Source organism: Wohlfahrtiimonas sp. G9077 (genome assembly GCF_002252155.1).
GTDB lineage: Bacteria > Pseudomonadota > Gammaproteobacteria > Cardiobacteriales > Wohlfahrtiimonadaceae > Wohlfahrtiimonas.
Genome location: NZ_NEFD01000001.1, coordinates 170,999 through 228,669, shown reverse-complemented (window position 1 = coordinate 228,669; position 57,671 = coordinate 170,999). Strand labels below are relative to the sequence as shown.

Annotated in this window: 45 protein-coding genes and 1 riboswitch (2 of these 46 running past the window's edge); of the genes, 18 read left to right on the top strand and 27 right to left on the bottom strand. The window is 43.4% G+C overall.

Going from position 1 to position 57,671, the window contains the following annotated elements; all coding sequences use genetic code 11:
- The 6 genes in view from lepA to B9T20_RS01020 are tightly spaced (at most 15 nt apart) and all read left to right on the top strand, a layout consistent with a single transcriptional unit that may run on beyond the window.
- Positions 1-906: the 3' portion of a translation elongation factor 4 gene (gene lepA / locus B9T20_RS01045; protein WP_094489412.1), read on the top strand. The gene continues 885 nt to the left of window position 1, outside the view; the window shows 906 of its 1,791 coding nt (coding positions 886-1,791); its start codon lies off the left edge, out of view; the stop codon is at positions 904-906.
- Positions 907-921: 15 nt separating this feature from the next.
- Positions 922-1,728, top strand: coding sequence for a signal peptidase I (lepB, locus tag B9T20_RS01040; protein ID WP_094489411.1), 807 nt, complete (start codon positions 922-924; stop codon positions 1,726-1,728).
- Positions 1,729-1,730: 2 nt separating this feature from the next.
- Positions 1,731-2,405, top strand: coding sequence for a ribonuclease III (rnc, locus tag B9T20_RS01035; protein ID WP_094489410.1), 675 nt, complete (start codon positions 1,731-1,733; stop codon positions 2,403-2,405).
- The gene (era, locus tag B9T20_RS01030; RefSeq protein ID WP_094489409.1) at positions 2,402-3,304 is read left to right on the top strand and encodes a GTPase Era; all 903 of its coding nucleotides are present in this window, start codon (positions 2,402-2,404) and stop codon (positions 3,302-3,304) included. The genes rnc and era overlap by 4 nt, the downstream gene beginning before the upstream one ends.
- 1 nt (position 3,305) lies before the next feature.
- On the top strand, positions 3,306-4,190 hold the full coding sequence (locus tag B9T20_RS01025) for a DMT family transporter (RefSeq protein WP_094489408.1): 885 nt from the start codon (positions 3,306-3,308) through the stop codon (positions 4,188-4,190).
- 3 nt (positions 4,191-4,193) lie between these two features.
- Positions 4,194-5,036, top strand: a complete 843-nt coding sequence (locus B9T20_RS01020) for a 23S rRNA (adenine(2030)-N(6))-methyltransferase RlmJ (protein WP_094489407.1) — start codon at positions 4,194-4,196, stop codon at positions 5,034-5,036.
- A 235-nt stretch (positions 5,037-5,271) separates the two neighbouring features.
- Here the strand turns inward: B9T20_RS01020 and B9T20_RS01015 are convergent, their stop codons facing one another.
- Positions 5,272-6,981: a cation acetate symporter gene (locus tag B9T20_RS01015; RefSeq protein ID WP_094489406.1), complete on the bottom strand. Its 1,710-nt coding sequence runs from the start codon at positions 6,979-6,981 to the stop codon at positions 5,272-5,274.
- Positions 6,968-7,315 carry a DUF485 domain-containing protein gene (locus B9T20_RS01010; RefSeq protein WP_094489405.1) on the bottom strand — a complete coding sequence of 116 codons (348 nt, stop codon included), beginning with the start codon at positions 7,313-7,315 and terminating at the stop codon, positions 6,968-6,970. Before B9T20_RS01010 ends, B9T20_RS01015 begins: the two co-directional genes overlap by 14 nt.
- 516 nt (positions 7,316-7,831) lie before the next feature.
- Between B9T20_RS01010 and ilvD the strand changes: the two genes are divergently transcribed.
- Entirely contained in the window at positions 7,832-9,682 is a 1,851-nt protein-coding gene (ilvD, locus tag B9T20_RS01005) for a dihydroxy-acid dehydratase (RefSeq protein ID WP_094489404.1), read from the top strand.
- A 950-nt stretch (positions 9,683-10,632) separates the two neighbouring features.
- Here the strand turns inward: ilvD and B9T20_RS01000 are convergent.
- The 16 genes from B9T20_RS01000 to gpmI all read right to left on the bottom strand — a co-directional run bounded on the left by B9T20_RS01000 (position 10,633) and on the right by gpmI (position 32,897).
- Positions 10,633-11,301, bottom strand: a complete 669-nt coding sequence (locus tag B9T20_RS01000) for a DUF2726 domain-containing protein (protein WP_094489403.1) — start codon at positions 11,299-11,301, stop codon at positions 10,633-10,635.
- The gene (gene dnaG, locus B9T20_RS00995; protein ID WP_094489402.1) at positions 11,301-13,034 is read right to left on the bottom strand and encodes a DNA primase; all 1,734 of its coding nucleotides are present in this window, start codon (positions 13,032-13,034) and stop codon (positions 11,301-11,303) included. The genes B9T20_RS01000 and dnaG overlap by 1 nt, the downstream gene beginning before the upstream one ends.
- Positions 13,035-13,481 (bottom strand): GatB/YqeY domain-containing protein, encoded by a 447-nt coding sequence (locus B9T20_RS00990; protein WP_094489401.1) that lies wholly within the window; start codon positions 13,479-13,481, stop codon positions 13,035-13,037. It lies immediately after the preceding gene.
- A 108-nt stretch (positions 13,482-13,589) separates the two neighbouring features.
- Positions 13,590-15,125, bottom strand: a complete 1,536-nt coding sequence (locus B9T20_RS00985; RefSeq protein ID WP_094489400.1) for a hypothetical protein — start codon at positions 15,123-15,125, stop codon at positions 13,590-13,592.
- A 53-nt stretch (positions 15,126-15,178) separates the two neighbouring features.
- The gene (gene dusA / locus B9T20_RS00980; RefSeq protein ID WP_094489399.1) at positions 15,179-16,156 is read right to left on the bottom strand and encodes a tRNA dihydrouridine(20/20a) synthase DusA; all 978 of its coding nucleotides are present in this window, start codon (positions 16,154-16,156) and stop codon (positions 15,179-15,181) included.
- A gap of 83 nt (positions 16,157-16,239) precedes the next feature.
- Entirely contained in the window at positions 16,240-18,123 is a 1,884-nt protein-coding gene (rpoD, locus tag B9T20_RS00975) for an RNA polymerase sigma factor RpoD (RefSeq protein WP_094489398.1), read from the bottom strand.
- Positions 18,124-18,264: 141 nt separating this feature from the next.
- A complete protein-coding gene (anmK, locus tag B9T20_RS00970; protein ID WP_094489397.1) occupies positions 18,265-19,419 on the bottom strand; it encodes an anhydro-N-acetylmuramic acid kinase AnmK in 1,155 nt (384 codons plus the stop codon).
- Positions 19,419-20,321 (bottom strand): N-acetylmuramic acid 6-phosphate etherase, encoded by a 903-nt coding sequence (murQ, locus tag B9T20_RS00965; protein ID WP_094489396.1) that lies wholly within the window; start codon positions 20,319-20,321, stop codon positions 19,419-19,421. Before murQ ends, anmK begins: the two co-directional genes overlap by 1 nt.
- Positions 20,321-20,845, bottom strand: a complete 525-nt coding sequence (locus tag B9T20_RS00960; protein WP_094489395.1) for a hypothetical protein — start codon at positions 20,843-20,845, stop codon at positions 20,321-20,323. Before B9T20_RS00960 ends, murQ begins: the two co-directional genes overlap by 1 nt.
- Positions 20,846-20,857: 12 nt before the next feature.
- The gene (locus tag B9T20_RS00955) at positions 20,858-21,421 is read right to left on the bottom strand and encodes a TetR/AcrR family transcriptional regulator (protein ID WP_094489394.1); all 564 of its coding nucleotides are present in this window, start codon (positions 21,419-21,421) and stop codon (positions 20,858-20,860) included.
- A gap of 190 nt (positions 21,422-21,611) precedes the next feature.
- On the bottom strand, positions 21,612-25,094 hold the full coding sequence (locus B9T20_RS00950; RefSeq protein ID WP_094489393.1) for a pyruvate carboxylase: 3,483 nt from the start codon (positions 25,092-25,094) through the stop codon (positions 21,612-21,614).
- 498 nt (positions 25,095-25,592) lie between these two features.
- The gene (locus B9T20_RS00945) at positions 25,593-26,612 is read right to left on the bottom strand and encodes a branched-chain amino acid aminotransferase (RefSeq protein WP_094489392.1); all 1,020 of its coding nucleotides are present in this window, start codon (positions 26,610-26,612) and stop codon (positions 25,593-25,595) included.
- Positions 26,613-26,627: 15 nt separating this feature from the next.
- Positions 26,628-27,071: a hypothetical protein gene (locus B9T20_RS00940; protein ID WP_094489391.1), complete on the bottom strand. Its 444-nt coding sequence runs from the start codon at positions 27,069-27,071 to the stop codon at positions 26,628-26,630.
- 26 nt (positions 27,072-27,097) lie between these two features.
- Positions 27,098-29,914: an excinuclease ABC subunit UvrA gene (gene uvrA, locus B9T20_RS00935; RefSeq protein ID WP_094489390.1), complete on the bottom strand. Its 2,817-nt coding sequence runs from the start codon at positions 29,912-29,914 to the stop codon at positions 27,098-27,100.
- Positions 29,915-29,973: 59 nt separating this feature from the next.
- Positions 29,974-31,347 carry a S41 family peptidase gene (locus tag B9T20_RS00930; protein ID WP_233491472.1) on the bottom strand — a complete coding sequence of 458 codons (1,374 nt, stop codon included), beginning with the start codon at positions 31,345-31,347 and terminating at the stop codon, positions 29,974-29,976.
- Between the two features lie 17 nt (positions 31,348-31,364).
- Positions 31,365-32,897, bottom strand: coding sequence for a 2,3-bisphosphoglycerate-independent phosphoglycerate mutase (gene gpmI, locus B9T20_RS00925; protein ID WP_094489389.1), 1,533 nt, complete (start codon positions 32,895-32,897; stop codon positions 31,365-31,367).
- Positions 32,898-33,049: 152 nt separating this feature from the next.
- Between gpmI and B9T20_RS00920 the strand changes: the two genes are divergently transcribed.
- Entirely contained in the window at positions 33,050-35,011 is a 1,962-nt protein-coding gene (locus B9T20_RS00920) for a PhoX family phosphatase (protein ID WP_094489388.1), read from the top strand.
- A gap of 161 nt (positions 35,012-35,172) precedes the next feature.
- On the opposite strand, the gene B9T20_RS00915 is transcribed toward B9T20_RS00920, so the two are convergent.
- Both B9T20_RS00915 and B9T20_RS00910 read right to left on the bottom strand, forming a co-directional pair.
- Entirely contained in the window at positions 35,173-35,982 is an 810-nt protein-coding gene (locus B9T20_RS00915) for a DUF3553 domain-containing protein (protein ID WP_094489387.1), read from the bottom strand.
- A 25-nt stretch (positions 35,983-36,007) separates the two neighbouring features.
- Positions 36,008-37,024, bottom strand: a complete 1,017-nt coding sequence (locus B9T20_RS00910; RefSeq protein WP_094489386.1) for a lipoate--protein ligase — start codon at positions 37,022-37,024, stop codon at positions 36,008-36,010.
- Positions 37,025-37,115: 91 nt separating this feature from the next.
- Between B9T20_RS00910 and B9T20_RS00905 the strand changes: the two genes are divergently transcribed.
- Genes B9T20_RS00905 through B9T20_RS00890 form a run of 4 tightly spaced genes read left to right on the top strand, consistent with a single transcriptional unit; the run spans position 37,116 to position 40,031 of the window.
- Positions 37,116-37,781 (top strand): DsbA family protein, encoded by a 666-nt coding sequence (locus B9T20_RS00905; protein WP_094489385.1) that lies wholly within the window; start codon positions 37,116-37,118, stop codon positions 37,779-37,781.
- 28 nt (positions 37,782-37,809) lie between these two features.
- On the top strand, positions 37,810-38,133 hold the full coding sequence (locus B9T20_RS00900) for a DsrE family protein (RefSeq protein ID WP_094489384.1): 324 nt from the start codon (positions 37,810-37,812) through the stop codon (positions 38,131-38,133).
- 20 nt (positions 38,134-38,153) lie between these two features.
- Positions 38,154-38,867, top strand: a complete 714-nt coding sequence (locus tag B9T20_RS00895) for a DUF1190 domain-containing protein (RefSeq protein ID WP_094489383.1) — start codon at positions 38,154-38,156, stop codon at positions 38,865-38,867.
- A complete protein-coding gene (locus B9T20_RS00890; protein WP_094489382.1) occupies positions 38,868-40,031 on the top strand; it encodes a glutathionylspermidine synthase family protein in 1,164 nt (387 codons plus the stop codon).
- Positions 40,032-40,174: 143 nt separating this feature from the next.
- Here the strand turns inward: B9T20_RS00890 and B9T20_RS00885 are convergent, their stop codons facing one another.
- Positions 40,175-40,405, bottom strand: coding sequence for a glycine zipper 2TM domain-containing protein (locus B9T20_RS00885; protein WP_008314693.1), 231 nt, complete (start codon positions 40,403-40,405; stop codon positions 40,175-40,177).
- Between the two features lie 65 nt (positions 40,406-40,470).
- Positions 40,471-41,145 (bottom strand): 7-cyano-7-deazaguanine/7-aminomethyl-7-deazaguanine transporter, encoded by a 675-nt coding sequence (locus B9T20_RS00880; RefSeq protein ID WP_094489381.1) that lies wholly within the window; start codon positions 41,143-41,145, stop codon positions 40,471-40,473.
- Positions 41,146-41,151: 6 nt separating this feature from the next.
- Positions 41,152-41,196: riboswitch (PreQ1 riboswitch) on the bottom strand.
- 115 nt (positions 41,197-41,311) lie between these two features.
- Here B9T20_RS00880 and B9T20_RS00875 point away from each other — a divergent pair.
- The 6 genes from B9T20_RS00875 to B9T20_RS00850 all read left to right on the top strand — a co-directional run bounded on the left by B9T20_RS00875 (position 41,312) and on the right by B9T20_RS00850 (position 48,766).
- Positions 41,312-42,364 (top strand): iron ABC transporter substrate-binding protein, encoded by a 1,053-nt coding sequence (locus tag B9T20_RS00875; protein ID WP_094489380.1) that lies wholly within the window; start codon positions 41,312-41,314, stop codon positions 42,362-42,364.
- Positions 42,357-43,343 carry an iron ABC transporter permease gene (locus B9T20_RS00870; RefSeq protein ID WP_094489379.1) on the top strand — a complete coding sequence of 329 codons (987 nt, stop codon included), beginning with the start codon at positions 42,357-42,359 and terminating at the stop codon, positions 43,341-43,343. Before B9T20_RS00875 ends, B9T20_RS00870 begins: the two co-directional genes overlap by 8 nt.
- Entirely contained in the window at positions 43,340-44,095 is a 756-nt protein-coding gene (locus B9T20_RS00865; RefSeq protein WP_094489378.1) for an ABC transporter ATP-binding protein, read from the top strand. Before B9T20_RS00870 ends, B9T20_RS00865 begins: the two co-directional genes overlap by 4 nt.
- Before the next feature lie 13 nt (positions 44,096-44,108).
- The gene (locus B9T20_RS00860) at positions 44,109-44,927 is read left to right on the top strand and encodes a class I SAM-dependent methyltransferase (protein WP_094489377.1); all 819 of its coding nucleotides are present in this window, start codon (positions 44,109-44,111) and stop codon (positions 44,925-44,927) included.
- Positions 44,928-44,978: 51 nt separating this feature from the next.
- On the top strand, positions 44,979-47,114 hold the full coding sequence (locus B9T20_RS00855) for a TonB-dependent siderophore receptor (protein WP_094489376.1): 2,136 nt from the start codon (positions 44,979-44,981) through the stop codon (positions 47,112-47,114).
- A gap of 269 nt (positions 47,115-47,383) precedes the next feature.
- Positions 47,384-48,766 carry an NAD(P)-binding domain-containing protein gene (locus tag B9T20_RS00850; RefSeq protein ID WP_094489375.1) on the top strand — a complete coding sequence of 461 codons (1,383 nt, stop codon included), beginning with the start codon at positions 47,384-47,386 and terminating at the stop codon, positions 48,764-48,766.
- A gap of 47 nt (positions 48,767-48,813) precedes the next feature.
- On the opposite strand, the gene B9T20_RS10270 is transcribed toward B9T20_RS00850, so the two are convergent.
- From B9T20_RS10270 to fdnG, 5 genes are all read right to left on the bottom strand, one after another.
- The gene (locus B9T20_RS10270) at positions 48,814-52,629 is read right to left on the bottom strand and encodes an autotransporter outer membrane beta-barrel domain-containing protein (RefSeq protein ID WP_094489374.1); all 3,816 of its coding nucleotides are present in this window, start codon (positions 52,627-52,629) and stop codon (positions 48,814-48,816) included.
- A 160-nt stretch (positions 52,630-52,789) separates the two neighbouring features.
- Entirely contained in the window at positions 52,790-53,665 is an 876-nt protein-coding gene (locus tag B9T20_RS00840) for a formate dehydrogenase accessory protein FdhE (protein ID WP_094489373.1), read from the bottom strand.
- Positions 53,666-53,730: 65 nt separating this feature from the next.
- Entirely contained in the window at positions 53,731-54,396 is a 666-nt protein-coding gene (locus tag B9T20_RS00835; RefSeq protein ID WP_094489372.1) for a formate dehydrogenase subunit gamma, read from the bottom strand.
- Entirely contained in the window at positions 54,393-55,331 is a 939-nt protein-coding gene (fdxH, locus tag B9T20_RS00830; protein WP_008314713.1) for a formate dehydrogenase subunit beta, read from the bottom strand. Before fdxH ends, B9T20_RS00835 begins: the two co-directional genes overlap by 4 nt.
- Positions 55,331-57,671, bottom strand: partial view of a formate dehydrogenase-N subunit alpha gene (fdnG, locus tag B9T20_RS00825; protein ID WP_148138444.1) — the 3' portion only. It continues 725 nt past the right edge of the window; the window shows 2,341 of its 3,066 coding nt (coding positions 726-3,066); its start codon lies beyond the right edge, outside the window; it ends in the stop codon at positions 55,331-55,333. The genes fdxH and fdnG overlap by 1 nt, the downstream gene beginning before the upstream one ends.

Here is a 57,671-nt window from a genome sequence, read left to right as displayed (position 1 = left end):
TTCTCAGGTTTGTTCCCAGTGGATTCATCTGAGTATGAAAATTTACGTGAAGCATTACAAAAATTGCGCTTAAACGATGCCTCATTAAACTTTGAGCCAGAATCTTCTCAAGCGCTTGGCTTTGGTTTCCGTTGTGGCTTCTTAGGCATGTTGCATATGGAGATCATTCAAGAGCGTTTAGAGCGTGAATATGATTTGGATTTGATCACAACAGCGCCGACGGTGATTTATGAATTAGAAAAAACCGATGGCGAAGTGGTGTTGATTGATAACCCGAATGATTTACCTGCACCCAATAAAATCAGTGAAATCCGTGAGCCGATCATTCGTGCCAATATTTTGACGCCACAAGAGTATTTAGGCAACATCATCACATTGTGTGTGGAAAAGCGCGGCGTGCAAAAGAACATTGTATACGCAGGTTCCCAAGTGCAATTGCAATTTGAATTGCCCATGAGTGAAGTGGTGCTTGACTTCTTTGACCGCTTAAAATCAGTGTCTCGCGGTTACGCTTCTTTTGATTATGAGTTTGTGCGCTACGAAGCGGCAAACCTTGCGAAAGTGGACATCCTCATCAATGGTGAAACGGTCGATGCATTAGCGCTCATTGTGCATAAAGACAATGCGGTGTATCGTGGTCGCGATTTGGTGGAAAAAATGAAAGAGTTGATTCCACGCCAGATGTTTGACATCGCCATTCAGGCGGCGATTGGTGCACAGATCATCGCAAGAAGCACTGTTAAAGCGATGCGTAAAGACGTATTGGCCAAATGTTACGGCGGTGACGTGAGCCGTAAGCGCAAATTACTCGAGAAACAAAAAGCGGGTAAAAAACGCATGAAGCAAGTGGGTAATGTGGAAATTCCACAATCTGCCTTCTTAGCTGTATTGCAAGTTGATAAATAGACAAAGGATATTACGATGTTTTCCCAATTCACGCATTACTTGGCGATTGCCATTGTGTTTGCAGTGCCTGTGACGGGTTTAATTCTGCTCATTGATCGCTTATATTTTAAGAAAAAGCGCGCAAAGGATACAAAATTGCCGGCACTGGTGGATTGGGCAGCATTTTTGTTTCCGGTTGTTCTCTTTTTGACGGTACTGCGTACATTCATCGCAGAGCCGTTCATCATCCCAAGTGGCTCAATGCAGCCGACATTATATGCCGGTGATATGATCGTGGCCAATCGTTGGTCATTTGGTTTGCGTTATCCGATCACCAATGAGCGCATTTTCAGCAAAGCTGGTGATGGCGTTGAGCGCGGTGACATTGCCGTGTTTAAATACCCTAAAGATGAGCGCATTAATTACATTAAGCGTATTGTGGGCTTGCCGGGTGATGTGGTGGATTATAAAGATAAAATGCTCACCATCAATGGTGTACCGGTTAAATATGAATATGTTGGCCCAGCCCTTGAGCCGGAATCAGATTTGATCTTTAAAGAATACCTGCCATCTAAAGATGGCATCGTTGAGCATGGCGTACAACAGTTGCCATACTTGACGCGTGCAGATGCCGGTTTGGACATTTTGCGCCCATTTCCGTTTAAAGTGCCAGATGGACAATACTTGGCTTTTGGCGATAACCGCGATAATAGTTTAGACAGCCGTTATTGGGGCTTTGTCAATGACAATCAATTGGTGGGTAAAGCCAATTTTATTTGGATGAATTACAAATGTGTAACGCAATTGAAAGATTGTGATCATATTTTCACTGTATTGAAATAGTTATGATTGATCGACTACAAGAAAAACTCGGATACCAATTTACGAACATTGCGCTTTTAAAACAAGCGTTGGTTCACCGCTCAGTTTCCCGCGTTCACAATGAACGTTTAGAGTTTTTGGGAGATGGCTGCTTAAATTTCACAATTGCCCATGCATTGTATGAGCGTTTTCCGGATGCGAAAGAGGGCGAGTTGTCAAACATTCGCGCCCACTTAGTGAAGGAAGAGACACTGCACACCATTGCAAAATCCTTAGATTTACAAAAACATTTGGTGATCAGCTATGGTGAGCGTAAAAACGATGGGGCAAAGCGAGCAAGCATTTTAGCAGACACGGTGGAAGCAATCATTGCTGCGGTCTTTTTAGACAGCAACTTTGAAACGGCCAAGGCCATGATTTTACGCCTATATGAAGCGGAGTTACACACCATCAATGAGCGCTCTTTCCAATGCATCACAGAATCTGTGAAGGATCCAAAGAGCCGTTTACAAGAGCATTTACAAGCCATCAATAAATCGATACCAGAGTATGAGATCGTGGCCATTGAAGGACAAGACCACGCTCAAAGCTTTAAAGTGGCGTGTCATGCTCAATCATTTACAACAATCGCAGAAGGAACAAGCAAAAAAAGGGCAGAGCAGAATGCCGCCCAGTTGATGCTTGATAAGTTACTATGAATCAAAACCAACACTCAGGCTACGTTTCCATCATTGGCCGACCGAATGTGGGCAAATCCACATTGATGAATCGTTTGATTGGTCAAAAAGTGAGCATTACATCAAGTAAGCCACAAACCACACGTCATGCCATTACGGGCATCTACACAGATCATTATTGCCAAGCAATCTTCATTGATACACCAGGCTTGCACGTCGCAGAACATTCAGCATTGAACCGTCATTTAAATAAAACCGCCACCAGTTCGCTTGAAATGGCCGATGTGATTTTATTTATGGTGGAAGCTTTAAAATTCACCGATGATGATGCCTTGGCATTAAAACGTTTAAAATACATTGATAAACCAGTGATTTTGGTGGTCAATAAAATTGATCATGTTAAAGATAAGGAAGCATTGTTTCCATTTTTATCTGAAATGATGAGCAAATATCAATTTGCTGAATGCATTCCGATCTCTGCATTGGATGAAAAACAGATGAAATTGGTGATCAAATCCTTAACCCATTATTTGCCTGAGCAACCCTTTTTATTCAGTGAAGATGAAATCACCACAGCATCGAGTGCCTTTTTAGCCAGTGAAGTGTTGCGTGAGAAGTTAACGCGTCGCTTGAATCAAGAGATTCCATATGCATTGACCGTTGAAATCGAAAGCTTTGAAGTGGAAGCTGAAATCATTCGCATCAATGCCATTGTTTGGGTTGAGCGCGAAAGTCAAAAGGGCATCGTGATTGGTAAAAGCGGTGTGACACTCAAAGAAGCGAGCACACAAGCGCGTCAAGATCTAGAAAAATTGTTTGAGAAAAAAGTATTTTTAAAAGCATTTGTGAAAGTTCGTCAAGGTTGGTCAGATGATGAACGTTCACTCAATGCCTTAGGTTATATGGGTACAGAGTTGTAATATGCAAAAACCAATGATGGGTGCTTGTTGGATGATGGCCACAGGTATTGCCTTTGCTGCCATCAATGTGATCACGCCGTACATCAGTCAGCAGTATCCCATCAGCTCAAGTTGGATTGCTTTTTTTCAATACAGTTTTGCTTTCTGTTTTTTACTGCCCACTTTTTTAAAAGCTGGGCTGAAAACAGTCGCTAAAACTGAGCGTTTTTGGATTCACTTTTTACGCATTTTGGCTGCCATTGTTGGGGTTCAGCTTTGGGTGAAAGCCTTAAACCTTCAGTTTCCGATTGGGGAAGGCGTGGCTTTGCTGATGACTTCACCGTTATTTGCGAGCATTGGCGCATTCTTATTTTTAAAAGAAAAGGCCACTTGGGTACGAATTTTAGTGACGTTAATGGGGTTTGTGGGCGCCATTCTCATTTTAAACCCAAGTTATGCGGCCATGAATTATGTGGCATTTTTGCCATTGGCTGCGGCCTTCTTTTGGGCCATTTATTCATTATTGATTAAATACTTAGCTGATAAAGATCATCCGCTAACGCTGCTTTTTTATCTTTACCTCATCATGTTTCCCATCAATTTAGTGCTGGCATTGACGGATAATTTCACGCATGCATTAAAAGTGGATCATTTGGTGTGGGATTTGGGATTAATGGGCTATTTATTGGTGCTTGGTTTTTTAACCATGATTGCACAATTTACTTTAGTCAAAGCGTATCATGTAGCCGATGCCATTTACATTCAACCCTTTGACTATCTAAAACTACCGTTGAACACGCTGTTGGGTTTCATCTTTTTTGGCTGGACGGTGGGCACACAATTTTGGATGGGCGCAATCATTATGGTTGCCGCGCTCCTTTACATCACTTATTTTGAGTCTAAATAATTTATGCTGAGTTATCGTCATGGCTTTCATGCGGGCAATCATGCAGATGCCCTTAAGCACTTTGTGCTGTTTTCTGTTTTAAACTATTATAATCAAAAAGATAAACCGTATTGGTACATTGATACCCATTCTGGCGCAGGCTTGTATGATACGCATCATCCCTTTGCGGAAAAAACAGGTGAATATGAAGCGGGCATTGGGACATTGCAACAAGCAGATGATTTGCCCAAAGCATTGGATGATTTTTTATTGTTCATCAATCAATTTCAAACGGGTAAAAAACGCTTTTATCCAGGTTCACCTGTGATTGCCCAAAAGTTGGTGCGCAGCACCGATCGCATGAAGCTCTTTGAATTGCATCCAACGGATTCAGAAATTCTCATCAATAATATGAAAGGGCAAGGCGTCAAGTACCAAGTGGGCATCACGGATGGCTTTAAAGGTTTGATTGGCTTATTGCCGCCATCGTCACGCCGTGCTGTGGTATTGATTGACCCACCGTATGAAGATAAAAAAGATTATCAAACGGTGATCAAAACATTGCAAGAAGCGCATGAGCGTTTTTCAACGGGTTGTTATATGGTTTGGTATCCGTTGCTGCCACGCAATGAAAGTTTGAATTTGCCCAATAAATTGGAACGATTGTTTAAGGATAATTATCTTAATGTCACGCTTTCTGTCACAGAACCTAAAGGTGATCAATTTGGTATGTTTGGCAGCGGCATGTTCATTGTCAATCCGCCGTATACTTTGAAAAAAGAATTGGAAAGTGTATTGCCAGCATTGGTTAAACATTTAGGTGTTGATCATGGTGCCACTTCGACGTTGGATTATAAAATCCCTTAAAGATTGCACGCATTCATGCATAAGAAAAAGCCCTAAAATATTTTTAGGGCTTTTTTGTAAGGAGAGTAATCGTATAGATTAAGTTTCACAACAGTCCATGAAACTGAAATCATTGTAGCGAATATTAACATTTCATTACAATTTAAAATGACTATGATTCATCATCATTTTTGGTAAAAAAATACCTGACACAATGTTCAGGTATGGATGAATGATCATGATGTTCGATTAAATTTTAAGATGCTTTGTTTTTTTCTTCACTGAAAAACTCAGGATGATTCACTTGGCGATATTGTTGAATCGCTTCAGAGATGCCTTCGCCGCCCACTTGTGAACGCACATATTGGCTGATGAATTTCGCGCGTTCTTCTTCCGCTTGTTGTGAGTTATCCATGGAGGAAACCACAAATGTGACAATGAATGCAATCGGAATGGAGAATAAAGCAGGGTTATTGTATGGGAACAATGGGTTGTCGTGACCCAAAACTTTCACCCAAACTTCTGGGCCAAAGAGGATCATCAATACCGCACTGATTAAGCCTGCCGCACCACCAATGACCGCGCCTTTTGTGGTCAAGCGTTTCCAATACATGGATAAGAACAATAATGGGAAGTTTGCAGAGGCCGCAATCGAGAAGGCTAAGCCCACCAAGAATGCAACGTTTTGATGTTCAAATAATAAACCCAATAAAATGGCAATGATGCCCAAAGATGCGGTTGTGATGCGAGAAATCATCAACTCAGTTTTCATGACAGGTTTGCCTTTTTTGATAACGTTGGCATAGAAGTCATGACTGATGGCAGATGCGCCCGATAAAGTTAAACCTGCAACAACGGCAACCAATGTTGCAAATGTCACAGCAGACATGAAGCCCAATAAAACATTACCGCCCACAGCGTGCGATAAATGGATCGCCACCATGTTTGCGCCGCCCACAATTAAGCCATCTGCGTTGGTGTATTCAGGTTTGCCGGTCACATATAAGATCGCGCCAAAGCCGATGATGAACATCAATAAATAGAAGTAACCAATGAAGCCTGTGGCATACAATGCTGATTTTCTTGCTTCTTTTGCATCTTTAACGGTAAAGAAACGCATCAAAATGTGCGGTAAACCTGCCGTACCAAACATCAAACCAATGCCTAAAGAGATGGTATCGATTGGGTTGGAATACGCTAAGCCTGGTTTCATCAATGCTGTGCCGGCATTGTGAACATCTGTGGCTTCAACAAATAAAGTTTCAAGGTTAAAGCCCACCCAATATAAAACCACAACGGACATGAAAGTGGCGCCGATCAAAATTAAAACGGCTTTGATCATTTGTACCCATGTTGTTGCCAACATACCGCCTAACAATACGTAGATCATCATTAAAATACCAACGATGAAGACCGCAATGTTGTAGTTTAAGCCAAAGAGCAATTCGATCAATTTACCTGCACCCACCATTTGTGCGATCAAATATAACAATACGATGGCCATTGTGGAGAAGACGGCCAAAATACGAATTGGAGTTTGATTCAAACGAAACGCTGTTACGTCCGCAAATGTGAAGCGACCTAAGTTTCTAAAGCGCTCTGCCATCAAAAATAAAATCACCGGCCAACCAATGAAGAAACCAAATGAGTAGATTAAGCCATCGTAACCCGATGCAAACACTAAGGCAGAAATGCCAAGGAATGAAGCGGATGATAAATAGTCACCTGCAATTGCCAAACCATTTTGAAAGCCAGAAATGCCACCACCTGCTGTGTAGAAGTCAGAGGCAGATTTTGTTTTATTCGATGCCCAAAAAGTAATGGCGATCGTTGCAAAGACAAAGACGAAGAACATGATGATGGCAGTCCAGTTTTTCCCGCCGCCCGTTGTTTGTGCTAGGGCAAAACTGCCAACGCCCAAAATGGCTAAGCACAACAATTGTTTAAAGACATTATTTAATTTCATTGGCGATCTCCTTTAACAACTTTTCCGTCATCGGATCATAATAAGTATTGGTGCGATAGACGTAATAGCCTGTCATTAAAATGGTCCAAATGATCAAAAAGAATCCCGCAGGAATGCCCCACGTGGTCACCATGTCAGATGCCATCGGCAATCCAACGAGATCAGGTGCAAAGGCAACGCCAATGATGATCAAAATATAAAAACCTAATGTGAGCAGCAGTAGCCAGAGACTGAATCTCTGTTTTTTGGCCACCATCTCTTTGAATCGCGGATCATTGTAGATACGATGCACAATGACATCATATTGGCGATCCTGTTCTACAGCATTAGACATAGGGTCCTCCTCAAATTTTACTTGTTGTTGTATTGTTTTAATGAATTAAATTTCTCATGTATGTTTGATGCATATTTTTTAATATATAAAACACCTCCTTAATGAGAAGATACGAATTTTTAAAAATTTTGCAAATAAAAACGGTGATCATTTAAATAATTGATCCATCTGAAGATGATTATCTTAGCTTTAAAATATTGATGGTTATATTTAATTACAATGAGTTAATGAGTAGAATATGTATAGTTTTTGATCAGTATTGTGATGATTTTCCCTAATTTTTCAAAGACTTTTGCACTTGAGTGCCTACACAAAGTCAACAAAGTGCCTAGAATACGGCTTTAGAGTTGATTTTCGCTAGATAAGCGTGCTATATAATTAGAACCATCATGGAGATCGCCCAAAAGGCAAAATGGATCAAAACCTAAATTGATCAATGATTTGTGAGTGGCAATCACTCTAAAATTTTTTAGAGCAGGGAATATTTAATAGAATTTAGAACAGCAGGGAAAAACTATGCCGAAATATCGTTCGCATACATCGACCCAAGGTCGTAATATGGCGGGGGCACGTGCGTTGTGGCGTGCCACAGGAATGAACAATGAAGATTTTAAAAAACCGATCATTGCCGTTGTTAACTCTTTCACACAATTTGTGCCAGGGCACGTGCATCTGAAAGATTTAGGTCAAATGGTGGCGCGTGAAATTGAAAAAGCCGGTGGCGTTGCCAAAGAATTTAACACCATTGCCGTGGATGATGGCATTGCAATGGGGCATGATGGCATGTTATACTCTCTGCCAAGTCGTGATCTGATCGCAGACTCTGTAGAATATATGGTCAATGCTCATTGTGTAGATGCCATGATCTGTATTTCAAACTGCGATAAAATCACGCCGGGGATGTTGATGGCATCGATGCGTTTGAACATTCCAACCATTTTTGTATCCGGTGGCCCAATGGAGTCGGGTAAACTCACTTGGAACAATGAAAAGTTGCGCCTTGATTTGGTGGATGCCATGGTCATGGCAGCCGATGATCGTGAAGCGGATGACAAAGTCCAAGCGATTGAGGAAAATGCATGTCCAACATGTGGTTCATGTTCAGGGATGTTTACTGCAAACTCTATGAACTGCTTGACAGAAGCTTTAGGTTTATCATTGCCAGGCAATGGTTCGTTGGTTGCCACCCATAAAAATCGCCAAGAACTCTTTTTAGAAGCAGCGCGTCTCATCGTGAAAAATACACGTGATTATTATGATAATGACAATAAGCAAGTGTTGCCGCGTTCGATTGCATCTTTCAAAGCTTTTGAAAATGCCATGATGCTTGACATTGCCATGGGCGGATCGAGCAACACAGTATTGCATCTATTGGCGGCAGCGCATGAAGCGGGCGTTGATTTTACCATGCAAGACATTGATCGTTTGTCCCGCAAAGTGCCACATTTATCTAAAGTTTCACCTTCCACCAGTCGATATCACATGGAAGATGTGCACCGTGCAGGTGGGATCATCGGTATTTTAGGTGAGCTGGCGCGCATGAATTTATTGCACACCGATTGCCCAACCGTGCATGCACCGACATTAAAAGATGCCATTGATCGTTGGGATGTGATGACACAAATGGATGAAAATGTTCAACATTTTTATCAATCAGCTCCCGGTGGCGTGCGTACAACAGAAGCATTCAGCCAAGATCGTTATTTTGAATCATTGGATACAGACCGTGAAAATGGCTGCATCAGAAGTGGTGAACATGCTTACAGCCAAGATGGTGGCATTGCCGTATTGTATGGCAACTTAGCAAAAGATGGCTGTATTGTAAAAACAGCGGGCGTTGATGAGTCCATTTTAAAATTCACTGGCCGTGCACGAGTGTATGAAAGCCAAGATTCTGCGGTTAAAGGCATTTTGAATGATGAGGTCAAAGCAGGCGAAGTTGTGATCATTCGCTATGAAGGTCCAAAAGGTGGTCCTGGCATGCAAGAGATGTTGTACCCAACATCTTACTTAAAATCCAAAGGGTTAGGGAAGGCATGTGCCTTGTTAACCGATGGTCGATTCTCCGGCGGAACCTCTGGTTTATCCATTGGTCATGCATCACCCGAAGCGGCTGATGGTGGCATCATTGCGATTGTGGAAACAGGAGATGAAATCATCATTGACATTCCTGAGCGTAAAATTCATTTAAATGTTGCGCCAGAAGAGATTGAAGCACGATTGGCAGCACAAGCCCAAATGGGATTTGTTCCGAAAGAAGTGCGTACACGTAAAGTTTCCCCAGCGTTACAAGTGTATGGTGCATTGGCAACATCTGCAGCGTTTGGCGCTGTTAGGGATGTGAGCCGTTTGGCAAAATTAAAATAAATTTTTAAGCCCATGAAAGTGGGCTTTTTAATCTATACTAAATGACTGACCGTCGGTCAATATAGATTAATAAAAAATATCAGAAAAACGCGAACAATAAAAAACTACAAAATATCAAATAAATTATTAAACACCCGATGTCAAAATCAGTATTTAAATGCAAGTGAAGAGGGCAATAAAATTGCCCATAAATTCTTTTAATTTGGTTCGAAGGACTGCATTATAAGTGACTAAAAGTGTTATGAATCTATTCACACAAAATATAAAATTAGATGGCATTTAATCAGAATGTGTTATGATGAGCGCCATTCATTTTTAACCAGAATTGACGCCAATGCGATTTTCAATCTTTATTAGCCATCCATTTCAATTGCAGCCCATCTATTTTGCAAAGAGTTCTTGGTATACCAACTGACCGTCGGTCAAAATATTTTAGCATTAAAATACATCCTCAACAACACCAACATACAATTCACAATCAAATTCAACACAAAAATAACTAAAATATATGGTGATAGGGCAGAATAATACACCTGAAAAATGTCATCGTACGCGCGTAGAATTCTCCAATGTGTCTATTAGGTCGCTTCTAGAAAAACTGAGCACGTATATTTTTATGGATCATTTCTAAAAAAATCCCATCAATCATTGTATGTCTAATGACAAAACGAAGAATTATGGTTTGGTTCTTGAGTCAATAAGCTCTTATGAGGTAAAAAGCAAACAAACTTAAGAGGTTTACTCATTCAGTATTAAATATCAATAACGACAACGCCCAGGTTTAAAATGCGATGATGTTAATCCAATAAAGAACCTTCATCCAATAGAGAACAATGTCAAATGATCATAGTGAAAGTGTATTTCCATTGTATTAATATAATTTAACATAATATATAGAAGTGGAAATTATATCTATATTGAAACCATGGGGTTAATTCATGACTATATGCTTATTGGGATAAATACATTTCCATTGCAGCATCAATTTTTGCGATCACATGATTTTGATATGTGACAGATCCAGATCGATTCCAACCATTTGTATCCACATTGATGACTTCAATGCCCACTGAATTTAAGATCATGGTTTTGGTCTCATCAAATTTATCATGATGTCCATTGCCATTGATTTCGATGACAGCCACAACATTGTATTGTAAATCAGTCAGGACAAAATCCGGACGCAAACCTTTTTGCAATTGTAAGACATAATCCGCATCTGTGGTTTCTTCAATGAATGCCATCAATGGCACTTGCGGATAAACATGCAATGGGATTTTATTGTAGCGCAAAATATTTTGTACGCGCTCAAATGCAATGGTCTCGCCAACGTTCATCAAACTATGTTTTTCAAAAGTTGCAGCTTGTACGGCAGCTTCCCGTTTAGACTTTTCAGTAAAAACTTGCTGTTGATCTTTAAAAGTTGGATATTCACGCGCCGTTCTTTCTGATTTGGATTTTGGCTTCTTTTGTGGCATTTGCGTGGCCACAGTGGGTTCGATGCGCTGTGATTTTTTTTGTTGATTTTTTTTCGGCATCAAAGCCACCACAATCATTACAGTACATAAAGCTGCAATGCCGATGGCACTTAGATTGAATTGACTGAACAGATTAAACATTAATTAAGTTTCAATAACTTGAGTTCTTCAGCACTCAATGGCAAGCCTTGAGCAAATTTGGCCAAAACCTGTTTACGTGGATCAGCGCGTTTGGCCAAACGGCGCATGGCATCCATATATTCTGATTGATGCAATTTTGGATCTAGCATGTGATCCAGTACACTTAATGATTCAACATATTGAATCCAAGGTTCATTTTGAAAACGGCCAAGCAATTGCGCTGCTGTTTTGATCTCAGGATGATCCACAATGGTTGTGACGATCAGATAAAGAATATTAGCACCTTTTTCTTCACTATCGAGCAAAAATTCATAATTATGAATCGTTTTAGCCAAATTTAGATTATTTAAGAGCAAAATAATGCCGCGCTCCACCAAATTCTGACCTTGAGGTTGCACCATTTTGCGCATGGGTTTTGCCACAACGCCAGAGCTGACATGTTTATCTAAAATACTGGCAGAAACATTGGCTTTTTTACCAAGCTCGATGCGCAATAAATCCCGAAGCGGAATGTCTGGCATTGAGTTGATCAAAGTGCCCATATCCGTTAACAGTTGCGAGCGCCCTTCGATGCTCTCTAATGAATAACGCTGTTCAAAATAGTGAAAGAGATATTCACTCAATGACAATGCTTCATTCACCAATGTTAAAAATGCCGCTTGTCCATGGGCTTTTAAGTAGCTGTCCGGATCATGGCGATCAGGTAAAAAGAGAAATTTAATCTCTTTATCCACTTGCATCACAGGCAATGCATTTTCCATGGCTTTATAGGCAGCCTTCTGCCCTGCCTCATCGCCATCAAAACAAAAAACAATGGAATGCGTATAACGAAATAAATTGGCTACTTGTGTGTTTGACATTGCTGTCCCAAGTGTTGCCACCACATTTTGAATGCCAAAATGCGACATCATCACCACATCCATATAGCCTTCCACCACAAGGATCTCATGATAATTGCGCACATCACGGCGCAATTCATACAGTCCATAAAGTTCTTTGCCTTTATGGAAAACAGATGTTTCTGGTGAGTTTAAATATTTCGGTTCGCCAGCCCCAATGATCCGGCCACCAAAAGCAATGGTTTGCCCTTTGCGATTACGGATCGGAAACATCACGCGATCACGAAAGCGATCATAAAAGTGATTGACTTTGTTTTGTGCAGGAATGATGAGCCCTGCCTCTTCCAATGTTTTTTCGCTGGCGCCTTTTGATTTTAAAGTCATCAACAATGCATTCCAGCTGTCTGGCGCAAAGCCGATGTTAAAGCGTGCAATGTCTTCGCTGTTTAAATCGCGGTTGGCTAAATAATCGCGTGCATGTTGATGATTGGGTTTAGCCAATTCACGTTGGAAAAATTGATTGGCTTCTTCCAATGCTGTTAATGTGGTTTGTGTCCGTTTTTCTGCTTCCGGCGATACATTTGATCGTCGTTCATATGGCACCACCATTCCTTCATGATGGGCTAAGTATTCAATGGATTCGATGAACTCTAGTTTCTCGTACTCCATTAAAAAAGTGACCACATTGCCCTTCGCACCACAACCAAAACAGTGATACAACTGTTTACTTTGATTGACCATAAACGATGGTGATTTTTCTTGATGAAATGGACAACACGCTTTAAAGCTATTGCCCATCTTTTTTAGGGGTACGCGTTGATTGATGATCTCAACAATATCAACGCGCCCGATGACTTCATCAACAAATTGATTGGGAATGTAGCCTTTACTCATTTATGAATTCAAGGCTGCTTTTAACAATTTACTCACAACGCCCATGTCCGCTTTGCCTTCTAATTGTGGCTTTAATACGCCCATGACTTTACCCATGTCTTTCATGGTCAAAGCACCTGTGGCTTTAATCGCTTCGCTGATGGCTGCTTCTACATCTTCTTGGCTCATTTGCTCTGGTAAATATGGCATGATGATGGACAATTCAGATTCTTCTTGTGCAACTAAATCTAAACGTGCCGCTTTTTGGAATTGATCAATGGACTCTTTACGTTGCTTGACCATGCGCACCAACACTGCTGTGACTGCGGCATCATCCATCTCAATGCGTTGATCCACTTCAACTTGTTTGATTTCTGCACTGATCAAACGCAAAGTTGCGAGTTTTTCTTTGTTTTTCTCACGCATTGCGGTTTTGATGTCTTCCATGATTCTAGCTTTTAAGCTCATTGCTTTACTCCTTCTCAAAAACAATATTATAGAACGAATCTGTGAAGTTAGCAGAAAAAAAGCCCTCAATCGAGGGCTTTTGCTTAATTTTTTTGCGTCAATTCAGATTTATTGAAAGGCTGCAAAAATTTCTGCTGTGGTTAATTTTTGACCATTGATGTTCCAAGTGCCTTGTTTGAACTCGATGTCCATAAACAAGGTTCTTTCTTTGTATTCAAGTGGCGATGCACCCAATTGTGCAGATTGCATGCCCACTACCATCATCACCATTTGAATGGCACCTTGCACATCTTTTTTCGCTGAAGATGTCTCTTGGTTGTTTAAAGTTAAGAATTTTTCATATTGTGCAATGATGTAATCTTCTGTTACTTTACCTTTGAAAGAGAATTCATTGATGAATGCATCAATTAAATCCGCTGGCGTTTGGTTTTCAAATGCAGCTTCCATAGCATCAGGGCCTTCTTGTAACAATGCCACCAATTTTTCAGAAGGTTGGAATGCAATGCTCGCTTTGAGTTCATCGCCAATGGTTAATTTGTTTTCAAAGCTCATGTTCAAACGGGTATCTTTAGTGAACAAAGAGGCGATCGTTTTCAAAAATTCTTGCGCTTCTGCTTCATTCATGTCAGATGGATCTTGTGAAGATAATGCGTTTGCTTGTTCAATTAAAGCCTTCCAATTTTTGATGTTTTTGATGCCTTTGACGTTAGTATCAAAAGAGATGGTGCCAAAATCAAGCTTTGGAGATTGATCTTTTGTGACTGCGATGTTACCTACATAGTAAACCACATCACCTGAGAGTAAACCTTTCTCTTCATAAATGCCACTTTTCGCTTCAATTTTAGCCAAATCAATTTTAAAAGATTCCCCATTGTTTTGCTCTTTTGCCGCAATTGATAAATTGCCTAAAGATGCGATGGTTTCATATTTTAATGGGCTGGCTTGATAGTTTGTGCTTGACACTAATTTGATTAAATCAATGTTCGCATCCACTTCTTTGGCCAATTCGCCGGTTGGTTTAATTTGAATGCTTTTGCCTTCAGAGCCAGATTTCAATGCAGTTAAATCACTGTAATCTTTGTTGAAGTTCAATACGATGTCATTGGTAAAATCATTGAGTGTCAATTCAGCAATGGCCACATCACTCAATAATACAGGTACCGTGTTTTTAGCCATTTTGACATTGTAAGAAAAGGTTTTGGCCTTCTCGTCTAATGTGCCTTCATAATCTGCATTGGCAAATAAATTGTCTAATTTAACCGTTTCACCTGCCGCTTGTACATCGATCAACACGCCGCCATTGGCCTGCCCTTTAATCAACGCGCGGCCATTGTCAGGATTGTATTTTGCTAAATCCACATTGGCTTTTGAGGCAATGTTGTATTCAATGGATGCGCCATTTTGATTGTCTGTATACACAAATTGATCTTGTAAGGAAACTTGATCATTATTGTTGCTAAAGTTTGCTTCATACGCCACGGTGCCTGTGCTGAACTCTGTGGATTTGTTAATCACAGTTTGTGTTGCAGCAAGGTAGTTTTGTTCAAAAGTTTTGAATTTATCGGTATTTGAAAGATTGCTAGACTCATCAGAGCAACCATAAATGATCAAAGGTAAAGCGACAGCTAAAATTGTTTTTTTCATAGTATGTTATTTCCTTGGTTAAATCGCGTCATATCATATCACAATGAAAATCATTATAAAATTCTATCGAAGGCTTTTTTCACGGCCTCTTCAAATACGGTAAAATCCGCATCATCTTTAAACATATTTTCACTGAGGTGGCGGCGCCATTGGCGACTTTTTGGGTAGCCATTAAATAGTCCAAGTATATGTCGTCCCATGTGATGAATCCTAACGCCAGTGGACAATTGCTCTTCTACATAAGATCTAAATGCAGCCAAAACATCAAACGGCGATTGATCAGAGGCTTCATCACCAAAATAGAGATGATCCACTTCATTCATTAAAAATGGTGAATGGTAAACGGCGCGCCCAAGCATGACACCATCTAAATTTTCCATCACATTTAAACCCGCTTCGGGCGACTCTATACCGCCATTTAAGATTAGCATTAATTCTGGGAAATCGTTTTTTAACTGATACACACGATCATAGTCTAAAGGTGGAATTTCGCGGTTCTCTTTTGGGGACAAACCGGATAACCAAGCTTTACGAGCATGGACCGTAAATGTTTTGCACCCTGCTTGACTCACCACATCAATGAAACGATGGACAAAGGCATAATCATCTTGATGATCAATGCCAATGCGATTTTTAATGGTGACGGGAATCGTCACAGCACTTTGCATGGCATCAAAACATTCAGCCACCAACTCAGGCTCTGTCATCAAACATGCGCCAAATCGACCTTTTTGCACGCGATCTGATGGGCAACCACAGTTTAAATTGATCTCTGTATAACCATAATCTTCGGCAATTTTTGCGGCCGCTTGTAAATCTTTAGGATCTGAGCCGCCCAATTGCAAGGCAATCGGCGCTTCTTTGGCATCAAAGCGCAAATGCATGTCTGTATCCCCATGTAAAATGGCACCGGTGGTCACCATTTCTGTGTATAGCAAGGCTTTTTGGCTCATCAAACGGTAAAAATAACGGCAATGGCGGTCGGTCCAATTGAGCATCGGCGCAACACTGAAACGGTGATAATGGTTCATAATGACAATCTCGGGGAATATTAAAAAGTAAAACCTCTTAAAATGTTAAGAGGTTTTAAAGACGTTAAGCAATTAAGTGATGCTTAGTCATTGTCCATAAAGCTGCGTAAGCTTTCAGAACGGTTTGGATGACGCAATTTACGAAGGGCTTTGGCCTCGATCTGACGAATACGTTCACGCGTGACATCAAATTGTTTGCCCACTTCTTCTAAAGTGTGATCGGTATTCATGTCAATACCAAAACGCATGCGAAGCACTTTGGCTTCTCTTGGCGTCAATGTTTCTAACACTTCACGCGTGGCTTCACTTAAACCAACGCTTGTGGCCGCTTCTAATGGAGAGACCATGCCGGTATCTTCAATGAAGTCACCTAAATGTGAATCTTCATCATCACCCACAGGTGTTTCCATTGAGATCGGTTCTTTAGCGATCTTCAACACTTTACGAATGCGATCTTCAGGTAAACCCATCGCTTCCGCGAGTTCTTCTGGCGTTGCTTCACGGCCCATGTCTTGTAACATTTGGCGAGAAATACGGTTTAACTTATTGATGGTTTCGATCATGTGCACAGGAATACGGATGGTGCGCGCTTGATCGGCGATTGAACGCGTGATCGCTTGACGAATCCACCAAGTGGCATACGTTGAAAATTTAAAGCCGCGGCGATATTCAAATTTATCAACTGCTTTCATCAAACCGATGTTCCCTTCTTGAATCAGATCAAGGAACTGTAAACCACGGTTAGTATATTTTTTCGCAATGGAGATCACCAAACGCAAGTTCGCTTCGATCATCTCACGTTTTGCACGTTTTGCTTTCGCTTCATTGATGGAGATTTCACGGTTGATCTCTTTGATTTCAAAAATGGCTAAGCTGTTCGCTTTCTCAATTTTGGCCAATTGTGCTTGAATCTCAAAGATGGCATCTTTATGCTCTTCAATGGCTTTGGCATATTTGTGTTTACTGCTGATGACTTCTTCAACCCACTCTTTTTTCGTTTCATTGCGTGGGAACGTTTTGATGAATGCATCGCGCGGCATTTTACAAGTGCCGATACAGATTTTCATCATTTTACGTTCTAATGGGCGAATGTGATCGATGGTTTCTTTTAATAAAGCCACCATGTCTTCTTGCATTTTAGGTGCTAAGCGGAACTCGATGAATTTTGATTTTAAACGCTCTTGAGCATCTAAAATTAAAGCATCGATGTTTTTCTTGCGCTTGTTACCACGAAGGGCATCAATTTCTGCAATGATGGCTTTGAGCTCGGCAATTTTTTCTGCAAAGATCTCTTTATTTGGACCTGTTTCTGCCGCTGCTGCACTGCCACCTTCGGCTTCTTCATCATCTTCAAGATCATCAGCTGGTGCTTCATCATCCACAATTTCTAATTCTTCATCATCTTTATCTTCGGCGATTTCAGAATAATAGCTAGGATCCACAAAGCCTGTGGCAATGTCGCCAAGGCGCTGATCTGTTTCTAATGTTTCTTCATAACGGGCGATCAAAAGATCAACCGCAGGATAGTAATTCGCTAAGTTTAATAATGCGCTGTTTAAACCTTCTTCGATGCGGATGGCGATTGATTTCTCTTCATCACGAGACAATAAATCTACAGTACCCATTTCACGCATGTACATACGCACAGGGTCAGTTGTGCGACCAATTTCACTGCTGTCGATGTTGACCAATACTGCGGCCGCTTCATCAACGGCATCATCATCTGAGCCGATGGAGTCATTCGTTAATAACAAGCTGTCCATATCGGGCGCTTCGTCACTCACCTTAATGCCCATTTCAGAGATCATGGCAATGATGCTTTCGATTTGCTCAGGATCGATGATATCTTCAGGAAGGTGATCGTTGATTTCAGCATACGTCAAGTAACCTTGCTCTTTACCTTGAGCAATTAACTCTTTAATTCGTGCTTGTTGTTCTTTAACTGTTAAAGCATTTTGCTTACTCATAATGAATTCCGATAACCCCAAAAATGTAAAAAACGCAATATAATATTATACCATATTTCATATCGCATAATAAAAGCCACAACGTTAATTTATGCAGCTTCCCCTTCTCTTATCAGCATAATGGTGATACTTTTAATAATTTCAATCCCCCCAAGGGTTCAAAGTGATGTTACCTAAAATCATACTGTGCGCGGCGCCTGTGGCCGTTGTTAAATTACCAGGTTGACGATTGAGGGTTTGATGCCCAAGCACTGCAAAAGCCACAGCCTCTTTTGCATCACTATTAAGGCCAATTTCTTCTTGTGTCTTCACTTTAAGCATAGACAAATAATGCTTAATTCGTGACACAAGATGTAAATTATATGCGCCGCCCCCAGCAATGATGAGTTCATCATCCAGATTGAGTATTAGTTTTGGTTGAATGAATTGTTTAACCGCGTTGGCAATACTTTTTGCGGTTAATTCTGTGAACGTTGCAATGACATCATTGGCTTGATCTGTATATTTTTCACAAATGGATTGAATGCGTGTTTCACCAAACAATTCTCGCCCTGTGGCTTTTGGCGGTGCTTCTTTGAAATAGGGATCATTCATCAAATCGTTCAATAATTCAGGGATCACTTGCCCACGGGCGGCGATTTGTCCTTGATCATCATACGGCAATTGATAGAAATATTGCATCGCGCCATTGATCATCATATTGCCTGGGCCTGTATCAAAGGCAAAGACTTCATCCATCGTACAGTTTTTTGGCAATACGGTAATGTTGCCAATGCCGCCAATGTTTTGTAATAAGCGATTGTGCGTGGTGCTTCGCAATAATAGATATTCAGTATAAGGCACCAAAGGTGCGCCCTGCCCACCCGCCATCATGTCCATCGGGCGAAAGTTTGAAATCACGGTTGTATGATGATCATACGCTAAACGTGCAGGATCACCAATTTGTAAAGTTGAGGCGCAATATTCATCTGTAGCTTTTGGGATGTGATAAATGGTTTGCCCGTGCATGGCGATAAAATCAAGCGGCGCTTTAAAATGATGCGTTTTTAATAAACGGCTCACTGCTTCACTGTATAACTGACCAAGCTCAAAGTTTAAGGCACAAATTTCTGCCACATTTGAAGTGTCAGGATGACTGACGCGAAGTACAGCTTCTCTAATATGATCATCATATGGATAACTCTCATAATGGATGAGTTCACATTGTGTGGATTCATTCACGCCTGTGATGTTAACCAATGCCACATCAATGCCATCTAACGATGTGCCAGACATAATGCCAATGCCATACGCCATTATTTTTCCTCTTTTAATAAAACGGCTAAACGCTCTTCTTTTGCCAATGCAGATGTTGCTGCCTCATAACTCATGGATTGCAAATGCATTAACAACGCTGTTTTAACATGAAAATGTGCACGTGCTAATAAATCTTTCGCGGCGATTTCATCAATCTCTAAAATGCCAGTGAGCATATTCAGGGCACGTTGATGTAGCTTTTCATTGGTGGGTTTCACATCCACCATAATGTTGCCATAGGTTTTGCCAAGCTGAATCATGCTACATGTGCTGAGCATATTGAGCACCATTTTTTGTGCACTGCCCGCTTTGAGTCGCGTTGATCCTGTAATGACTTCTGCTCCGGTCACAATGGCAATTGGGAAATCGGCGGCGCTTAACATGGGATTATTGTCTGTACATGTCAGCGCGATGCTTTTTGCGCCCATGGATTTGGCATAAGCTAATCCACCTAAACAATATGGCGTTCGTCCTGATGCTGCAATTGCGCAGAGAATATCTTTTTCATTGAAACCAATGCGCTGTAAATCTTCAATGCACAGTTCGCGGCGATCTTCTGCATTTTCTACCGGATGACGCAATGCATGATCACCACCTGCAATGATGCCCATCACCTTCTCTTCTCCAACGCCAAAAGTTGGTAAACACTCTGATGCATCTAAAACACCTAAACGGCCAGATGTGCCTGCACCGATATAAATCAATCGGCCACCTGATTTTAAGGCAACGACAATGGCATCAATGGCATCGCTGATGCTTTCACTGGCATGGCCAATGGCATCAATCACCGCTTGATCTTCTTGATTCATGGTTTTGACCATCTCAAGCGTGCTCATGGCATCGATGTGTTGCGTGTTAGGATTTTGCTGCTCTGTGGTCAGCGTATGGATGACAAGCGTCATTATAATATGGCTCCTGGTTTAGCAAAAATGAGTTGAGCCCGACGAATGCATGGTGTTTGAGGCTTGTCTGCACATTCATAAATTCGAATCCACAATTTACGTGTTGGAATGAATTCACTGGGATTTTTGCCTTCAAAATAATAGATGGGCAAACCATTTGCTTGCTGACGGGGAAACCAAGCGGCTTCAAATCCACGCAAATGTTCAATGGCTTTGACAAAGGGTTTGACGGGCTCCGTGAAATATAGGGTTAAAATGCGAGTGCCTCGGTTGGCGCTGTATTCAAAAGTGGGTTGATCAGGTTCTTTGCCCAAATGATGAGTAGACGCATAAATTGCGCCCCATCGCGGCGACTTTTCCCAAGTGATGTTTAGATATTGCTGCGCATCTTCTTTGGTAAATCCATATTGATCACCATTTTTTGCCACAGCTAAACGCATCAAATTTTTCATGTCATGGGTGATCGGCTCAGCCAATCCCATGGATAATTGACCCAACATCAACAACGCGGCGATAATTCGCATCGATTCCCCCAGTTATGAAACCATTTTGATGAAGACATCATAAAGGCGCGCTGTCATCCCTTCAAGTTCTTCAAAACTTTTTTCACGGCATTCATCAAACGCTAAATTGATGCCTTGATAAATCAAGAGTGCCACCAAATCAGGTGAAGCCACATTCCATGCATTGACTTCATTGCCTGTTCGTAAAAATTCTTCTAAAAAGATAATGACACTCAAATGTTCGCGGCGCTCGTCTAAATAATATTGTTGCTGAAACAATGCAATGTGCTCTGCCCGATGCTCATAATAATGAACAATGCTGCCTTGGCACCAAGCACGGATTTTACCATGCCAATCGCTGTGTTTGCATTGCCCCATGTAATCATTGGTCAGTGATAAATAGCTGCGAATGTATTTCGCGCGAAGTTCTAGGATCAAATCCTCTTTAGATTGAAAGTAATGATAAAATGTCCCTTTTGCGATATTGACGGCTTTGACGATGTCATTGACGGTTGTATCTTTTAAACCATATTGAATGAATAATCGCAATGAGACATCCATAATTTCAGCATGCCGTTCATCATATGTTTTTGCCATGGTGATGTTCCTATTGTGTATGTGGATGTGAATAATTTTTTAAACTATATTGACCGGTAGTCAGTCGGTAAAGTATATCTAAAAACCCATCCCTTTGGCAAATCTTTTCAGGCTTAAATAAAAAAAAGATCCCCCGATTGCTCAAGGGATCAACAACTCAAACTTATTTAAAGTTTTAGTTAAGGATTCATTATTCGATCACGATCAATAAGTCGCCGGATTCAACGGTGTCGCCCACTTGCACGTATACTTGTTTGACCACACCCATTTTCTCAGATCGTAGGATCGTTTCCATTTTCATCGCTTCCATGGTGAGTAATGCATCGCCTTCTTTCACATTATCCCCCACTTTCACGCGCATTAAACCGATCATTCCGGGCATTGGTGCACCGACGTGATGATTATTGCTTGGGTCGGCTTTTGCTTTCTTCGCAGCTAAACCTTCCACACCTTTTTTCGGTGTTTTAAAGATGCGCTGCTCACCGTTGAGCTCAAAGTACACTTGGCAATCGCCATTATTATCGGGCTCAGAGGCAACAAGGTAGCTGATCAATAGATCCTTACCCTTCTCGATCTGTACGCTGAAGGTTTCATCTTCTGCCATTGGATAGAAAAATTGCTTCGTAGGAATGATGGACACATCACCATATTCATAACGGAACTTCACAAAATCTGTAAAGACTTTGGGATACATGATGTATGATGCCAAATCCGTATCAGAGACATCGTATTTAAACTTCGCCGTCAATTCTGTGCGCAATTGATCAAAATCCACTGGTGGCAACTGGCTGCCTGCATTTTGAATCTCTGGCGCTTTGCCTTGTAGAATTTTATCTGACAATGCTTTTGGTAAACCGCTTTCAGGAATGCCGAGCTCACCATTGAATAAGCCTGTCACAGATGCAGGGAACGCAATTTCACGGTTAGGATTGACCACATCTTCTGGCGTTAAATCTTGCGTCACCATCATCAATGCCATGTCGCCCACCACTTTAGAGCTTGGCGTCACTTTCACGATGTCCCCAAAGAGCGTATTGACATCTGCATAAGCTTTGGCCACTTGATCCCAACGAGATTCTAAGCCTAAGCTGCGCGCTTGTTCTTTAAGGTTCGTGTATTGTCCACCGGGCATTTCATGACGATAAATGTCTGATGTGCCGGAACGCACGCCAGATTCAAACGGTGCATAATAAGAGCGCACGCCTTCAAAGTAGGTGGAGATTTGCGTAATGGCATCATAATCAAACTTAGGATCACGATCGGTGTACTCAAGGGCACGTAAAATCGAACCCATTGGCGGTTGGCTCGTTAAGCCTGAGAAACTGTCAATGGCGCAATCCACTGCATCCACGCCAGCTTCAACTGCAGCCAACACGCTCGCACCAGAGATGCCAGATGTATCATGTGTATGGAAATGGATCGGTAAACCCACTTCTTCTTTCAACGCTTTGACCAATTGACGCGCTGCTGGCGCACGACACAAGCCCGCCATATCTTTAATGGCAATGATGTGTGCGCCTGCTTTTTCAAGCTCTTTGGCCAACTTCACATAGTATTCTAATTGATACTTCGGACGTGCTGCATCATGAATGTCAGAAGTGTAACAAATCGTCGCTTCACACAATTTACCAGTATCGATGATGGAATCCATACAAAAACGCATGTTATCGACAATGTTCAATGAGTCAAACACACGGAAGAGATCAATCCCTTTTTTCGCCGCTTGCTCAACAAAGAATTGAATGGCGTTGTTTGGATAGCTTGTATAGCCCACGCCATTGACGCCACGAATCAACATTTGCAATAAAATGTTCGGCATCGCTTCACGCATTTTTTCTAAACGATCCCATGGATCTTCATTTAAAAAGCGCATGGCAACGTCAAATGTGGCACCGCCCCAACATTCCATGGAGAACATTTTTGGCAATAATTTTTGATAATAAGGCGCAATCTTCAATAGATCATGGCTGCGCACGCGAGTGGCAAATAAAGATTGATGTGCATCACGCATCGTTGTATCGGTGATGAGCACCTCTTTTTGATTGAGCATCCAATCACTAAAGCCTTTAGCACCAAGCTCATCTAAAATGATGCGCGTACCTTTGACTTCTGCCACATCTTCTTTAGGTTGTACCGTTGGCAAAACAGGCGTCACAAAGTGTTTAGGAATCTCACGACCTGCCACTTCAGGGTTGCCATTGACTTGCACTTCAGATAAATATTTTAATAAGTAGCTCGCACGGTCACGGCGTACTGGGAATGTGAACAATGATGGCGTTTCATCAATAAATCGCGTAATGCATTCACCATTGATGAACAATGGATGGTTGATGACATTTTCAACGAACAATAAGTTTGTGGCCAAACCACGCACACGGAATTCACGCAATGCACGATCCATTCGTTCAATGGCTTCTGCAGCGCTTCTGCCCCAAGTGGTGACTTTCACAAGCAATGAATCGTAGTAAGGTGTAATCACAGCGCCGGCATATGCTGTACCACCATCTAAACGAATACCAAAGCCTGCGGGCGAGCGGTAAGCATTGATCACGCCATGATCTGGCACAAAGCCATTAGCAGGATCTTCTGTGGTGATGCGGCATTGTAATGCTGCACCTGTCATTTTGATGCCTTCTTGTGTGGGCACTTCAAGCAATGCATCCCCAAAGGTTAAACCTTCAGCAATGCCAATTTGTGCTTTGACAATGTCAATGCCTGTAATGGCTTCTGTCACAGTATGTTCCACTTGAATGCGTGGATTCACTTCGATGAAGTAGAATTTGTTGGTGTCCGCATCCATCAAAAACTCAACGGTTCCTGCATTGACATAACGCGCAGTTTGACCAATTTTTACGGCATAACCACACACTTCTGCACGCAATGCATCATCTAAATAAGGCGCAGGCGCACGTTCCACCACTTTTTGATGGCGGCGTTGAACAGTACAGTCACGTTCAAACAGATGCACAATATTGCCAGCGGCATCCCCAAGGATCTGCACTTCCACGTGGCGCGCACGCACCACTAATTTTTCTAAGTAAACTTCATCGTTGCCAAAGGCAGCTTTCGCCTCACGACGAGCCACTTCAACGGCATCTAAAATTTTATCGGCAGATTCCACCACGCGCATGCCACGACCACCGCCACCCCAGCTCGCTTTGAGCATCACGGGATAACCGATGGTTTCAGCAATCTTTAAAATTTCTTCATTATTGTGTGGCAATGGCTCAGAAGCAGGCATGACAGGCACGCCAGCTGAAATCGCTAAGTTACGAGCAGAGACCTTATTACCTAAAAGCTCCAAAATACGCTGTTCTGGACCAATGAAGATAATGCCATTCTCTTGACAAGCTTTCGCTAAATTTGGATTTTCTGCCAAAAAGCCATAACCTGGATGGATCGCATCGGCGCCTGACTCTTTAGCAATGCGGATGATGTCCTCAATGTCTAAATATGCTGCTAATGGTGGTTTACCTTGGCCCACTAAATAGCTTTCATCTGCTTTATAGCGGTGAACCGCTTTGATGTCTTGCTCAGAGTAGATCGCTACAGTATTAATGCCAAGTTCAGAAGCTGCGCGCATGATGCGAATCGCAATTTCCGAACGGTTAGCAACCAGTATTTTTTTAATCTTACGTTCTGTTTGTAGATCAGATGCTGCTTGAATACCCATAACTCGCCCTTATCAATGTAATTATTTTAATCACAATAAATTTTCTATCAAAGATTTTTATTGCTCTACTTTTATAATGGACTTTTTCGAAAGATTCAATCCTTAAATGATACCTTTTGATTGAAGCGTACATTTGGTCATGTCAATCAAAAAGTAGTAAATATGTAATGTTTCATCAAGTGTGACTGAAAATCTCATCACAAAATCGCCCCGTTTGATTAACGTAATTAAACGATTAATGACAAGCCGTTTGAGTGACTATTGCCATGGAATTAGAAACATACGGTGATTGTGTAAAGTTTTGTAGGAGCACAATGCCCCTTCATGAGTGATGTAAACAGATGTATGGACAGATTCGCTAATGGATCATCATTCGTCAAAAATCGCCCAATTTTTATCCGTCAATCGCCGCCATCCTTTGACCAAATCTGTATAAAAATAAATCAAAAAAGCTGACCAAATGGTCAGCTTTTGAGATGATGAATGATGATTAAAGGGTTAAACCTTAACAATCCAGCCTTCAGGTGCTTCGATGTCACCAAATTGAATGCCCACCAATTCATTGTATAGCTTCTCTGTCACAGGACCAACTTCAGTTTCACTGTAAAAAACGTGGAAATCATCTTCAATTTGAATGCCACCAATGGGCGAAATCACAGCCGCTGTACCACAAGCACCCGCTTCTGCAAATTGATCTAAATCTTCCACATATACATCGCCCTCAATCGCTTCCATACCTAAACGCTCTTTTGCAATGTGCAACAACGAATATTTAGTGATGGATGGCAAAATCGATGGCGACACAGGCGTAATGAATTTATTGTCATGGGTAATGCCAAAGAAGTTTGCAGAACCCACTTCCTCAATTTTCGTGTGCGTGGCTGGATCTAAGTAAATGCAGTCAGAGAAATTGCGCTCATGCGCCTCATAACCTGGCAATAAGCTTGCCGCATAGTTACCGCCCACTTTAGCGGCGCCCGTACCCATTGGCGCTGCACGATCATAATCAGACACAATAAAGTTTGTCGGTGCCAATCCGCCTTTAAAATAAGGACCCACCGGCATACAGAAAATCGTGAAGATGTATTCAGGTGCAGGTTTAATGCCAATGTTTGCCCCAACGCCAATATACAGTGGACGCAAGTATAAGGTTGCCCCTTTACCATAAGGCGGTACAAAATCTTCATTCGCACGCACAACGGCTTTCACTGCTTCTACGAACATCTCTTCAGGAATCTCTGGCATACGAAGACGACGAGCGCTTTCATTCATACGACGCGCATTTTCATATGGACGGAATAAGTTAATGCTGCCATCTTTCGTGCGATACGCCTTTAAGCCTTCAAAACATTGTTGGCCATAATGAAGCGCCGTGGAGCCTTCATGAATTTTTAAATAAGGATCATCGGTCAGATCCCCTTTTTGCCATACACCATTTTCATGTTTAGCCACAAAACGGTATGGCGTTTGAATATAACTGAATCCTAAATTATCCCAATCGATTGTATTGTTTGACATCTCTTATCCTTCATTCTAACTATATTGTGGTAAATCATCACTGTCATAATGATGATCTGCCAAATTCTCTTTGATGACGACCTCATGAATGGCCAAACCGATATCCGTAAATACCAGCGCATTAATATGTTTAATATATTTTTCAAGTTCTGCATAGGGGATTTGAAAGTTTTTTTGCACCGCTTCCACAGAATGGAGTTTTGCCACAGAGTTTTCCACTTCCTGAAAGGTTTGACCATATTTCGTGCTGTCTAATAAAACCACTTTACAAGTCACATAATCGGCCTCAAAACTCACAAAGCCAAATCCAATGAGATAATATTGATCCATGTTGATGCCTTTTTCGCGGCAAAGTGCCACAAGGCTAGAAATTCGACCTTCCCAATCAATTTCGATTGCACCTGTTAAGTCGCTATATTTTGTTTGTGTGGCAGGATTTGTCATGGGTAGTTTCTTCATACTTCTCTATCCTCAATGATGAATTCTTATAAGAAATCTTTTAAAAAGTGACCGGTGGCACTGTCCGGATGACTGGCAATCATTTCTGGCGTGCCCTGTGCAATCACCCTACCTCCTTTATAACCGCCTTCTGGCCCTAAATCAACAATCCAATCGGCTGTTTTGATCACATCCAAATTATGCTCAATGATAACAATGGTATTGCCTTGATCACGCAAGGTGTGAATAACGCTCAATAATTGTGCAATGTCATGAAAATGTAAGCCGGTGGTGGGCTCATCTAAAATATACAGCGTTTTACCTGTGTCACGCTTTGACAATTCACGGGAGAGTTTCACTCGCTGCGCTTCACCGCCAGACAACGTTGTGGCATTTTGCCCAAGGGTAATGTAGCTTAAGCCCACATCCATTAAAGTGGTCAAACGACGATGAATGACAGGAATCGCCGAGAAGAACTCACAGGCATCTTCCACAGTCATCTCTAGCACTTCGCTGATGTTTTTACCTTTATATTGGATGTCTAAGGTTTCACGGTTATAGCGTTTACCTTTACACACATCACACAATACATACACATCCGGCAAAAAGTGCATCTCAACTTTAATCAAGCCATCGCCTTGGCACGCTTCACAGCGCCCACCTTTAACATTAAAGCTAAATCGCCCCGCTGTGTATCCACGAGCACGGGCTTCTGCTGTGCCGGCAAAGAGTTCACGAATTGGGGTAAAAAGCCCGGTATAGGTGGCAGGATTTGAGCGTGGCGTGCGCCCAATGGGGCTTTGATCAATGTTAATCACTTTATCAATGTGCTCAAGGCCTTTCAGTTCTTTCACAGGGGCAACCTCTTGACTGGCTCGGTTTAATGCATTGGCCGCAAAGGGGTACAACGTATCATTGATTAACGTTGATTTGCCCGAACCTGACACGCCTGTCACACACGTCAACAAACCCACCGGAATGTTCACCGTCACATCCTTTAAGTTGTGCCCCGATGCACCCACAATGGTCAGCTGTTGATCAGGATCATTCGCTTTACGTGTTTTGGGCACTTCAATGGACAATTGCCCTGATAAATATTGCCCTGTTAAAGAGTTCGGGTTTTGCATGATCTCTTCAGCGGTGCCTTCTGCCACCACATGGCCACCATGCACGCCGGCACCTGGCCCAATGTCCACAATGTAATCCGCCGCTCGCATGGCATCTTCATCATGCTCCACTACAATCACAGTATTGCCCAAATCTCTCAAATGAATGAGGGTTTTGAGTAATCGATCATTGTCACGCTGATGCAAACCAATAGAAGGCTCATCAAGCACATACATCACGCCCACTAAACCTGCACCAATTTGCGATGCTAAACGGATGCGCTGCGCCTCACCACCAGATAAGGTTTCTGCAGAACGGGAAAGATTTAAATAATCTAAACCCACATTGACCAAAAAGCCTAAACGCTCATTGATCTCTTTTAGAATTTTATCGGCAATTTCAGCGCGTGCGCCTGTTAAATCCATGGATGATGACCAGGCCAGAGCATCTTCAATGCTCATCGCCGTCACTTGATCAATGGATTGATCATCAATCAATACATTGCGGGCGGCAGGATTCAAACGGGCACCACCGCATGCTTGACAAGGACAAGAGGTTAAATATTTAGCAAGCTCTTCGCGCATGCTTTGTGATTCTGTTTCGCGGTAACGGCGCTCTAAATTCGGTAAAATGCCTTCAAAAGCATGGCGACGCTGCACCACTTTGCCATTTGAGCCAAAGTATTCAAAGTCAATCTCCTCTGTCCCTGAGCCATTTAAAACGATCTCTTGAATCTTGCTTGGCAAGGCATTAAAAGGTGCTTCAGGATCAAATTGATAGTGTTTGGCCAACGATAAAATCATGGAGTAATAATAAAATGCCCGTTTATCCCAGCCACGAATCGCCCCGGCAGCTAAAGAGAGATCACCATCTGTGATCACTTTGGTGCGATCAAAAAATTGACTGACGCCCAAACCATCACACGTTGGACAAGCGCCTGTGGGATTATTAAAGGAAAATAAACGTGGCTCAAGCTCTGGCAATGAAAAACCACATTCTGGGCAAGCATAATTGGCAGAAAAATGGAGCTCAATGTCAGGGTTTTGCATGTCAATGGCATACACTAAACCTTCGGACAATCCCAAAGCGGTTTCAATGGATTCGGCTAAACGCTGCCCAATGTCACTGCGCACTTTAAAACGGTCAATCACCACTTCAATGCTGTGCTTTTGTTTTGGGTTGATCTCGGGCAATTCATCGATGTCATACACTTGACCATCGATGCGTAAACGTAAGTAACCTTGTGCCTTTAGACTTTCGATGAGTTTAATGTGTTCGCCTTTACGATCTCGCACAATGGGTGCAAGCAGCATGATGCGTGAATCTTCTTCAAGGGCCAAAATCTGATCCACCATTTGGCTCACCGTTTGCGCATTGAGCGGCAAATGGTGCGTTGGACAATGGGGAATCCCAATGCGCGCAAATAACAGGCGCAGATAGTCATAAATCTCTGTGACTGTGCCCACTGTTGAGCGCGGATTATGAGAAGTGGATTTTTGTTCAATGGAAATGGCCGGTGACAATCCTTCGATGTGATCCACATCTGGCTTATCCATCATGGAAAGGAATTGTCGCGCATAGGCCGATAAAGATTCCACATAACGTCTTTGCCCTTCTGCATACAGTGTATCAAAGGCAAGTGAGGATTTACCCGATCCAGACAAACCGGTGATGACAATCAGTTGATTGCGCGGCAATGTCAAATGAATGTTTTTTAAATTGTGGGTACGTGCCCCTTGAACCGTTATATTTTCCATGATCACTCTCAAAAAAATCTCTCCCGAAGGAGAGAAGGATAAATGTTGGAAGACTCTGCTTATTGGGTGTTTTCTTGCATAAAGATTAAACTCTTCAATAGGTTCAATGCCTCATACAATTGATTGTCCACCACCGCAATTTCACGGGTTTTCTTAGATTGCGCAAATGTGGTGATGGTTTGATCTCCATCGCCATTTTTGTTCAAATGTTTGGCCAAATTTTCTTCACGAATGAAGTTTGAATTGTTCTCTGAATCAACATTCAAAGATAAAAGCTCAATGTTTGGCACAATGCCTTCACCTTGAATGGATCGTCCAGATGGCGTGTAATAAAGGGCTGTGGTGTACTTCATGCCCTGCCCATCCATCAAGTTAACCACCGTTTGCACAGAGCCTTTGCCAAAACTCTTTTCACCGGCAATGATGGCACGCTTTTGATCTTGAAGGGCGCCGGCCACAATTTCAGATGCAGAAGCAGAACCACCATTGATCAAAACAATCAAAGGCGCACCGTTTAAAATATCCCCTTCGGTGGCGGCAAAATCAATGCGCGTCTCCGGCGATTTCCCTTGTGTGTACACCACTAAACCCGATTCTAAAAAGAGATCAGAAATGCCCACCGCTTGATCTAAAACGCCGCCTGGATTGTTGCGTAAATCCAGCACCAAACCTTTTAAACTGCTCTTTTTCGCGCGTGCTTGTTGCATTAACTCATTGATGGCAGTGCGCATCTCTTCGGCAGATCGATCTTGGAATTGACTCAAACGCACATAACCAAACGCATCATCAATGAGCTCACTTTTAATGCTCTCTGTTTTAATGATGTCTCTGACCACTGTAAAGGTTAAAGGTGAGCGCTCTTTTTCGCGAATGATGGTGAGGGTCACTTCCGTGCCAGGATCACCTTTGAGCATGTCCACCGCTTTGGCCACATCAATCGATTGCACGGCGGTTGAATCAATTTTGATGATCAAATCGCCCGCCTCAATGCCCGCTTTTTTAGCAGGCGAACCATCCATCGGCGAGATCACACGAATGAGGCCATCTTCACTCACCACTTCAACGCCAAGGCCTGCAAAAGAGCCCGTTGTGGTCTCTTGCACCTTTTGATACGCTTCGGCATCATAAAATTCAGAATGAGGATCCAACCCTGACAACATGCCTTTGATGGCATTGTTAATCATGGTTTCATCGGTGACATCATCCACATAGTTGGCTTTTAGCTGCTCAAACACATTCACAAACAGCAAGAGCTGCTGCACAGGCAATGTTTGCTCAGGCGCTTCTGGCAACACAGAATCAACCACAGTGTCCACATGCACATCACTCATGGCGGCAGGTGGCTGCTCTAAACCTAAAGCGATGCTGTGACCACTTAAAGATGCCAAGGACAGCACACAAGCTGCCAACAAGGATCGTCGAAAATCTCTCATCCTGAATCTCCCATCAATTATTTAAAATGTACGAGGTTGTGTCCGGTCATCTCTTTAGGTTGCTCAAGACCCATTAAATGCAAAATGGTGGGGGCTAAATCTTTTAAGGCGCCATCTGGTGACAAAGATGCCTCACGACCTAAATAGATCAATGGCACAGGACCTGTGGTGTGTGATGTGTGTGGCTGATTGGTATTTTCATCCCAAGTCAATTCCGCATTGCCGTGATCCGCTGTGATCAATAATTCACCGCCCACTTCTTTAACAGCATCATACACATGGCCCATGCACTCATCGACTGTTTCAATCGCTGTCACAATCGCATCAAAGACACCAGTGTGCCCAACCATATCCGGATTGGCAAAGTTACAAATGATCACATCAAATTTACCAGAACGAATCGCCGCACACAGTTTATCGGCCACTTCTGGCGCGCTCATTTCAGGTTGAAGATCATACGTTGCCACTTTTGGTGAATTGACCAAAATGCGTTCTTCATTCTCAAACACTGTTTCGCGGCCGCCGTTAAAGAAGAAGGTCACATGTGGATATTTTTCTGTCTCTGCAATGCGAAGTTGAGATAAACCTGCATTGGCCACGACTTCACCTAAGCCATTGACAATGTTTTGTGGTGGGAATGCCACTTCACCATGTAAACCATCCTTATAATGTGTTAAACACACATAATGAGAGAGTTTTGGACGGTATTTTGGCACAAAACCTGTGAAATCATCTTCCGTAAATGGATAGCTCAATTCACGTGCACGGTCAGAGCGGAAGTTCATGAAAATCACCGCATCGCCATCCATCATTTTAACGGCATCGCCAATCACTGTGGCTTTGACAAATTCATCATTTTCATCACGCGCATATGCAGCCTCTAAACCTACCAGTGCTGTGGGTGCATTAAATTCTGCCAAGCCTTGGCTCACCAAATCATAAGCTTGCTCAACGCGCTCCCAACGATTGTCACGATCCATCGCATAATAACGACCAATGATGCTGGCAAAGCGGCCTTTACCACATGCTTTAAATGCTTCTTCTGCACGCTCAATGTATGTTTGTGCAGAGCGCGGCGCTGTGTCACGGCCATCTAAAAATGCATGTAAATAGATCTCTTGAATGCCAGCTTCAGCTGCCACCTGAATCAAACCATGAATGTGGGATTCATCGGCATGCACGCCGCCATCAGAGAGTAAACCAAAGATGTGCAACGCTTTACCGGATGCTTTTAAGTCCGCCAATGTTTTCTCAATCACAGGATTGCTTTTAAATTCACCACTTTCAAAGGCTTTGGTGATGCGCGTTAAATCTTGATACACCACGCGCCCTGCACCAATGTTGATGTGTCCAACTTCTGAGTTCCCCATTTGACCTTCAGGTAAACCCACAGCCATGCCAGATGTTTTCAACAACGTACATGCGCCTTCTGTTTTAAATTCTTCCCAGTTAGGCGTTTCTGCCGCCATGATGGCGTTGTTTTTCATATCGGTGCGGTAACCCCAACCATCCAAAATACATAAAACCACAGGTCTTGGTGCTTTCGTCATGATGTTTTCCTCGTTTGATCATCGTCGTTAACAAATGTGTCCATTATAATGAATTCTCCCCCTGCTTTCAGAATAGATTCCGCCTGTCATAAAAGTGCAACATTGATGACTTAACCTTTTGTGCATCTTTTGACAACGAGGAGAAAACCATCATGGGTCGCCCAAAAACCATTGAGATCACCACAGAAGCGATCAGCAATTTAAGCCCCAATCCAGTGTTATCTGCTGTCCTGAATAAACCCCGTTCACGCCGTGATGTACTCACAAAAACCGGCATGAGTGCAGGCTTACTTGGGCTTTTTACACTGCCTTTTGCCAATGTGGCTAAAGCAATTGCACCGAGCAGTCAAAATCAACTCACCCATGGACAAACGCCCTATTTACGCTTTCAATCAGTGCCATTTTCCACGCAAGATGATGTCATTGTGCCCAAAAGTTATCAAGCAGAGGTGCTTTATCAATGGGGCGATCCTGTAGGGATTCAAGGCAATGGCCCAAAATTTAATGAAGATGCTAGCAATACGGCAGAAGAACAAGCGGTGCAAGCTGGGATGCATCACGATGGCATGGCATATTTCCCTCTCAATGAGCATTCAAATCATGGCTTATTGGTGATGAACCATGAATATGTGGACAATGGCTTACTCTTCCCCGATGGTGATCAAACATGGACGGCAGATAAAGTGCGCAAAAGCCAAAATGCCATGGGCGTTTCTGTCATTGAAGTGATCAAAGATGGTCAGCAATGGCGCGTGGTTCGCCCATCACAATATGCGCGACGCATTACGCCTCATACACCCATGCACATTCAAGGCCCCGCCAAAGGTCATCCACTGATGCAAACAGCCACGGATCCAAAAGGTGAAACCGTGCTTGGCACCCTGCAAAATTGTGCCAATGGTCAAACGCCGTGGGGCACGTATTTAACCTGTGAGGAGAATTGGTCGGACATCTTTGTGAAAAAAGGTGCCCTCAATGAATTAGAAGCGCGTTATGGCATTGTCAATCAAGATGATGCATATCGCTGGCATGAGTTCGATGCACGCTTTAATGTGGATCAAACACCCAATGAGCCAAACCGTTTTGGCTGGATTGTGGAGATTGATCCCACCGATCCAAATTCAACGCCCATTAAGCACACAGCGCTTGGTCGTTTTAAACATGAAGGCGCTGAACTCATCATTGCCCCAACCGGCCAAATTGTGGCGTATATGGGCGATGATCAGCGCTTTGAATACATCTATAAATTTGTCTCTAAAGAGGCATTTGATCCCAAAAAAGGTAAACAAAACAGCCAACTACTGGATGAAGGAACACTGTATGTTGCCAGATTCAATGAAGATGGCAGCGGCGATTGGTTGCCCTTAATCTATGGCAAAAATGGTTTAACGGCCGCCAATGGTTTTCATGATCAAGGCGATGTGGTGATCAATGCACGTAAGGCCGCAGACATTGTGGGCGCCACAAAAATGGATCGCCCCGAGTGGATTGCCGCCAATCCTTTGGTGCCCGGCTCCATTTATTGTACGCTCACCAATAACAGCCATCGCGGCAAAGAAGGCTATCCTGATGTGGATGCCGCAAACCCGCGCGCAAACAATCTCTTTGGGCACATCATCCATTGGAATGAAGAGAATGGTAATGGCGCAACCGATGCCTTTACATGGGACATTTTAGCACTCGCCGGCCGTGATCAAACCACAACGCGCAACCACATGGCCAATCACCGCGGCGATCTGTTTGGCAGCCCTGATGGTTTAAAGTTTGATCACAATGGTTTATTGTGGGTGCAAACCGATGTCTCAACATCCATTCTCAATCAAAAAGAGTATGCCGGCATGGGCAACAATCAAATGTTGGTGGTGGATCCGGAAGAGGGTTATTTTAAGCGCTTTTTAACAGGCCCAAATGGCGCTGAAATCACAGGCATCGCGTTTACGCCAGACAATCAAACGCTCTTTGTGAACATTCAGCATCCCGGTGAGCCGCCAAAAGGCAATCTAGATCCAAGCAATCCTACGCAATATTCAAGCTGGCCCAATCATCACAATCGCCGCCCACGTTCTGCAACCGTGGTCATTGAGCGCACAGATGGCGGCATAATTGGAACTTAAACCATTGATTCATTAATCATAATGATTAAGTTGCTAAAAGGTAGTTTTTCATAAATTCATGCCCAATTTAAAAATAAATTGGGCATTTTGTATCCAATCACCGCCTAGGAAAACACTTTTGACGGGGCAATATTTTTCACAAAACTACATATTAACTACAGTTATAACGCTTTGACACAAAATGCTGCATAAACAGCAACTTCCATCATATCCCGAAGCTCAATGCCCGCCGCTTGTGCTGCGCTCTTTAATTTTGCAGCTAAAGTCAACGCCGCCTCATAATCCTTAAGCGTAAAATCATCTGTGAAATTGAGCGTCATGCCATATGACGGCGCAATTGCCGTCAATATTTTGGGCATCACGATGATCAATTGCATCGGCTTCATTAACGCCAATAAATACGTTAAAGCACTCCATTGATGAATGCCAAGCTCACGGCATAATTCCGCAAATGCTGCCCAATCCTCCGCGCGCTCTTCTTCATTGCCATAAACAACATCACACCAAAGACTGGCAAACTCATGGGCACTGCCCTTTTCAATCGCTTGAATTACTGACGCTGGCGATTGAATGAGTCCTTTGGGCGCACTTTGTAACAATGCCACCAAACGGGCGACGATCACATCTGCTTCGCCGCGCTTTAACCATGCTCGCACATCCACTTCATTGAGCTCTGTTTGTGCTTGTTCAGAGAGATCACGATACGGTGTCACGTTTTTGATGAATTTGGCATCTGCCACACCTTTTGGGCAGAGACTTAAAAATCGCGCCGTTAAAGGTTGATTCATGGCCAAACGTGAATCATCCACTTCCACCTTCACAGGTGAACAAAATTGTACAGACAATAGCTTTTGTCCGGCATGCTCAAAGAGAATGTGCACCTTATCATCGCGCTGATCTTCTAACACCAAACCAATGCCCCAAGCCTCTTGCTTGGGATGTTTGACTTTGTCACCTTTTTTGTAATGCATGATTCACTCCTTGGTTGTTATTATCTTATTGAATCTGCTGCACAAACCACCTTTGTAATTCTAATAAAGAGTCCTGTGCCTCAGGATGATGTTCTATGACGCCATTGAAAATAGCATGAATGTCATCTTTTTTATAGCGCTGACCCATTAAAGCTTGCTCTAAAGCCTCAAGCGCACCTAAATAGAGGCTGTCGCTGTAGATTTTGGCCATCACAATCGCCCCTTGCTGCACCAACAATTGCACCTCAACACCGCCCCAAGTAAAGCGCTCATCAAAGTGATGACTGAATTCTAAGGCTTTGCCAAAATTCCAATCCCAGCTGCTTTGCACTTCAAACTGCTCCGCAAAACCCTCAATGGCAGGCGGATTGGCTTCACTAATGTATTCGGGCGTCACACAACCGCCATAATCCTCACAAAACACAGTCTCAATGGCCTGACAAATCATCTCATGAGTTAAATCAGGGCGCACTTCTGTTAAATTTGCCACGCGTGAACGCACCGATGAAATGCCTTTGGCCGCCAATTTTTTGGGATCAGGATTTAAGTAATTGGCCAAACGGGTAAAATCCACATCAATGAGCAATGTCCCATGATGAAAGCCGCGATCCGCTTTTTCCCGATACGCAGAACCAGAAATTTTACGCACTTCACCATTGCGCTCAATGATCAGATCATTGCGCCCTGAAGCTGTAGCATGAATGCCCAATGAGGCCAATGCTCTTATAATGATTTGCGTGGATTGCGTTTTATCATAATCAGGCTTGCCCGCCATAAAGGTGAAGTTGGTGTTGCCCAAATCATGAAACACCGCCCCGCCGCCACTTTGTCTTCTCGCAAGCTTAATGTGATCTTCTGCCATTTTGCGCGTATTGCACTCTTTCCAAGGATTTTGTGCGCGCCCAATCACGACTGTTTGATCATTGCGCCATAAAAACAACACTTTTTGGTTCGGATCCATCGATTGAAAGATGGTCTCTTCCACCGCTAAATTGAACCACGGATCCACACTTTCTGAAATCAGTAATCGTAAAGTGGACATTTTGACTCCTTTTCTCCATTCGTCGGCAAATTGTCATGATAGATCTTTTTTCTCTGTTAATATACACACAGCAAAGATTGAAGGAGTCACTATGAAAATTGAAGTTTGGTCAGATTTTTCTTGCCCATTTTGTTACATTGGCGTGCATAACTTTTATTTGGCGTTAGATGTATTCAATGCAGAACATCAAACTGAGGAGGCGCTCCTCTTTAAAGCCTATGAGTTGTCGCCAGATGCGCCATTTGATACAAATTTATCGTACTATGAAAACCTTGCGCAAAAGTATGATGTGCCCCTTGATCGCGCGAAAGCCATGACAGAAAATGCCGTTGTCTATGCCAAAGAAGCAGGCTTAACCATTGATTTTGACAAAGTGATTCCCGTCACCACAACGATTGCTCATCGCATTGCCATTTGGGTGCAGCGGCACCATCTCGACAAATCACGTGCGTTCAATATGCGCTTGTTTGAGGGCTATTTTGCCAAAGGCGAAAACTTGGCAGATGATCAAGTGCTCGCGGCGATTTTGGCAGAAGTTGGCATAATGGATGTCAACATTGCAGATATTTTAACAGATCACACCATCAGCCAAGCAAAAGATGTGGATTTAGCAGAAGCGATGGGCTTTGGCATTAAAAGCGTGCCATTTTTTGTCTTTAACCGCACAGATGCCGTGGCAGGTGCACAAACACCTGTCAACTTCTACCAAGTGATCGATAAAATCCACACCACAGGCTCAACAGAAGGCTTACAATAAGCCCTCAATCAAAGGAAAGGATCAAATTATGAAAATTGGCGTATTCATCACATCTAATGACACTGAAAAAGCTTGGAATGCCATTCGCTATATGAATGTTGCCCTTGAAATGGGACACACTGTGACCGCATTTTTAATGAACAGCGGCGTTGAAGTGGAATTTATGGATCATGAACTGTTTGACATTCAAAACCAATGGCAAAAGTATGCACAATTGGGCGGCAAGCTCTATTCATGCGGCACTTGCTTACAATTTAGAAAGCGCCGCGATGACGCGCAATTGTCTACCGTCACCACCATGATCGACGCTGTTAAAATCACCGAAGAGAGCGACAAAGTGCTCACGTTTTAATCCTTGAGGAATCAATCATTATGAAAAAGCGCACACACTCTATTAATAAATCAACATTTCGTAAGAATTTTAAACTCAAGCCCTTAGCTGTATCACTTTTAGTGGCTTTTGGCGTTGTGGCTTGTGGCAGCAGCAATGACACTGAACAGTTGACCATCTATTCAGATGCCAATGACTGCATCAATAACAATCCAAACATGGTGGCAGAATGTAAAAGCGTTTATGAAGGCGCCATTAAAGAGGCCATTGAAACCGCACCTAAATACGCCACCATTGAAGAATGTACCGCAGATTTTGGCGCAGAGAATTGCCAATCGGTTCAACAAGCAAACAATACTGTCAATCCACAACAAATGGCCAATAACGACAGCGGCGGTTCTTTCTTCATGCCACTCCTTGCCGGTTTCATGATGGGTAAACTCATGAGTGGCATGATGGGCAATAACAATGCAGCCCATAAACCCGTTTATTCCCCAAAAGATGCATCCGGCCGCCCCACAAACTATTATGACAGCACCGGTAAAAGCTATGGCGCTGCACAATCTGGCCGCACCGTTTCTGTGCCAAAAAATGAGCTAAAATCCAAGCCTGCCGGCACCGTTAAACGCGGTGGCTTTGGCCAAATGGTGAACAATCAGCGCATGGCTGCACAATCAAAAGCCACGCAATCGCGCTCAACCGGTTCAACCACTAAAGCGCCTTCGTCTAATCGTTCAACATCTTTTGGTGGTTAAATGAAACGCATCCCAATTACCCCGCGCCCCGATTGGCAAGAAAAAGCTGTGGAATATGGTTTTTATTTCCACACCATGTATGACGAGCCCTATTGGAGCGAGGATCATTATTATGCCTTCACTAGTCGCGAAATCGATGAGCTCGAAGATGCCACCAATGAATTGCATCAAATGTCTTTAGAAGCCGTTGAACTCGTCATCAATAATGAAGCGTTACTGAAAAAGTTCCGCATCCCTGAACATGTGTGGGACTTTGTGGCCACCTCATGGAAAGATAAAGATCCTTCACTGTATGGACGCTTTGACTTTGCCTATGATGGCAAAACGCCACCTAAGATGTTGGAATACAATGCAGACACCCCAACCTCTTTATATGAGAGCGCATTTTTCCAATGGATTTGGCTCGAAGATCAAATCGCCACTGGTCATTTACCGGACAATGCCGACCAATTCAACAGCATTCAAGAAAAACTCATCGAGCGCTTTGCCTTCTTTAAAAGTTGGCACGGCATCTCTCACATGCATTTGAGCTGCTGCTCTGACACAGAAGAAGATCGTGGCACCATCCAATATCTACAAGATTGCGCGTTAGATGCAGAGTTGCCCAATGATTTTGTCTTTATTGAGGACATTGGCATCAATGAATATGGTCAATTTACCGATGTCAATGATGAGATCATCCGCACGATGTTTAAGCTCTATCCTTGGGAAATGATGTTCCGCGAAGAGTTTGCAGAATACTTAGACAATCGTAAAACCTTGTGGCTTGAACCTGGTTGGAAAAGCATTTTATCCAATAAAGCCATTTTGCCACTCTTATGGTCCATGTTCCCAAATCATCCGAATTTGTTGGAGAGCTATTTTGCAGAAGATACCGCCGCAGGCAATTTATCATCTTATGTGAAAAAGCCCCTCTTCTCTCGTGAAGGCGCGAACATTTCGATTGTAGATCGCGGGCAAGTTGTGGCCGAAGCAGATGGTCCATATGGCGAAGAAGGCTACATTCATCAAGCCTATTATCCTTTGCCAAAGTTTGATGACAACACCACATTGATTGGCAGCTGGGTTGTAGGTGATCAATCGGCGGGTATTTGTATCCGTGAGGATAAAGCATTGATCACGCAGGATTTATCACGTTTTTATCCGCATGTAATTATTGATTAAGATTATAGATTGATTAAATAAAATCCCCAGAAATGGGGATTTTTTTGTATGAAGATATTTATATTGACTACAAAATATATTGACCGACGGTCAGTTGGTCATCACCATTTAAAAAAGGCCTTGTTTCCAAAGCCTTTTGATGACTATTTATGATCTGTGCTTTTACCCACTTGATCACCAATGAGACCACCGACGGCAGCGCCGCCCACTGTACCGAGCACCGCACCATCAAAGAGCCAAGCACCTGTGACAGCACCAACACCTGCCCCAGCCACAGCATCCTTTTCACGAGTGCTCATACTGTTCCAAGTTGAACAACCTGCCAATAATCCAATCATGGTCATAACTGCTGTTAGTTTGATGAATGTTTTCATACGTGCTCCTTGTGTTTGATGTGCACATTTAACTTAGCGCAAATGTGCACAAAATCCAAGCAAGATTAAAGGATTCTATAATCCTTAGGATTTTCTAAACGCTGCGCCGCAGACATCTTTTTCAATAAGTAATTGAGCAAAATGCCATACAATGGCAAGAAAAATAGCGCACAAATGACAATCTTAAAGCCATAATCCACCCACGCAATCTCCATCCAATTGGCCGCCATAAAGGGATCATCACTTTGATAAAAGGCAACGCTGAAAAACACCAAGGTATCAATCATATTACCCACGACAGCTGCCGCACTTGGTGCCACCCACCAGCGTTGATTACGGCGCAAATAACTAAAGACACTGATGTCCATCAATTGCCCCACCAAATAGGCAGAAAAACTGGCCAGCGCAATGCGCGCCACAAAGAGGTTAAATTGACTTAACTCTCCAAGTCCAAGCCATTGCCCTTTAAAGAAGACCACCGATAACACATATGAGATCAATAATGCCGGCATCATCACCACAAAAATAATGCGCCGCGCCAACGATGCCCCAAAAATGCGAATCGTCAAATCCGTGGTTAAAAAGATGAATGGAAAAGTAAATGCGCCCCATGTGGTGTGAAAACCAAAAATGGTAAAGGGCAATTGCACCAAATAGTTGCTCGATGCAATGATTAAAATGTGAAAAAATGACAATTGATACAACGCACGGCGGCGCTGTTCAGGCGTAAATGCATACATACAATAAATTCCTTAGTTTTTTTGCGTGGGAGGTTTGCGAACCACGAAGCGTGCCATTGTAGCCGATATTATCGAAATGGCAAGGCGACTTTTTCGCTATATTTGACAATATATATCGGTTAATTTAAGCTGAGCGCTTCTCTTTTGCAGCGCATCAAAGGCGGATATGCACACTCGTCGATCCTTTTTAAAATCCATTCTCGCCACCGCGTTAATGGCTCATTGCCCTGCCCTTGTGTGGGCTAAATCCCGTGAGACATCATTGCTACAGAGCTTTGGTGCATTGCCTAAAGCAGACAGTGTGCAACGCATTTTAAGCGCAGGTCCTGTTGCCGATGTCTTATTGATGAGTTTAGCCCCCGAAAAATTATTGGGACTCTCAACGCGCCCATTGTCAAAAATGCAGCAACCTTTTTTCAGCCCAAAGTTTCGTGATTTACCTTTAACAGGGCGCTTAGCCGGCAAAGGCTCCACTTTATCATTTGAAAACATCATTGCACTCAAGCCTGACATCATTGTGGACATTGGCAGCATCAGCGCCACCTACGTCACAACCGCCGAGCGTGTGCATCAACAAACCAAAGTACCTTACGTATTGATGGATGGTACGCTTAAAGACAGTCCTGAGCAGCTCTCAACTTTGGGTGATCTTTTAGGTGTCAGCGAACGCGGTGATCACTTGGCCAATTATGCCACTCAAATGCTTGATCGCACACATTTACTCGCCAAATCTTCCCAATTGCCTGAAATGAAAGTCTATTCTGCCCGTGGTGCGGATGGTTTAGAAACAGGCTTAGGCGGTTCGATTCATACAGAAGTGCTCGATTGGGTGGGCGCGCATAATGTGGCAGCGGCGGCTGGTGATGAGATCATTGCACGTGTTTCCATGGAGCAATTGATGCAATGGCAGCCCGATGTCATCATCACCATGGACCCAGAATTTCATGCTAAAATTTATACTTTACCCCTTTGGCAACGCCTCAATGCGGTTAAAAATCGCCGCGTTTATTTAGCCCCAACGCTGCCTTATGGCTGGCTTGATCGCCCACCGAGCACTAATCGATTGCTTGGCACCATTTGGCTAAGCCGCGTTCTCTATCCTGAGCTCATGCCTTATGATGAATATGCAGAATGGATCACCGGTTACTTTAAACACTTTTATCAATATGATCTGACAGATGAGGCATTGAGCATGCTCTCTGGAGATCTGCATGCGTAAACGATTGTTCATTGCGCCAACTTTGTTGGTTATGCTGATGATCCTTGCCATGCTTGTGGGCAAAGTGCCGCTCTCATTGTCTGAATTATGGCAAGCTTTCATAGGCTTATGGACAAACTCAGAAGCCACAGATGCAGAATTTGTCCTCTGGCACATCCGCTGGCCACGCATTTTAGCCGCCATTTGTGTCGGTGCTGCTTTATCTGTTGCAGGCGCAACGTACCAAGGCATGTTTAAAAACCCGTTGGTGTCCCCAGACATTTTAGGCGTTTCTGTGGGTTCTGGCTTAGGCGCCGTGATGGCCATTTTTTTAGAACATTCGATGGCGGGCATCCAAATATTCGCCTTTATGGGTGGATTACTCACTGTTTCATTAGTCTATTTGATTTCCCGTTGGGTGCGCCGTTTAGATCCCACCTTAGCACTTGTGCTCTCTGGCATTGCTGTGGCATCTTTGCTCGGTGCATTGATCTCTCTCTTTAAACTCCTAGCCGATCCCTACAGTCAATTGACCACCATGACCTTTTGGATGATGGGCTCGCTCACCATGGCAACGTTAGAAGACCTTGCCATCATTGTCCCTTTGATTCTCATTGGGCTCATTCCGCTTTATCTCTTGCGCTGGCGCATGAATTTACTGAGCCTTGAGGATGAAGAGGCCAAAGCCCTTGGCGTCAATATCATACGTTTACGCATCATCTTCATTCTCGCGGCGACATTGATGACCTCTGCGGCTGTCTCAATGGCAGGCATCATTGGTTGGATTGGTTTAGTCGTGCCACACATCACCCGTTTGTGGATCGGGCCTGATTTTCGTCAATTACTGCCCACTACACTTTTTTTAGGCGCAGCATTTTTACTCCTCACAGACACCATCGCCCGCACCCTTTTTCCCATCGAGATGCCAATCAGCATCATCACAGCCTTTGTGGGCGCGCCATTTTTTATGGGCTTACTCATTAAAGGTGGTCAGCGATGACGGATATCGTGCTTGAGCACTTAACCATTGGCTATGGCAAAAAGGTGATTGCGGCTGATTTAAATTTAGCCTTACCAAGTCAAGCGGTGACATGTTTGCTTGGTGGCAATGGCTGCGGTAAAACCACCCTACTCAAAACCATTTTGGGCACATTGCCCGCCATTGATGGCACTGTTTTGATCAATCAAAAGCCCATTACCACCTATTCACATGCGGCTTTATCACGCTTAATGGCTTATGTGCCGCAAGCGCATCACCACGTTTTTCCATTTACCGTGGAAGAAGTGGTATTAATGGGACGAACAGCACACATTTCATGGCATGCAACGCCAAAAGCGGCTGACCTTGCCATCGCACATGACTGCCTTGAGCGACTCAACCTCAGCCATTTACGAGCGCAAGCCTATACAGAACTCAGTGGCGGACAACGTCAATTGGTGCTGATCGCACGGGCGCTGGCACAAAAGCCTGCCATCCTCATCATGGATGAACCCACGGCAAGTTTAGATTTTGGCAATCAGTTAAAAGTGCTCAACCACATTGAAACCTTAAAAGCTGAAGGGATGAGCATTTTACTCACCACCCATCAGCCAGAACATGCCGCCCACATCAGCGATCATGTGGTGCTTTTTCATCAAGGCAAAATCATTCAAGAAGGTACGCCGCAAGATTGTTTAACAGCCTCGCACCTTGCCACATTGTATGACCTACCGATGGATACTATCCACAAACATCTCAACCATATGTTTTAATGAAGGATTTTTCATGTCTGATCTCACCACCATTTATGACATTGATTTTGCAAAACTTTATCGCAATCATGCTGCACAAGCATTGCGTCAACCGAAAACGTCTGCCGATTGGGATAAAAAAGCGGATAACATGCGTTCAGGCACAGGCTGCACGAATGATCAATACATTCAAGCCTTTGTCTCGCGCATGGATTTAACCGATGCGGCGACTCTTTTAGATGTGGGCTGCGGCGGTGGCACCATTGGCCTTGCCGTTGCTTCAGGCTTAGAGAAAGTCTATGAGCTTGATTACAGTCCAAAAATGCTTGAGGTGGTGGCAGAGCGCGCCGCAGAACAAAAAATCAATAATTATCAAACCATTCTCAAATCTTGGGAAGATGATTGGCACGATGTCCCTGACTGTGACATTTGCGTCTCTTCTCGCTCATCGATGGTGGCTGACATTGAAGATGCACTGGCTAAGCTCAATGCCAAAGCCAAAAAAGCCGTTTACATGAGCATGACGGTGGATAAAGATTTCATTCAACGCGACATCCTCAAAGCCATTGGTCGCGATGACATTGGCTTTCCGACGTACATTTACGCCATGAATTTACTCTATCAACAAGGTTATCGCGTGAGCGTGGATTTCATTGAAGCCAACCATTGTGCGCAAAAATTATTGACGCAAACGGCAGAGGAATTTGTGCGCTCTGTTAAGTGGTCAATTGGTGCCTTGACTGAAGAAGAGCGCGATCGCCTCATCCATTATTATCACAACCACCAAAGCAAACTGCCAACAGTGAAGCCAATGCAGCGTCCCTGGGCATTTTTATCATGGAGAACATCGTAATTTTTAGTTGCGAGTTGAACCTCTATTTTGATTGCATTTTTAGGAGAGTATATGCAATATCCATCCCCCCGTTTTACGTTAACAAAAATCGCCGCTGCCGTGATTTTATGCACATCTGGCATGGCAATGGCAGATGAAAACAAGGCCGAAAATAGTAATATTTTCACCTTAGGCACTGTTGTGGTGACCGCAGATGCCATCACCACAGCAGAATCCTCTGAATCCTTCATTGACCGCGAAACCATTGAGCTTTTAGAGGCAAAAGATTTAGGACAAGCCCTGCAATATACACCGGGTGTTTTCTATGATTCACCAATTGGTGCAGCCGGCGGCCGCTCTGCCCGTCGCTTTGAGCCAAGTGTCTCCATTCGAGGCTACAGTTTACGCTATGTACCCATTTTTGTTGATGGCATTCCTGTTTACATTCCATACGATGGTTATTCAGACATGAGTCGATTTACCACGGCCGATGTCTCCTCCATTCAAGTGGCAAAAGGCTATAGCTCTGTGATGTATGGTCACAACACTATGGGCGGTGCGATTAACATCGTGACATTAAAACCACGTTCTGCTTTTGATTTTTCAGGCACCGTTGGCACAGCGACAGGCGATGTTAAAGAGATCAGCGCAAACGTTGGCACACTCCAAGAACATTGGTATCTACAAGTGGGCGCATCTGAACGCACCCGTAAATACAGTCGCCTTGCAGAAAACTTTAAGGGCGAAGATGCAGCAAAACGCATGGTTGACAGCGATAAATATCTTTATCACACCAAAGATCGCCGCGCGAACATTAAAGTGGGCTGGACACCAAATGCCACCGATGAATATGTTTTAAGCTATTCCAAACAAGAGGCAAAAAAATATCCAGGCACCGGCAATGGCATCATCCCCACAGAGTGGATTTGGCCAAAATGGGATCGTGAAACCGTTTCCTTTGTTTCCCAAACATGGCTTTTTGATGATCAAGTTTACATTAAACCACGCATTTATCATGATGGCTTTAAAAATACGCTCTTAAACTTTAGACCCAATCAAGCCAGTCATTATGATGACAAGGCATTGGGCGCTTCGGTAGAAATTGGCACAACGGCTGTCCAAAATCATCTTATTAAATTGATGCTGAGCTATAAACGTGAAACTCATAAAGGCATTGATCAAGACCTCAAAAAAATGACTCAAGACGAGACAAAAGCCACACAAAAGTTCTATTCCATCGCTTTAGAGGACACCATCACCTTTAATGATCAATGGGAAGCACAAGTTGGGGCAATCTATACCAAACGTAAAGCAGAGGCCAATGGCATTGGGGCCAATACACAAGCGCTCATCAATCAGTATCCTGCTGCACGCGCTTTATTAGCGCCATCTATGGATGCCACAGATTTTCAAGCGGCACTTTTTTATAAGCCTTCAGAAACAGATACATTTCGCATCACTGCGGGTAAAAAGACTCGTTTCCCAAGTTTTAAAGAAGTCTATTCAAACTATGGTGATAATGCTGTCAATTGTAAAGACAAAAAATTCAAATCTGATAAGCGCTTATGCCCTGTTTATGATAAAACGCCCATCATTGCGCTACAAAATCCTGGTTTAAAACCAGAAAGTGCCATCAACATTGACTTAGGCTATAGCGGCATGCCGGTAGAGGGTTTACACCTAGATGCAACGCTCTTTTACAGCCAATCTAAAAATGTCATTGCTCGCGAAGAAAATAACCTTCATCGTTTCCCAGGTTACATTGTGAATCAAACCATCAACTTATCTGGTAAAGTGGAACGCAAAGGGTTAGAACTTGGATTAGATTATGACATCAATCGTTATGTGCGTTTAGGTGGTGGTTATACCTATTTAGACATGAAGAATAAGGATTCTAATGAGCATGTCACCGATACACCAAAGCATTTTGGCTATCTCTATGCCACATTTAAACCTATGGATTGGTTTGAAATCACCCCATCTATGACCGCTCGCAGCAGCAGTTATGCATTTACTCATAGCAATGAGAAAAATAAAGGCTATCAAGTATATAACCTTAAAATCAGTGTGACACCGCCACAATGGAAAGGCGTCAGCTTTAATGCAGGCGTTGATAATATCTTTAACAAAGATTATGCAGCCTATAACGCATCTTTCCCATCTGAAGGGCGCTCATTCTACGCAAACATGCGCATTGATTTTTATTAATCATCGTTATATAAATCAGAACATATCCCGCTGTTTTGGCGGGATTTTTTTATTTTTCAGCAATTTACTCAATCTTATGAAATTTCATTTCAATTTAATGGGAATTTAAGATAAAAATCATAATTTGATCCATCTTTGTTTTCGTGCATGAAAATAATGATAAATCATTTAATATCATTGGTTTAATAATTGATACAAAATCTTATGCTATTGACTTATGGGGTAAGATTCTATAAGGTAACCGCTCCTCAACTAAAAAGGAGTATGTTTTGGATAAAAAGAAACGTATTGCAATTTTGGGCGCAGGGCCCAGTGGTTTAGCACAATTACGTGCTTTTGAAGCGGCGCGATTACAAGGGGTTGAAAATCTGCCTGAAATCGTATGTTATGAAAAACAAAATGATATTGGCGGTATGTGGAACTACACATGGCGAACAGGATTAGACAAACACGGAGAACCTGTTCATGGCAGCATGTATCGCTATCTTTGGTCAAATGGACCGAAAGAGTGCTTAGAGTTTGCAGATTACTCATTTGAAGAGCACTTTGGCCAACCCATTCCCTCTTATCCTCCACGTGCAGTGTTAAAAGACTACATCATGGGGCGCATCAATAAACAAGACATTCGCAAGTACATTCGCTTTGAATGCCCCGTGCGTTGGGTGACGTTTGATGATGTCACAGAAAAATTCACCGTCACAGTGATGAATCACAAAACCGATCAACAAGAGACCGAAGCGTTTGATTATGTTGTGGTGGCCACTGGCCATTTTTCAACGCCCAACATGCCTTACTTTGATGGTTTAGATCAATTCCCCGGTCGTGTTTTGCATGCCCATGATTTTAGGGATGCCTTAGAGTTTGAAGGCCGCGACATTTTATTGGTGGGCAGCAGCTATTCAGCTGAAGACATTGCCACACAATGTTATAAATATGGCGCAAACAGCATCACCATCAGTTATCGCTCGCGCCCATTGGGCTTTGATTGGCCAGATGGCATTGAAGAAGTGCCATTACTGACACACTTTGAGGGCAATGTGGCCCATTTCAAAGATGGCACACACAAAGCGTTTGATGCCGTATTGCTGTGCACCGGTTATCAATTCCATTTCCCATTTTTAGAAGATCGCTTGCGCCTACAGGCGAGCAATTGCCTCTATCCTGAAACATTATACAAAGGGATTTTTTGGCAGGAGCATCCACAATTGATCTATTTAGGCATGCAAGATCAATACTTTACTTTTAATATGTTCGATGCCCAAGCGTGGCTTGCGCGCGATTATATGATTGGCCGTTTTAACTTGCCAGACAGCGATACACGCGAACAAGATATGAATGCATGGCAAGCAAAACGCCAAGCGGCCACAACTGCCTTTGCGGCGATTGATTTCCAAGCCGCGTACATCCGTGATTTAGTGAACCAAACGGATTACCCTGACTTTGCTGTAGAAAAGCAGGCAGAGCTCCTCAAAGCGTGGCAAAACGATAAAAAGCAAGACATCATGGGTTTCCGTGAACGCTGTTATCGATCCACTCAAACCAATACCTTAGCGCCTCAACTGCCCATGCCATGGTTGGAGATTAAGGATGACACATTAGAGTATTTCTTATCACTCGACTTTAAACCTCACAAATCGTTGAAGGTTTCTTAAATGAAAACACCAAGGCGATGTCTGCGCCTTGGTGCTTGTAGATGGGCTTAAAAACGGTAATTGAACCCAACCATCACTTTGGTTTCCCGATGATGCTGAGCACCTGTTGTATACGACACATTGCCCCACGCGCTCAATTGCGAATCAATGTGTGCCTCTAAGCCTGCTTTAAATTCTGCACGGTCTTTCATCCCCGTTAAGCGCGTTTCCACCTGATCCATGCGAACGCCCACCGCTTTTGATTGATGCAACCAGTTCGCCTCGACAAATGGTTCAAGTCGCATGCCGGTTTGTGCATCCCCCATCTCGTGTTTTAAAGAGAGTCGCACGCCTAAACGCGTTAAAACATGATGATGCCCCAAACCTTCCACCACTGTGCCATTATGCTCCACATGGCGGTCACTTTTCACACCTGACCAAATCACTTGTGCTTGCGGAATGACGTACAACTCATTGGAAGCACCACCCGCACTTTGCCAATGGGCAGCTTGCCACACATAACCGGATTCAAGGGATGCGGTTAAACCTTTGCTGTGATATTTTTCTTTATCCAATAAATCACCTTTGACCGTATTATTGAACCAGTTGTATAACAACCATCCATCCATATACCAACCTTCTGAAGATGCCGCATTTTGGTACCATGTGCCATATAACCCTGCACTGTAACCATTGACTTCACCTTTTGTACGGTAATGCGACAGCGAGTTTTTATTGGTATTGCTTGCATGCGCATAACCCGCCATTAAACCAAAGCGCACTGCATCTGTCCCCTGCCATGAGCCACTGAACAAATCGCCGCCTAATTGCACCACATAACGATCCGATGAGAGCGCCGATTGCTCATCTGACATTCTGCCCTTCATGTGCGCCCCTGACACGCGACTCCATAACGTGGTGTGTTGCATTATGCCTGTAATGGGGTCGGTATACCATGTTTCACCAACGCGATCACTTAGACGCGTGTTAAACAAGCTACCCGCTGCTGCTAAGTTTGCAGCATAGCTGCCCCCTTCCGGTCGATAAGTTGGTTTTGGCACAGGGGTGGGATCTGGTGTTGGATCAATCGTGCCACCGTCTTGTTTAGACGTTAAGTACCAATGATTACTATTTTGCCCTGCAGCGCCCGGTTTTAAATAGTATTCATAACTACCCGCGACTATTCGCCCCTCTTGTACAAACGCATTGGCATCTGAATGCCCTGTTTGAATGATCTCAATGCCTTCAACCGTTTGTGCACCTTGTCCGCCACGATTGAGCACTGCCACGCGCGTTGTACCTGTGGCGTTACCAGTGATGATCAACTGATCTTTCGGGCTATCATCCCCACCCACTTTGACACCTAATGTCACTAGACCATTATTGCCATGCCAGTTGCCTTGTTGTGTATAAGTTTGACCCACTACAGATTGCATATTACCAATGATCAGATGACCACTGTGCTCAATGTCACCTGTGACTGTCACTTTCTGGGCCAACGCTTTTTGTACTGAATCATCATTCAGTAAAATCGTTCCACGATTGTCCAATGCCAGCAAGGTTTGATCATTACCGGCTAAATTCAATACACCTTTTTCATCCACCAAGATATGTTGACTAGAAGCAATCGCATCATGCACACCTAAGGATAATTTTCCAGAATTAATGGTGGTTTTTCCGGTATAACCATTGTGTGCCATTAAGACCAAATTGCCTTGCCCAATTTTCGTTAGGCTTTGACCATCCCATGATGGATTGAGCGAGTCATGATCATTCAGCGGAACTTTAATGGCCAATGCATCATCCTTTGCAATGTCAAAAGTTCCATGCGCCCGATCGCCTAAACCATACCAACTCAATGAATATTGAACAATATGATCATTTTGACTGATTTGTGTATAATGATTCGCCTTTTGACCTGAGATCATCAATTCACCTTCAGCGGCAGCCCCATGAATGGGCTGATCACTTTTCATAAGGGTCACCGCGGTTTGATCCCAATCTTTCAAATCAAGGGAAAAAGTTGCATCTTGCATGCTAATAGCATTGGCAGTCAATGAACCAACATCTGTAAAGTGAACCTTGACACCTTGATCTAAAGTAATCTCATTAAAGCCTGTCGCTTGCCCACCACTGACCATCAATTGACTGTTGTTGCCTGCCTTCAAAGCACCGTCCACCGCTGTTTTCGCTTGTGCATCGAGTGTCAATTGATTGGTTTGATCTGTGGCTTTAAGCACGATGTCCCCAACGATTTTTGAGCCATCCTCCAGTGTCAATTGATTGATGCCCTTTATAAAACGAATGGCTGTCGGATCATTGCCGCTACCGGTTTGAATTAATCCATGATTGGTGATTCGTAAATCAGCACCTTCAATGGCAATGCCCGCATTGCCGGAAGCCCCATTGGCACCTTTTTTTCCATAGGCACCATAACTACTGCCCTCACCACCCACATTGCCTGAACCGCCTTCACCACCTTTCCCACCATTACCACCATAAATGGATCCTGTATTGAGAATGGTTAAATCCGCGCCTTTAATGGCAATCCCACCATCACCACCATTGCCACCATCACCGCCTTGGCCACCTACACCCCCCGGAGCATTGAACGTCCAAGCATTGCCGCCCTGACCGCCTAAATACCCCTGAGTGCCATCGCCACCATTACCCGCACGGATCACACCACTATTGGTTATGGTGCCATGCTTAACTTCAATGGCGATGCCACCTTGACCACCACTACCACCCTTTCCGCCCTGTCCACCGTTCCCACCAAGAAATGCACTACTGTCACCTTGTAGGTTATCACCACCTGCACCACCTGCACCGTCTAAACCACCATAACTTTGAGTATCAGCACCACGACCACCATCACCTGCGATCATTAAATTTTCATTATTAATCGTAATATGGTCTCCCTTAATGGCAGAGCCACCCTGACCACCAGTACCGGCATTGCCTCCCGCGCCGCCATCCGCACTTTTAGATTCAGTGATGCCAGAGCCATCAAAGCCACCTTGACCACCTGTGCCACCTTGACCACTTGTGCCACCTTGACCACCTTTAATTTGACCTAAGTTATGAATGGTCAATTGATCACCCATAATGCCGGCACCACCTTGACCGCCATTGCCCCCTGTACCACCAACGGCACCAATGGCACCTTGACTAATGTTTACATTAGATCCACCGGCACCACCTTGACCACTATCACCGGCCTCACCACCAATGCCACCCTGACCACCTTCGATCAATGCTCCAGCAGCATTATTGATGATCAAATCCTTGCCTTCCACGGCATTGCCACCTGCTCCACCGGTACCACCTAATCCACCGATGCCACCTGTGGCACCTAAAGCTAAATCACCCACATTGACATTAGGATCTCGACCTGGCAATACGATACCATTACCACCAATGCCTCCGTTCTCTCCATTACCGCCATTGCCACCGGTACCGCCTTTAATGTCTGATCGATTGTTTAAAGTGAAACCATTATTCCCCACAAAAACAGCGCCGCCTTGCCCACCTGTGCCACCAGCACCGCCATTACCTCCGACTTGTGCCACGCTATCTGTGGGTTGATTGGTGGCTGTTTTTCCCTGTTGCCCTGCGGTACCTGATGTGCCATTTTTACCTGTGGCTGCCACAATCTTTTCATCATTGGAGGTCGATTTGGTCAATACATTTGTCGGCTGAGCATCAGTACCTGCTTTCCCATCAATGCCATCTTGTGCTGGAGAATTGGCCACAGCCATCGCCATGCTCAACAACAAAATACCGCTCACTGTGGCTGACTTTTTCTTCCCTTTGGCCAATTCACAGGCCACTGACCATGCATTTAATGATTCATTCCATATGAGTCGATAAATTTTGTTCATGATTATCTCCTATATTATTAAGGACATTAATATTAATTAAATAAAACTTTATACTAAATATAATATCATTAATGTTATTGATAACAGCAGGATATTCAAAAAATAAAGACTCATGTCATAAAAAAACCACCTTTCGGTGGTTAATTCAAAGAAAACTGATTCAGCGCAAATACAAATTCATGGACAAACGCTGCTGATTCTCTTCAGCTAAGGTAAAGTCTAGCGCGAGCGTTGCGAGATCTTCCACATACACATCAAGCATTGGATTTTTTGTGCGATCTAAATGTTTAATGTAAGCATGACACTCAGGGCAGCTTTCAGCCTTCATGGGGGACTCTTGCCCTTCTAAAGACAATAATTCAATTTTCCCTGTATTTGGGCAACTGTGACACGTTGAACGCACTTTATGCCATTTCGTTTCACAGTTGTTGCACACCAAATAACGCAAACCATTGTCCATTGGGTCTAACACACTGGCAATTGGTGCATCACCACACATTGGGCAATCATGGAAGCCTTGCTCCACTTCTAACTTTGGTAAGGTGGCCAACGTTGCACTTTTCACATACACCGCTTTTAAGGCAATGGATAAAAATGGTAAATACTCTTTGGCAATCTCATCGCTGCTTTGGCCAAGCAAAGTTTTGGCATATGAAATTAATGTTTCATCTGATAAATCTGCCATCGCCGTTAAAACCGCTTTGACCTCAGTAGAGAGTTTTTTTGCATTCAATGCCGCCACAATGTGTTTAAACACATTGGGGAAATATGGCAATAATTCAGCATCTTTTAAGAATGGAGTCTGTGCATTTAAAACAGGTGCATTCATCTCTAAATCTGCATATGCATTTTTCGCCGCTTCTGTTAAATGAATCCAAAAATTGATGGTGCTGTGCAATGATTCAGGCGCACTGATCTCCATCTTCTCAAATTGCATCACGCGTGATGTGAAGGGATTGCCCTCTGGCAATAAAATGGGTTTGATGTCTGGAATCGTGCCCACTAATACATTATTTTCCGGTGTAAACTGACTCATTTCTTTCCCTATAAAAAGAATAAGCGCAATTTCTTGCGCCTATTTTTAAACATTATGATTCACTGTTATTTAGACTCTTTTTTCTCAGAATCTTCAACAATTTTCTCATTTTTCATGATTTCACGATACCATGCAGGATGGTGGCTGTGAGCCCATTTTTCGGACACAACGCCTTCTGTCATCGCACGGATGGTGCCACGAATCCAGATTGCAGCATAAACGTGAACGATGATGCACGCAATCAAGATTAAAGCCGCCCAAGCATGCAACAAAATGGCAATGCGACGAAGCTCAATGGAGAAATGATCGGCAAAAAAGAACGGACTTTGCCACATCATGATGCCTGTGACAAGCATCACAAACAAACAGCCTGTCATCGCCCAGAACATCCCTTTTTGACCGGCGTTGTATTTACCCACATCGCCCACTTCTTCGCCCATGATTACTTTTTTCACAGACAATGCCCAGCGCACATCTTCCATGTTTGGAATGTTATGTGGCGCATAACGCACGAACTGAATCATAAAGCCCACGAACATGATGATGCCCACAAACGGATGCACAATGCGCGCCGTTTGCAACGTACCAAACACTTGGCCAAACCATGAGAATGATGGATAAAAGAGCGCTAAACCTGAAAGAGCCAACACAATAAAGCTAAACGCTACGATCCAGTGGTTAATTCGCTCAGAGGCGGAATAACGTTGAATTAAACGATTTTCTTGTTTCATGCATTGTCCTCCTTCTCGATATCTTTCGCTTCTTTGGCCAGTTTCTTCGGATCTAAAACATCGCGATCCTTATCTTTACTGTCAGCATCGTTCGGGCCAATCGTAATGAAATGGAAGAATCCGAACAAAATGGAAGCGGCAATACCAAAGGTTGATAAAGGTTTCAAGAAACCTTTCCACAACTCAGTCCAGCCACTGATCTTAGGATCTTTTGGCAAGTTTGAGTACAACTGTGGTTTATCTGCGTGCTGTAATACGTACACAACGTGCGTACCGCCCACACCTTTCGGGTTATAAACGCCAGCATCTTCAAAGCCGCGACCTTTTAATTCAGTCACACGATCTTCTGCAAAGTGAAGCATGGCATCACGCTCACCAAAACGAATGGCACCCGTTGGACATGTTTTCACACATGCAGGCTCTTGACCCACCGCAACACGGTCAGAACACAACGTACATTTGTATGCTTTATTGTCTTTCTTACTGATGCGCGGAATATTAAATGGACAACCTGTAATGCAGTAGCCACAACCAATACAGTTCTCTTCATGGAAATCAACGATCCCATTTTCGTACTGCACAATCGCGCCCGGTGAAGGACAGGCTTTTAAACAGCCTGGATCTTCACAGTGCATACAGCCATCTTTACGGATGAGCCACTCTAATTTACCGGCTTCATCGGGTTCAGCTTCTGCAAAGCGCATCACTGTCCAGCTTTCTGCGGATAAATCATGTGGGTTGTTGTACGTACCATCACATGTACCGACTTTATCACGAATATCGTTCCATTCAGAACAAGCAACCTGACACGCTTTACAACCAATACACGATGAGACATCGATGACTTTCGTCACCTCTGTCACATGTGTACGCGCTTGAGGTGGCGTGGTGGACGTCGCGGATAAACGCTTAATATCTAATGACTGCAAAGACATTATCGACCTCCCTCTGCTTTCTCAATATTCACTAGGAATGTTTTAAACTCAGGTGTTTGCGTATTCGCATCACCCACCGAAGGCGTCAACGTATTGGCGATAAAGCCTTGTTTGGTTAAACCTTCATAACCCCAGTGAATCGGAATGCCGATGTGATGAATGCGTTTACCATTCACATCTAATGGCTTAATGCGTTTAGTCACAACCGCAACCGCTTTAATGAAGCCACGCTTAGACCAGACTTTCACCCAATCACCATTGGCAATGCCTTTCTCGGCTGCTAATGCTTCACCCATCTCAATGAATTGTTCAGGCTGCGCAATCGCATTCAATAATGCATGTTTTGTCCAATAGTGGAAATGCTCCGTCAAACGGTATGTGGTACCCACGTATGGATACTCTTCCATGGTACCTAACTCTTTACGGTCATCTTCAAAGATGCGCACCGCAGGGTTGTTCAGTACTTTTGGATACATTAAGTTCACACCAATTGGCGATTCCATGGGTTCATAATGGGCTGGGAATGGGCCTTCTGCCATCTTATCGATCGCATATAAACGGCTCACACCTTCAGGGTTCATGATGTATGGATTCATCGCACTGCCAGGTGGCTCATCTGCTTTGAAGTCAGGGACATCGTAACCGGTCCATTTTTTACCATTCCAGAAAATGAGCGCACGCTCTTTATCCCACGCCTTACCATCACGGTCAGCCGATGCACGGTTATAGATAATGCGGCGGTTTGCAGGCCATGCCCACGCCCAACCTAAAGTATTACCTAAGCCCGATGGATCGCTGTTGTCACGGTTGGCCATTTGGTTGCCCGCTTCTGTCCATGATCCTGCGTAAATCCAGCAGCCTGATGCGGTTGTCCCATCATCACGCAATTGCGCAAAACTTGATAACAATTGACCTTTTTTCAAAATCACATTGCCATCGGCATCTTTGATGTCTGCCAATGCATAACCATTGAGCTCTTTGGCCAATTCATCAGGATGAGGCGCAGTTGGAATGTCATATTTCCAAGAAATATTCATCAATGGTTCAGGGTTCACACCACCATGCTCTTTATAGAGTCGGCGCACTTCATATAAAATGCCTGACAAAATATTCGCATCTGGCAATGCTTCTCCCGGTGCATCGGCTGCTTTCCAGTGCCACTGTAACCAGCGACCGGAGTTCACAACCGCACCATCTTCTTCCGCAAAACATGTGGTGGGTAAACGATAAACTGTAGTGCCAATTTGACTTGGATCCACATCGTTTGACTCGCCATAGTTTTTCCAGAAAGTGGAGGTTTCTGTCACCAATGGATCCATCACCACTAAATATTTCAATTTAGATAAGGCTGCGATGGTTTTGTTCTTATTTGGGAATGATGCCACAGGGTTAAAGCCTTGGCAGAAATAGCCATTCATTTTCCCTTGTTTCATCAACTCAAATACGCGCAATACATCGTACATTTGATCCCATTTAGGCAACCAATCAAAGCCCCAGCCGTTCTCTTTGGTGGCTTTATCACCCCAAAATGTTTTCATCATACTGACGAAGAACTTCGGCGTGTTGCCCCAATAGTTGAACTGATCAGGTCGTGTTGCTTTTGGCGTCACTTGTGACAAATAGGTGTCAATCGTTGTCTGTTTTTCACTTGGCAATGGCATATAGCCTGGCAAGTTCGTTGACAACAAACCTAAATCCGTCAAACCTTGAATGTTCGAGTGACCACGCAGTGCGTTCACACCGCCCCCTGGCATACCGATGTTACCCAATAATAATTGGATCATCGCCATGGTGCGAATGTTTTGCGAACCAATCGTATGTTGCGTCCAACCAAGTGCGTACAAGAATGTCGCCACTTTATTGTGTGCAGAACACGTGCCTAAAATTTCACAAACTTTTAAAAATTCTTCAACCGGCGTCCCTGTGATGGTGCTCACCAACTCAGGTGTATATGATGCATAATGTTTTTTCATCATATTAAACACACAGCGCGGATCCTCCATTGTCGGATCGACAACGGCATCGCCATTTTCATCCATCTTGTAGTTCCAAGAGGATTTATCTGTGTACGCGTTTTTCTCTTCATCCCAACCAGAGAATAATCCCTCATTGAAATCAAAGTCATCATGGACAATAAACGTCGCATTGGTGTAATTTTTTACATAATCCCAGTTTATTTTGCCATTTGCGATGAGCCAATTGATCACACCACCTAGGAACGCAATGTCTGTCCCTGAACGAATCGGTGCATAAAAATCAGCAACGGATGCAGAGCGGTTAAAACGAGGATCAACCACCACAAATGTGGCACCACGTCTTTGTTTTGCTTCTACAACCCAA

Coding starts and splice junctions, on each gene's coding strand:
- lepB (WP_094489411.1), top strand. CDS start 922: ATGTTTTCCCAATTCACGCATTACTTGGCGATTGCCATTGTGTTTGCA.
- B9T20_RS00880 (WP_094489381.1), bottom strand. CDS start 41,145: ATGTATGCATTTACGCCTGAACAGCGCCGCCGTGCGTTGTATCAATTG.
- B9T20_RS10270 (WP_094489374.1), bottom strand. CDS start 52,629: ATGAACAAAATTTATCGACTCATATGGAATGAATCATTAAATGCATGG.
- rnc (WP_094489410.1), top strand. CDS start 1,731: ATGATTGATCGACTACAAGAAAAACTCGGATACCAATTTACGAACATT.
- B9T20_RS01020 (WP_094489407.1), top strand. CDS start 4,194: ATGCTGAGTTATCGTCATGGCTTTCATGCGGGCAATCATGCAGATGCC.
- B9T20_RS00875 (WP_094489380.1), top strand. CDS start 41,312: ATGCACACTCGTCGATCCTTTTTAAAATCCATTCTCGCCACCGCGTTA.
- dusA (WP_094489399.1), bottom strand. CDS start 16,156: ATGAACCATTATCACCGTTTCAGTGTTGCGCCGATGCTCAATTGGACC.
- B9T20_RS01000 (WP_094489403.1), bottom strand. CDS start 11,301: ATGTTTAATCTGTTCAGTCAATTCAATCTAAGTGCCATCGGCATTGCA.
- murQ (WP_094489396.1), bottom strand. CDS start 20,321: ATGACGCTTGTCATCCATACGCTGACCACAGAGCAGCAAAATCCTAAC.
- B9T20_RS00905 (WP_094489385.1), top strand. CDS start 37,116: ATGAAAATTGAAGTTTGGTCAGATTTTTCTTGCCCATTTTGTTACATT.
- B9T20_RS00885 (WP_008314693.1), bottom strand. CDS start 40,405: ATGAAAACATTCATCAAACTAACAGCAGTTATGACCATGATTGGATTA.
- B9T20_RS00920 (WP_094489388.1), top strand. CDS start 33,050: ATGGGTCGCCCAAAAACCATTGAGATCACCACAGAAGCGATCAGCAAT.
- B9T20_RS00960 (WP_094489395.1), bottom strand. CDS start 20,845: ATGCGAATTATCGCCGCGTTGTTGATGTTGGGTCAATTATCCATGGGA.
- anmK (WP_094489397.1), bottom strand. CDS start 19,419: ATGGCGTATGGCATTGGCATTATGTCTGGCACATCGTTAGATGGCATT.
- B9T20_RS00900 (WP_094489384.1), top strand. CDS start 37,810: ATGAAAATTGGCGTATTCATCACATCTAATGACACTGAAAAAGCTTGG.
- B9T20_RS00855 (WP_094489376.1), top strand. CDS start 44,979: ATGCAATATCCATCCCCCCGTTTTACGTTAACAAAAATCGCCGCTGCC.
- B9T20_RS00890 (WP_094489382.1), top strand. CDS start 38,868: ATGAAACGCATCCCAATTACCCCGCGCCCCGATTGGCAAGAAAAAGCT.
- gpmI (WP_094489389.1), bottom strand. CDS start 32,897: ATGACGAAAGCACCAAGACCTGTGGTTTTATGTATTTTGGATGGTTGG.
- B9T20_RS00865 (WP_094489378.1), top strand. CDS start 43,340: ATGACGGATATCGTGCTTGAGCACTTAACCATTGGCTATGGCAAAAAG.
- fdxH (WP_008314713.1), bottom strand. CDS start 55,331: ATGTCTTTGCAGTCATTAGATATTAAGCGTTTATCCGCGACGTCCACC.
- ilvD (WP_094489404.1), top strand. CDS start 7,832: ATGCCGAAATATCGTTCGCATACATCGACCCAAGGTCGTAATATGGCG.
- B9T20_RS00895 (WP_094489383.1), top strand. CDS start 38,154: ATGAAAAAGCGCACACACTCTATTAATAAATCAACATTTCGTAAGAAT.
- B9T20_RS00990 (WP_094489401.1), bottom strand. CDS start 13,481: ATGAGCTTAAAAGCTAGAATCATGGAAGACATCAAAACCGCAATGCGT.
- B9T20_RS00915 (WP_094489387.1), bottom strand. CDS start 35,982: ATGCATTACAAAAAAGGTGACAAAGTCAAACATCCCAAGCAAGAGGCT.
- B9T20_RS00870 (WP_094489379.1), top strand. CDS start 42,357: ATGCGTAAACGATTGTTCATTGCGCCAACTTTGTTGGTTATGCTGATG.
- rpoD (WP_094489398.1), bottom strand. CDS start 18,123: ATGAGTAAGCAAAATGCTTTAACAGTTAAAGAACAACAAGCACGAATT.
- era (WP_094489409.1), top strand. CDS start 2,402: ATGAATCAAAACCAACACTCAGGCTACGTTTCCATCATTGGCCGACCG.
- B9T20_RS00950 (WP_094489393.1), bottom strand. CDS start 25,094: ATGGGTATTCAAGCAGCATCTGATCTACAAACAGAACGTAAGATTAAA.
- B9T20_RS00940 (WP_094489391.1), bottom strand. CDS start 27,071: ATGAAGAAACTACCCATGACAAATCCTGCCACACAAACAAAATATAGC.
- B9T20_RS00985 (WP_094489400.1), bottom strand. CDS start 15,125: ATGAAAAAAACAATTTTAGCTGTCGCTTTACCTTTGATCATTTATGGT.
- B9T20_RS00955 (WP_094489394.1), bottom strand. CDS start 21,421: ATGGCAAAAACATATGATGAACGGCATGCTGAAATTATGGATGTCTCA.
- dnaG (WP_094489402.1), bottom strand. CDS start 13,034: ATGAGTAAAGGCTACATTCCCAATCAATTTGTTGATGAAGTCATCGGG.
- B9T20_RS00860 (WP_094489377.1), top strand. CDS start 44,109: ATGTCTGATCTCACCACCATTTATGACATTGATTTTGCAAAACTTTAT.
- B9T20_RS01015 (WP_094489406.1), bottom strand. CDS start 6,981: ATGAAATTAAATAATGTCTTTAAACAATTGTTGTGCTTAGCCATTTTG.
- B9T20_RS00835 (WP_094489372.1), bottom strand. CDS start 54,396: ATGAAACAAGAAAATCGTTTAATTCAACGTTATTCCGCCTCTGAGCGA.
- B9T20_RS00910 (WP_094489386.1), bottom strand. CDS start 37,024: ATGTCCACTTTACGATTACTGATTTCAGAAAGTGTGGATCCGTGGTTC.
- B9T20_RS00930 (WP_233491472.1), bottom strand. CDS start 31,347: ATGAGAGATTTTCGACGATCCTTGTTGGCAGCTTGTGTGCTGTCCTTG.
- B9T20_RS01025 (WP_094489408.1), top strand. CDS start 3,306: ATGCAAAAACCAATGATGGGTGCTTGTTGGATGATGGCCACAGGTATT.
- B9T20_RS00840 (WP_094489373.1), bottom strand. CDS start 53,665: ATGAGTCAGTTTACACCGGAAAATAATGTATTAGTGGGCACGATTCCA.
- uvrA (WP_094489390.1), bottom strand. CDS start 29,914: ATGGAAAATATAACGGTTCAAGGGGCACGTACCCACAATTTAAAAAAC.
- B9T20_RS01010 (WP_094489405.1), bottom strand. CDS start 7,315: ATGTCTAATGCTGTAGAACAGGATCGCCAATATGATGTCATTGTGCAT.
- B9T20_RS00945 (WP_094489392.1), bottom strand. CDS start 26,612: ATGTCAAACAATACAATCGATTGGGATAATTTAGGATTCAGTTATATT.